Annotated in this window: 54 protein-coding genes (2 of these 54 cut by a window edge); 23 read left to right on the top strand and 31 right to left on the bottom strand. The window is 53.1% G+C overall.

Going from position 1 to position 57671, the window contains the following annotated elements:
- Together ACFSSA_RS07595 and ACFSSA_RS07590 are read left to right on the top strand one after the other, a co-directional pair.
- A protein-coding gene (locus ACFSSA_RS07595) for a transglutaminase-like domain-containing protein (RefSeq protein WP_386819827.1) crosses the window boundary here: on the top strand, positions 1-1014 show its 3' portion. Its footprint begins 1062 nt before the window's first position; 1014 of the gene's 2076 nt are visible here — the last part of the coding sequence; the start codon falls outside the window, past its left edge; its stop codon occupies positions 1012-1014.
- Between the two features lie 54 nt (positions 1015-1068).
- Positions 1069-2031, top strand: coding sequence for a hypothetical protein (locus ACFSSA_RS07590; protein ID WP_386819826.1), 963 nt, complete (start codon positions 1069-1071; stop codon positions 2029-2031).
- Here the strand turns inward: ACFSSA_RS07590 and ACFSSA_RS07585 are convergent, their stop codons facing one another.
- From ACFSSA_RS07585 to ACFSSA_RS07560, 6 genes are all read right to left on the bottom strand, one after another.
- The gene (locus tag ACFSSA_RS07585; protein ID WP_386819825.1) at positions 2032-2634 is read right to left on the bottom strand and encodes a flavin reductase family protein; all 603 of its coding nucleotides are present in this window, start codon (positions 2632-2634) and stop codon (positions 2032-2034) included.
- Between the two features lie 57 nt (positions 2635-2691).
- Positions 2692-4278 carry a glycogen synthase gene (locus ACFSSA_RS07580; RefSeq protein ID WP_386819824.1) on the bottom strand — a complete coding sequence of 529 codons (1587 nt, stop codon included), beginning with the start codon at positions 4276-4278 and terminating at the stop codon, positions 2692-2694.
- Positions 4279-4387: 109 nt separating this feature from the next.
- Positions 4388-4783 (bottom strand): YkgJ family cysteine cluster protein, encoded by a 396-nt coding sequence (locus ACFSSA_RS07575; protein ID WP_386819823.1) that lies wholly within the window; start codon positions 4781-4783, stop codon positions 4388-4390.
- The gene (locus ACFSSA_RS07570; RefSeq protein ID WP_386819822.1) at positions 4780-5466 is read right to left on the bottom strand and encodes a peptidoglycan recognition protein family protein; all 687 of its coding nucleotides are present in this window, start codon (positions 5464-5466) and stop codon (positions 4780-4782) included. The genes ACFSSA_RS07575 and ACFSSA_RS07570 overlap by 4 nt, the downstream gene beginning before the upstream one ends.
- Before the next feature lie 54 nt (positions 5467-5520).
- Positions 5521-6321 (bottom strand): SDR family NAD(P)-dependent oxidoreductase, encoded by an 801-nt coding sequence (locus ACFSSA_RS07565; RefSeq protein WP_386819821.1) that lies wholly within the window; start codon positions 6319-6321, stop codon positions 5521-5523.
- 104 nt (positions 6322-6425) lie between these two features.
- Positions 6426-6851: a DUF6941 family protein gene (locus ACFSSA_RS07560; protein WP_386819820.1), complete on the bottom strand. Its 426-nt coding sequence runs from the start codon at positions 6849-6851 to the stop codon at positions 6426-6428.
- 183 nt (positions 6852-7034) lie between these two features.
- Here ACFSSA_RS07560 and ribH point away from each other — a divergent pair, with 183 nt between their 5' ends.
- Together ribH and nusB are read left to right on the top strand one after the other, a co-directional pair.
- Positions 7035-7541: a 6,7-dimethyl-8-ribityllumazine synthase gene (ribH, locus tag ACFSSA_RS07555; RefSeq protein ID WP_386819819.1), complete on the top strand. Its 507-nt coding sequence runs from the start codon at positions 7035-7037 to the stop codon at positions 7539-7541.
- A gap of 4 nt (positions 7542-7545) precedes the next feature.
- Positions 7546-8451: a transcription antitermination factor NusB gene (nusB, locus tag ACFSSA_RS07550; RefSeq protein ID WP_386819818.1), complete on the top strand. Its 906-nt coding sequence runs from the start codon at positions 7546-7548 to the stop codon at positions 8449-8451.
- A 71-nt stretch (positions 8452-8522) separates the two neighbouring features.
- Here nusB and ACFSSA_RS07545 read toward each other — a convergent pair whose 3' ends face one another.
- Positions 8523-9242 (bottom strand): superoxide dismutase, encoded by a 720-nt coding sequence (locus tag ACFSSA_RS07545; protein WP_386819817.1) that lies wholly within the window; start codon positions 9240-9242, stop codon positions 8523-8525.
- Positions 9243-9390: 148 nt separating this feature from the next.
- On the opposite strand from ACFSSA_RS07545, the gene ACFSSA_RS07540 reads away from it, so the two are divergent.
- Both ACFSSA_RS07540 and ACFSSA_RS07535 read left to right on the top strand, forming a co-directional pair.
- Complete coding sequence (locus ACFSSA_RS07540; protein WP_386819816.1) at positions 9391-11688, top strand: DUF7133 domain-containing protein; 2298 nt, start codon at positions 9391-9393, stop codon at positions 11686-11688.
- 36 nt (positions 11689-11724) lie between these two features.
- Complete coding sequence (locus ACFSSA_RS07535; RefSeq protein WP_386819815.1) at positions 11725-12504, top strand: M90 family metallopeptidase; 780 nt, start codon at positions 11725-11727, stop codon at positions 12502-12504.
- Between the two features lie 15 nt (positions 12505-12519).
- Here ACFSSA_RS07535 and ACFSSA_RS07530 read toward each other — a convergent pair whose 3' ends face one another.
- Together ACFSSA_RS07530 and ACFSSA_RS07525 are read right to left on the bottom strand one after the other, a co-directional pair.
- Complete coding sequence (locus ACFSSA_RS07530; RefSeq protein WP_386819814.1) at positions 12520-13935, bottom strand: DUF1552 domain-containing protein; 1416 nt, start codon at positions 13933-13935, stop codon at positions 12520-12522.
- A 59-nt stretch (positions 13936-13994) separates the two neighbouring features.
- Positions 13995-15881, bottom strand: a complete 1887-nt coding sequence (locus ACFSSA_RS07525) for a DUF1592 domain-containing protein (protein ID WP_386819813.1) — start codon at positions 15879-15881, stop codon at positions 13995-13997.
- Between the two features lie 352 nt (positions 15882-16233).
- Here ACFSSA_RS07525 and ACFSSA_RS07520 point away from each other — a divergent pair, with 352 nt between their 5' ends.
- The 6 genes from ACFSSA_RS07520 (at position 16234) to ACFSSA_RS07495 (ending at position 24990) form a co-directional block, all read left to right on the top strand.
- Positions 16234-16569 carry a hypothetical protein gene (locus ACFSSA_RS07520; RefSeq protein ID WP_386819812.1) on the top strand — a complete coding sequence of 112 codons (336 nt, stop codon included), beginning with the start codon at positions 16234-16236 and terminating at the stop codon, positions 16567-16569.
- 203 nt (positions 16570-16772) lie between these two features.
- Complete coding sequence (locus ACFSSA_RS07515) at positions 16773-17990, top strand: TolC family protein (RefSeq protein WP_386819811.1); 1218 nt, start codon at positions 16773-16775, stop codon at positions 17988-17990.
- A 15-nt stretch (positions 17991-18005) separates the two neighbouring features.
- Positions 18006-19181 (top strand): efflux RND transporter periplasmic adaptor subunit, encoded by a 1176-nt coding sequence (locus tag ACFSSA_RS07510; protein WP_386819810.1) that lies wholly within the window; start codon positions 18006-18008, stop codon positions 19179-19181.
- Positions 19182-19220: 39 nt separating this feature from the next.
- A complete protein-coding gene (locus ACFSSA_RS07505) occupies positions 19221-22385 on the top strand; it encodes an efflux RND transporter permease subunit (RefSeq protein WP_386819809.1) in 3165 nt (1054 codons plus the stop codon).
- A 30-nt stretch (positions 22386-22415) separates the two neighbouring features.
- Positions 22416-22931 carry a hypothetical protein gene (locus tag ACFSSA_RS07500; RefSeq protein ID WP_386819808.1) on the top strand — a complete coding sequence of 172 codons (516 nt, stop codon included), beginning with the start codon at positions 22416-22418 and terminating at the stop codon, positions 22929-22931.
- A gap of 100 nt (positions 22932-23031) precedes the next feature.
- Positions 23032-24990: a heavy metal translocating P-type ATPase gene (locus ACFSSA_RS07495; RefSeq protein WP_386819807.1), complete on the top strand. Its 1959-nt coding sequence runs from the start codon at positions 23032-23034 to the stop codon at positions 24988-24990.
- A gap of 491 nt (positions 24991-25481) precedes the next feature.
- Here ACFSSA_RS07495 and ACFSSA_RS07490 read toward each other — a convergent pair whose 3' ends face one another.
- The 4 genes from ACFSSA_RS07490 to ACFSSA_RS07475 all read right to left on the bottom strand — a co-directional run bounded on the left by ACFSSA_RS07490 (position 25482) and on the right by ACFSSA_RS07475 (position 29035).
- Positions 25482-26210 carry a LytR/AlgR family response regulator transcription factor gene (locus ACFSSA_RS07490; RefSeq protein ID WP_386819805.1) on the bottom strand — a complete coding sequence of 243 codons (729 nt, stop codon included), beginning with the start codon at positions 26208-26210 and terminating at the stop codon, positions 25482-25484.
- Between the two features lie 8 nt (positions 26211-26218).
- Positions 26219-27256, bottom strand: coding sequence for a sensor histidine kinase (locus tag ACFSSA_RS07485; protein WP_386819803.1), 1038 nt, complete (start codon positions 27254-27256; stop codon positions 26219-26221).
- 153 nt (positions 27257-27409) lie between these two features.
- Positions 27410-27967 (bottom strand): NADPH-dependent FMN reductase, encoded by a 558-nt coding sequence (locus ACFSSA_RS07480; protein WP_386819801.1) that lies wholly within the window; start codon positions 27965-27967, stop codon positions 27410-27412.
- Positions 27968-27973: 6 nt separating this feature from the next.
- Positions 27974-29035, bottom strand: a complete 1062-nt coding sequence (locus tag ACFSSA_RS07475) for an alkene reductase (RefSeq protein ID WP_386819799.1) — start codon at positions 29033-29035, stop codon at positions 27974-27976.
- Positions 29036-29213: 178 nt separating this feature from the next.
- Between ACFSSA_RS07475 and ACFSSA_RS07470 the strand changes: the two genes are divergently transcribed.
- On the top strand, positions 29214-29879 hold the full coding sequence (locus ACFSSA_RS07470) for a hypothetical protein (RefSeq protein WP_386819797.1): 666 nt from the start codon (positions 29214-29216) through the stop codon (positions 29877-29879).
- Positions 29880-29928: 49 nt separating this feature from the next.
- Positions 29929-33123: a transcription-repair coupling factor gene (gene mfd, locus ACFSSA_RS07465; RefSeq protein WP_386819795.1), complete on the top strand. Its 3195-nt coding sequence runs from the start codon at positions 29929-29931 to the stop codon at positions 33121-33123.
- Positions 33124-33173: 50 nt separating this feature from the next.
- Here mfd and ACFSSA_RS07460 read toward each other — a convergent pair whose 3' ends face one another.
- The 3 genes from ACFSSA_RS07460 to ACFSSA_RS07450 are packed head-to-tail and all read right to left on the bottom strand — an operon-like array spanning position 33174 to position 35759.
- Positions 33174-34313, bottom strand: coding sequence for a DGQHR domain-containing protein (locus ACFSSA_RS07460; RefSeq protein WP_386819793.1), 1140 nt, complete (start codon positions 34311-34313; stop codon positions 33174-33176).
- An 11-nt stretch (positions 34314-34324) separates the two neighbouring features.
- Entirely contained in the window at positions 34325-34924 is a 600-nt protein-coding gene (locus ACFSSA_RS07455) for a hypothetical protein (RefSeq protein WP_386819791.1), read from the bottom strand.
- Positions 34911-35759 (bottom strand): DNA adenine methylase, encoded by an 849-nt coding sequence (locus ACFSSA_RS07450; RefSeq protein ID WP_386819789.1) that lies wholly within the window; start codon positions 35757-35759, stop codon positions 34911-34913. Before ACFSSA_RS07450 ends, ACFSSA_RS07455 begins: the two co-directional genes overlap by 14 nt.
- A 171-nt stretch (positions 35760-35930) precedes the next feature.
- Between ACFSSA_RS07450 and ACFSSA_RS07445 the strand changes: the two genes are divergently transcribed.
- From ACFSSA_RS07445 to ACFSSA_RS07425, 5 genes are all read left to right on the top strand, one after another.
- Positions 35931-36833 (top strand): SMP-30/gluconolactonase/LRE family protein, encoded by a 903-nt coding sequence (locus tag ACFSSA_RS07445; RefSeq protein ID WP_386819787.1) that lies wholly within the window; start codon positions 35931-35933, stop codon positions 36831-36833.
- A gap of 52 nt (positions 36834-36885) precedes the next feature.
- A complete protein-coding gene (locus tag ACFSSA_RS07440; RefSeq protein WP_386819785.1) occupies positions 36886-37038 on the top strand; it encodes a hypothetical protein in 153 nt (50 codons plus the stop codon).
- 305 nt (positions 37039-37343) lie between these two features.
- Positions 37344-37541 carry a hypothetical protein gene (locus ACFSSA_RS07435; RefSeq protein ID WP_386819783.1) on the top strand — a complete coding sequence of 66 codons (198 nt, stop codon included), beginning with the start codon at positions 37344-37346 and terminating at the stop codon, positions 37539-37541.
- A gap of 164 nt (positions 37542-37705) precedes the next feature.
- A complete protein-coding gene (locus ACFSSA_RS07430; protein WP_386819782.1) occupies positions 37706-37945 on the top strand; it encodes a hypothetical protein in 240 nt (79 codons plus the stop codon).
- Between the two features lie 69 nt (positions 37946-38014).
- Positions 38015-38320: a transposase gene (locus ACFSSA_RS07425; RefSeq protein WP_386819780.1), complete on the top strand. Its 306-nt coding sequence runs from the start codon at positions 38015-38017 to the stop codon at positions 38318-38320.
- A 747-nt stretch (positions 38321-39067) separates the two neighbouring features.
- Here the strand turns inward: ACFSSA_RS07425 and ACFSSA_RS07420 are convergent.
- From ACFSSA_RS07420 to ACFSSA_RS07410, 3 genes are all read right to left on the bottom strand, one after another.
- Positions 39068-39517 carry a hypothetical protein gene (locus tag ACFSSA_RS07420; protein WP_386819778.1) on the bottom strand — a complete coding sequence of 150 codons (450 nt, stop codon included), beginning with the start codon at positions 39515-39517 and terminating at the stop codon, positions 39068-39070.
- A 114-nt stretch (positions 39518-39631) separates the two neighbouring features.
- Complete coding sequence (locus tag ACFSSA_RS07415; RefSeq protein ID WP_386819777.1) at positions 39632-40534, bottom strand: DUF4437 domain-containing protein; 903 nt, start codon at positions 40532-40534, stop codon at positions 39632-39634.
- Between the two features lie 53 nt (positions 40535-40587).
- The gene (locus ACFSSA_RS07410; protein ID WP_386819776.1) at positions 40588-41574 is read right to left on the bottom strand and encodes a zinc-dependent alcohol dehydrogenase family protein; all 987 of its coding nucleotides are present in this window, start codon (positions 41572-41574) and stop codon (positions 40588-40590) included.
- A gap of 134 nt (positions 41575-41708) precedes the next feature.
- On the opposite strand from ACFSSA_RS07410, the gene ACFSSA_RS07405 reads away from it, so the two are divergent.
- A complete protein-coding gene (locus ACFSSA_RS07405; protein ID WP_386819775.1) occupies positions 41709-42605 on the top strand; it encodes a LysR family transcriptional regulator in 897 nt (298 codons plus the stop codon).
- Positions 42606-42626: 21 nt separating this feature from the next.
- Here ACFSSA_RS07405 and ACFSSA_RS07400 read toward each other — a convergent pair whose 3' ends face one another.
- Positions 42627-43601: a D-2-hydroxyacid dehydrogenase gene (locus ACFSSA_RS07400; protein WP_386819773.1), complete on the bottom strand. Its 975-nt coding sequence runs from the start codon at positions 43599-43601 to the stop codon at positions 42627-42629.
- 118 nt (positions 43602-43719) lie between these two features.
- Between ACFSSA_RS07400 and ACFSSA_RS07395 the strand changes: the two genes are divergently transcribed.
- On the top strand, positions 43720-44181 hold the full coding sequence (locus ACFSSA_RS07395) for a host attachment protein (protein WP_386819771.1): 462 nt from the start codon (positions 43720-43722) through the stop codon (positions 44179-44181).
- A 70-nt stretch (positions 44182-44251) separates the two neighbouring features.
- Here the strand turns inward: ACFSSA_RS07395 and ACFSSA_RS07390 are convergent, their stop codons facing one another.
- On the bottom strand, positions 44252-44944 hold the full coding sequence (locus tag ACFSSA_RS07390) for a spermine synthase (protein ID WP_386819769.1): 693 nt from the start codon (positions 44942-44944) through the stop codon (positions 44252-44254).
- A gap of 111 nt (positions 44945-45055) precedes the next feature.
- Positions 45056-45979: a prolyl oligopeptidase family serine peptidase gene (locus tag ACFSSA_RS07385; protein ID WP_386819767.1), complete on the bottom strand. Its 924-nt coding sequence runs from the start codon at positions 45977-45979 to the stop codon at positions 45056-45058.
- A gap of 233 nt (positions 45980-46212) precedes the next feature.
- On the opposite strand from ACFSSA_RS07385, the gene putP reads away from it, so the two are divergent.
- Together putP and ACFSSA_RS07375 are read left to right on the top strand one after the other, a co-directional pair.
- Positions 46213-47706: a sodium/proline symporter PutP gene (gene putP / locus ACFSSA_RS07380; RefSeq protein WP_386819765.1), complete on the top strand. Its 1494-nt coding sequence runs from the start codon at positions 46213-46215 to the stop codon at positions 47704-47706.
- Positions 47707-47792: 86 nt separating this feature from the next.
- Positions 47793-49064 (top strand): cation:proton antiporter, encoded by a 1272-nt coding sequence (locus tag ACFSSA_RS07375; protein WP_386819763.1) that lies wholly within the window; start codon positions 47793-47795, stop codon positions 49062-49064.
- An 83-nt stretch (positions 49065-49147) separates the two neighbouring features.
- On the opposite strand, the gene ACFSSA_RS07370 is transcribed toward ACFSSA_RS07375, so the two are convergent.
- The 9 genes from ACFSSA_RS07370 to cobA all read right to left on the bottom strand — a co-directional run.
- Entirely contained in the window at positions 49148-50167 is a 1020-nt protein-coding gene (locus ACFSSA_RS07370) for an aldo/keto reductase (RefSeq protein WP_386819761.1), read from the bottom strand.
- An 83-nt stretch (positions 50168-50250) separates the two neighbouring features.
- The gene (locus tag ACFSSA_RS07365; protein WP_386819759.1) at positions 50251-51675 is read right to left on the bottom strand and encodes an MATE family efflux transporter; all 1425 of its coding nucleotides are present in this window, start codon (positions 51673-51675) and stop codon (positions 50251-50253) included.
- A 66-nt stretch (positions 51676-51741) separates the two neighbouring features.
- The gene (locus ACFSSA_RS07360) at positions 51742-52776 is read right to left on the bottom strand and encodes a hypothetical protein (RefSeq protein WP_386819757.1); all 1035 of its coding nucleotides are present in this window, start codon (positions 52774-52776) and stop codon (positions 51742-51744) included.
- On the bottom strand, positions 52773-53435 hold the full coding sequence (locus ACFSSA_RS07355) for a TPM domain-containing protein (protein ID WP_386819755.1): 663 nt from the start codon (positions 53433-53435) through the stop codon (positions 52773-52775). The genes ACFSSA_RS07360 and ACFSSA_RS07355 overlap by 4 nt, the downstream gene beginning before the upstream one ends.
- 138 nt (positions 53436-53573) lie before the next feature.
- Complete coding sequence (locus tag ACFSSA_RS07350) at positions 53574-55499, bottom strand: phospho-sugar mutase (RefSeq protein ID WP_386819753.1); 1926 nt, start codon at positions 55497-55499, stop codon at positions 53574-53576.
- A complete protein-coding gene (locus ACFSSA_RS07345; protein ID WP_386819751.1) occupies positions 55496-56350 on the bottom strand; it encodes a metal ABC transporter permease in 855 nt (284 codons plus the stop codon). Before ACFSSA_RS07345 ends, ACFSSA_RS07350 begins: the two co-directional genes overlap by 4 nt.
- 14 nt (positions 56351-56364) lie before the next feature.
- The gene (locus ACFSSA_RS07340) at positions 56365-57129 is read right to left on the bottom strand and encodes a metal ABC transporter ATP-binding protein (protein ID WP_386819749.1); all 765 of its coding nucleotides are present in this window, start codon (positions 57127-57129) and stop codon (positions 56365-56367) included.
- Positions 57126-57560: a hypothetical protein gene (locus tag ACFSSA_RS07335; RefSeq protein WP_386819747.1), complete on the bottom strand. Its 435-nt coding sequence runs from the start codon at positions 57558-57560 to the stop codon at positions 57126-57128. The genes ACFSSA_RS07340 and ACFSSA_RS07335 overlap by 4 nt, the downstream gene beginning before the upstream one ends.
- Before the next feature lie 90 nt (positions 57561-57650).
- Positions 57651-57671 carry the 3' end of a uroporphyrinogen-III C-methyltransferase gene (gene cobA / locus ACFSSA_RS07330; RefSeq protein WP_386819746.1) on the bottom strand. 1488 nt of this gene lie beyond the right edge of the window, so 21 of the gene's 1509 nt are visible here — the last part of the coding sequence; its start codon lies off the right edge, out of view; its stop codon occupies positions 57651-57653.

Genomic DNA, 57671 nt, shown 5'->3' with positions numbered 1-57671 from the left:
GGGACAGTGGTTATCTACCCAAAAAAATCGATTATCGCGGGAAATGTGCGGTGGAACGATTCCGAATCCCCCGATTCGCCGCCGTGGGAACAGGATCTGGCGGTAGATGATTTTGAGAGCCCTGGGATTCAAGATATCGTCGAGGAAATCGGCCTCAACGACCTTCCGGATGCCCAATCAAAAATCGCCAGATTGCGGCAATGGTTCACGCGGGAATTTCAATATACAAAGTATCTGACGATTCACCGGGCGCGGAATTATCAGGATCGCCCTTCCGCCATAGAAACTTTCCTTACGACCAGCAAACGCGGTCATTGCGAGTATTTCGCTACGGCAGCCACACTTCTGCTACGCGCTTCCGGCGTGCCTTCCCGCTATTGCGTAGGCTACTCCGTGCAGGAGCGGGACATTGCCAGGAACCAGTATGTTATCCGCGGGATCCACGCCCATGCGTGGACGCGGGTGTGGAACGAATCCCGGAAGGAATGGGTGGACTTCGATCCTACTCCTCCCCTGTGGCTTACGGTTGAGACCAGCGGGGGGACCGAATCACGCTGGCTCACAGATGGATTTCAGCGCTTCAGGGAAGATTTTTTCATTTGGAGAAACCAACCTGAAAACCGGCTCCGTGCAACAATCGTGATGTGGACGCTCGGGCTGTCCGTGATGGGTTTCGTCGTACTGAGACTCTGGCGCTCCAAGCTGATCCTGAAGGAAAAAAATTCCATATGGCAGCCATCGGATAGAGGCATTGTCACGCCGCTGCACAGTCTGGAAAAACGCGCCCGCAGACTACTTCCTGCCAGACTCCCGGGTGAAAGTTATCCGGAATGGTTGCTGAAACTGCCCACACCCGTCCCATCCGAAAAACTCGCCGAGGCGGTTGCCCTGCACCAACAAATCCGGTTCGATCCAGCGCCCGCTTCCACCGAAGCCCTATGGCGTTTGGAAAAGTTAGCCACCGAGCTGGAAAGATTTATAAAAGATGCAAAGAACCCTAAGTCAACCAAGTAGACTTAGTCATAATCTTTCTTGGCGTAAATCTTAACAACGGATATTCCTATCGAAATGAAAACCCAATTTTCGGCCATCCTTCTTGCTTTGGCAGCTCCTATTGCATCCGCGGATATATTGACCCAGGTCGATCGTGAAGCGCTTTTGGAAAAGTTGGAACAGATTCACGAAGCAGCAAACTCGAAGGTCGATTCCCGCTACAAGGCTGCCCTTTCGGCATACAAGGCTGCCATGAGCAGCAATGATGCTGCTCTCGAGCTATACCTCAGATGTGAAGAAATGGTCAGCTTCGATGAGATGAACAAAAAGTCCGGTGACTTTCGTGAATGGAAACGTAAAAACGCCGATCGTCTCACTGATAACGACTTCAAATCAGCACTTAGATTACAATTGCGTTGGTTGGTGCTTACTCTGGAATCAACTTCCGAAGATGCGGATATGGACGTTTTATCCATGGAAGCAAGCAAGGTGATGGATGCGATCTATGCCGACGCAGAAGACCTTGGGAAATACCGCAGAACGCTTCAACAGGGAGTGACCGAAAGCGTTTTTGCTCGCGCCTATGATCTCAATGGATTCAAGGCGGAAAAGTGGCCTGTGGCCCCCGCAGCACTAAAGCAAGTTTTCGATCAAGTGATCCTTCCCCCGCTACGCCGTAGCGATCGAATCAGCGCACTGCGCGCAAGTTGGACAAAACGTATGCAGATGGAAGCCGCTTTTGCAGATTATTGGACACTGAAACCCGAAGAAAAGCTCAAATCCGGAGAGCACACACCGGAATACGATAAATTCATCCTGGAAGTACTTCCCGACCTTCAGTGGGAATCGGAGGTCGATCAATTCAAAGCCGGTGATGAACGTGGAGCCGCTGTCCGCATGCTGGAACATATCGAGAAAAATATCGTCCATGAATCGGCTCCGAAATGGGCATCGGAATTGACCACCATGCTAGCTGCGGATTCACCGAAAAAGACGCCCGTCCCTGCCGCCCCCAAGTCCGAAGAATCCGCGCCTTGATCAAGCCGGCCGGATCAATTGAAAAAGATCTCCGGTTCTGCAATACCAATCCGGCACCGACATGCGGCCGACTGGATGAAATTTTTCGCCCCGGACACGAAGTGCTTCCGCATCAAAAAATTCGTCCTTGATGTGGACTCTGTGGACGATGCCCATCACCAGACGATTGCTACCTATCTCCTGAATCGAGTGTAGCTTGCACTCGAGGGCAGCGGGAGCGGCGGCGATACGGGGGGCTTTAACTAGAGAAGATGGTAGGACTTCGATCTCTTCCACTTCGATTTCGCTACTACCATAAGGGAGAGATGCAGCAGTCCGCACCATTGTTTCTGCCTGTTCTTCACTGACGATATTGACGACAAACTCCCCTTCACATTTGCTATTCATAGCCGAATCTTTCGGAGAACCATCATCGCGATCGCCGGGAGCAAAGATGACGAGCGGCGGGTTCGCCCCGAAAACATTGAAAAAAGAAAATGGTGCAGCATTCACGCTCCCATCAGCATTAAGTGTTGTAACCCAGGCAATGGGGCGCGGTGTGACCAACGATGCCAATATAGGATACGCCCTATCCGCATGCTTACCGAGAAGATCCAGTTCCATGCTCTAGAGCGTAGAGCCAGATCATCCCTTTACAAGCTGCTTGTCCCCTTGCCTTCTTCACGATCCAGGAAGGAACGAGTAGTCCGGCTCCGACAATCCGTGGTTGGTTGCCGCGTCACCCGGTAAGTCGTCGACCAATGGCCGGGCAAGCATTTCCTCGTAGATCTCAATGTATTTTCTCGCCACCTCTTCATGGCTGAACTCTTTGACACTTTGTTCCATCACACGACGGATCTGGGGTTCCTTGGCCTCATAAGGGAGCGAGTAGAATTCCATGGCTTGATCCACCGCCCAGCGCAGTGCATTCGGATCATAATCGTTGAAACGGAAGCCATTCCCGGAAGCGTTCTTAACATCCATTGGCCGGATGGTATCGTATAGTCCACCTGTGCCGTGAACCACGGGCAGAGTGCCATAAATAGGTGCTGTCATTTGGGGCAAACCACACGGCTCGAACAGCGAAGGCATCAGCATAAAATCAGACGCCGCATATCCCAGACGGGAGAGCCGTTCATTGAAATCCACAATTGCCACCCGGCTTCCCAGCTCGAACTCTTCGATGATTTGCTTGAAATAGATTTCGTGTGGACCGTTTGCCACCACAGCGATCTGAACTCCTCTTTCCCAGTAGTCAGAAACCATCTGATAAAGAATATCCGTAACCAGCTGAGGCCCCTTTTGCATGGGGTCCAGACGTGAAGGCCAGAAGAATAAAGGAGCATCAAGATTCGCCTCCAGGCCCATTTCTCGTTGGAAAGCTTCCTTATTGGCACGTTTCGCATCCCAAAAATCGGAAGGGCCGTAGTTCCGCACCAATGAATTGTCTGTTTTGGGGCTGTATGAAGCATCCGGTGCGTTTAAAATGCCAGAGGCACAGCCCGCATGATATTTGTTACGGATTTCCTGCCGCACCGACCAAGGCACCACCGAATGCCATCCTTCCACGATCTCCCAGAGGAAGCGCGGGCTAACGGTATTGATGAAATGTGATGCGAAGATACCAGAAGTCAGAAGATCCACCGGCACATGGGAACGGGCGTGATCATAATTTCCGGGATTTTCGGCAAAATAAAGATTCATCCAGAACTCGGCGGCATCAATGCCGATGTCCTCAGCCTGTGAGAGACAGGCCTGTCTGGTATGGATATTATGGACAGTGAAAAGACTTTTAATCCCACGGCGTTTCGCCATTGCCGGGATCAGGGCAGTCATCCAGTCATTGCAATGGATCAAATCCGGCCGGGCTTTTGGAACGATGTGATTGATCACTTCGCGTTGAAAAACCATTGCAATCCGCATCGCCTCATCCGAATGACTGCTATAAACACGATCCCTGTAGTAGAAGATCCTGTCCTCCGCCAGATGGATATGATCCTCCGGCAGGACCTCGTGATACTTCTTCAGCTCCTTTTCATGGAGATTGAACACATCCCCTTGAAATAGCTTGCGATAATTAGGCATCGCGACATGCACATCCGCACCAAGATTGAATAGCGCGGAGACAAGTGAAGCTGAAACATCCGCCATTCCTCCAGCCTTTGCAGACATGCGCTGAGCCATGTTCCCCATTCCAGAGGGCAGGTAGGTAATTTCGGGCGTTACGATTAAAATCCGGGGGTTTTCTGAGTTGTTTTTTTTGGCCATGGGGTGGGCTGGGTTGGAAAATGACGATAGTAATCTATCTCTATCTTTTTTGACATATCACGTATGTTCTGGCCACTTCTATCTTACTTTGGAGCGCTTTTTTCAGCCTCTAGATCGTGCTTACAGGAACAGGAATTGCCTCGCAGAAATCGCGCCAATTCGGGAAATTCCATTTATTGGGAAATCCTGCGCACTGGCTGGGCTTGACCTCGTGGATGCGACAGGCATTTCCCTCTAGCATAATACATTCGTGATTTGTCTTTTCCAGCAACGACAACCCTTGCCGGTTGGTTCTCAGCCGGGTGTATTGTCCCAGAAAATCCAGTTCATCCATCCCAAGATATTTGGAGATCTTCGTGACATCTGCATCGTCGATGCGGACATCTCCCGGCCATTTGCAACATGCCGTGCACCGCTGGCACACATAGTTGATCCCCGGCTCAAGAACCGTATGATCATTCCCAGGACTCCCGAACGATGCTTCTTTTCCTGTAGGTCCACTCATTCCAAACGTTGATAATAGTAATTCACCTTCGCCTGGAACCAACGCCATTTCTTACCGGGCCTTCCGTTATCCAGGAGAAAGTGCGGGCAGTTTTTATTGGCAGGAGTTTTGCCCCGTCTCGGCCAGTGATAATGTGGCACCACGTTCTTCAAGGGAATCCCATGTTTTTTCATTAGCACTGCAGCTAGCTTGGCAGTTCTTTCGATCGTGGCCGTCTTGTTGGAGCCTCTTTCCTCGCACATCTCGATTCCGATCGAGTATCGGTTTCCCGGCCCGTCAAAGTCAGCATGCTCCCCTTGTTCGGAAGTGGGCATGTGCTGGATGGCGAGCTTCTCGTCCACGGTGAAATGCCAAATAAGATATCCGATGCGGTTCCCGCCCCTTCTTTTCGGGGAGCGCAGTGCGCCGCGCTTGAGTGCGAGCGAGTGACGTTCCGCTCCAGCGGTGAAATTCTGGGTGCTGTGAATCGTGATGTAACGCGGTTTCATAGGCCGCACCACCTTGCGCCCATGCGTTCCTTTTGGCACCATATCGACTTTGAGGCGGACTTCCCGCATCAATGCGGAACTCGATATTTTGCCTTTGGTTTGTGCCGCGATGCCCGTCGGTGGCCCGATCGGGGTGCATTGGACCAATGACAAAGCCAGAAGAGAAAGAAATGTGGCAGGTAATAGTTTTCGCACGCCTGAACAGTATAGGATGAGGATTTTTTTGTGAAGGAAACTGTTTTACCAATCTCAGCTTCTGCGTGGACGACACCCCATAACCATTCTTAAAACGACCAGTGGTATGGCGCTGATCAATAGCCCCGCCACAGCGATTTTGAGCCCTGGAAAAACTCTGGCCCGCCCCTGGTCCAAGCCGCGCAGCCCTTCTGCCACCACCTGCTCTTTCGGAACATAGAACAGTGCGTGGGATGGCATTCCCTCAGAATTCCCCTCACGTCTTGCCGTCTCGCCAAAGCCCGTTTTCACCGGCCCGGGACACAGGGACATCACGATCACACCCTCCTCCTGCAGCTCTATCCTCAGAGCTTCCGTAAAACTGCTCACATACGCTTTTGTCGCAGCATAAACCGCGAAGTCCGGAATCGGCAACGTGCTGGCCAGCGATGAGACATTGAGGATAGCGCCAGCTCCTCGCCGCGCCATCTCGGGAGCAAACAGGTGGCTCAAGTGTGTCAACGCCTCCACGTTGACTTTCAGCATTGCCTCCACCGTGTTCCAGTCAGCTGTGAGAAACTCCCCATAATCGCCCAGACCCGCGTTATTGATCAAAAGATCCGGCGTAAATCCGACCTCTCCGAGCTTTTGCGCCAGCTCCCTTCTCTCCTCAGCCTTCGCCAAATCCGCGGCATGGACAAGAACCGCCATTCCCGGATGGGATTCGCGTAGGGCTCCTGCAATTTGATCCAAGCGCCCGACTCTGCGTGAAACCAAAACCATTTTATCCACCCTACCGGCAAGTTGCTTTACAAACTCCTCACCCAACCCCGATGACGCACCGGTAATCAGTGCGCATGAATAATATCTTTCCATACCACCATCAAACGTGACTCAGCTGGTTTCGCAACTGATGTTTGCAAAAAAAATGCCCTCCTGTGAACAAGAGAGCATCATTTCAATTGATAGTTGGCTGGGAATCACGCCATTTGCGGCGGTCCTTCCGGATTCACCTTAACAATGCGCAGCGGGAGGCGGACAAGAACTTCTCCATCGCAGCCGATATCAATGGAGTAAATACCATCTTCGGGAAATCTGAGGCCCTGGAGGTTCATCACGATGTTACGGGTATTGAACGGGATGTTCTTGGGAAGTTGCACCTCGAACTCAGGTTCAATCGGCATATTCTGCGGATCGAGGGATTCGCCGTCTTCATTGATGATGTTGATCGAGAGCTTGTGGCGGCCGACATCTTCCTGGGTAAAGCAAATCCGCAGCGCGAGGGCGCAAGCAGGATGAATGACAGGGAGGGCACGGGCAGCGAGAGTATCGAAAGTTCCGGAAATGACCAGCTTGCCATTGTAGTCGGAAGCGAAGTCACAAAGTGTTGCAATTTGAATGTCCATTTTGGATAGGGTAATATTTTGAATTATATCTGTATCGGCCTCATACGGCCGGACACACCCTTGTTTATCGCCCATGCCTTTTGGGTAAAGCCCAAACCGCCCGAGGGACCCTATCATGCAGAAACTCGGAATATTCCGCCTGCGCCAGTTGACATTTTTTCCCGATACCTCCATAGCCAAGTCATGTCTACTGCGTTGCAACCTAAGCCACGGATCATCGGCCAAAAGGCCCGAGTCTGTATCGTCGCTTCAAAATACAACGAAAAGTTCACCGATGCGCTTGTCGAAAACGCCATTGAGGAGCTTACCGAACTCATGCCCATGGCGAGGATTGATGTGATTCGCGTTCCTGGCGCATTCGAAATTCCGGTAGCTGTGGCCGCTGTCCTTGCCCGCAAGGAGACCAACTGCGTGTTGGCTCTTGGACTGGTCATCCGTGGGGACACCCACCATGCGGATCTTATTGGTAGTTCCGTGACAGATTCTCTCCAGCAGCTTGCCGTAGAGCATGTGGTTCCGGTAATTCATGAGGTCCTTCTCGTCGAAGACGAAAAACAAGCCTACTCACGTTGCATCGCCGCAACGATGAACCGCGGTCGCGAGGCCGCACGCGCTGCCGCGGGTATGGTCGATGTCTTCGCGGAGATCGAAAAGTCCATGCCTAACCCTGATAAAAAGAAAACCAAATAAGACAATGCCAAGCCGCAGGCAAATCAGGGAAGCAACCATCCAATTCCTCTATTGCTCCGATCTGGAAGGCGGAGCCGAACCTTCCGCTCTGCGGGAGCCATTTTGGGAATTTCTCACAGAAACTGATCGCAGGAACCTTTTGGTCGCGACTTTCCGCACCGTCCACCACCTTGCCCACGGGCGAAAAGACAGACTCGCGGAATTCATCGAACGCTCTGAAACCGCCACCGCCCACCTCTCCGCATTTCCCCAGGCAGAGCAGCTGAAAACACTTCTGACGTGCCTTCTCGCGCTGGAATCTTCCTGGAGTCTTGCGTTTACCCGCCTCGAGCGCATTCCCAAGGATGGGGAAGACGCGGATGTGGCGGAGGAGTTCAAAACAGCCCTCGCCCAGCTTTTCAAAACCGAGGAGGATCTTGCGTTCAATCGCAGGCAATTCCTGAAAGGTGTGGAGGACTTTCCATCCATGAAGGCTCATCTGGAAGGCGTTGCCGCATCGATACGCCGCCTGGAGCGCATTTCGGATCGTCTCCGCATGGTCGAGCATCCGGAAAAATTCCCGGAGCAGGCAGATCTTTCCAAACTACGGCAATCGAAATCCGAGATTATCGAGCTCCGCACGGAGACAGATCAGCTGGTGGATGCCATTCTTTTGGCGAAAGCCAAGATTGACGAAAAGCTGGCCGAAATTGTCGAAAACTATACCCCGGAGCGTATCAATCCGGTGGACCGCGCGATCCTTCGGCTCGGAACTTACGAAATTCTTTTCACAGATATCCCGCCAAAGGCAGCAATCAACGAGGCTATTGAGCTGGCGAAACGATTCGGCACCACAGACTCACGTCGTTTTGTCAATGGTATGCTGGATCAGGTTGCAAAAAGCGGAATCAGCGTGAAGCCGGAACAGTAAGTTCCCCGGCTCCACATGATCCCGCTTTATAAGCCAAATCTACCGTCCCGCGGCAGGTTCGCGCGCCAATTTCAGACAAGTCTTCCGGAAACCGCTTCCCAATCGATCACGCTCCAGAACGCCTTCGCGTAATCGGCACGCTTATTCTGATATTTCAGGTAATAGGCGTGCTCCCAGACATCCAGCCCAAGCAATGGCGTGCCGGTCTCTTCATCCGGGACGACACCCTTCATGAGTGGGTTATCCTGATTTGGAGTGCTTGTGATCTTAAGCTTTCCGTCTTTCTGGATCAACCACGCCCAGCCGGATCCGAATCGGGTGCCGGCCGCAGCCTCGAAAGCCTCCTTCATTTTCTCGAGCGAACCAAAATCCGCATTGATCGCCTTTGCGAGCGCCTCGGATGGTTTTCCGCTCTTTGCTGCGGGCGTAAGTGATTTCCAGAAAAACGAGTGATTCCAATGTCCTCCTCCATTGTTCCGCACTGCAGTCATTACCGCTTCGTCATCAATGCCCTTGAGGTTGCCGACCAGTTCTTCCAGGGATTTTCCTTTCAAACCGGCATCGCCTTCCACCGCTGCGTTCAGCTTGGCCACATATCCCGCATGGTGCTTACCATGATGAATCTCCATGGTCTCCCGATCAATATGCGGCTCCAGTGCGTCGAATCCGTAGCCCAGATCCGGCAGCTTGAATCCCGCGCCCTCTTCGGCGGCGTTTCCAGATGCATTTGATACCAGTAAACCACCAGCCGCCAAGGCTCCAACTTTCAAGAAACTGCGTCTTTCAAACATAGTGTTACGAGCATTCCCCATCTGCCTGAAATCGCAACATTCAATCTCATGAAAAAAATGTTTCCATGTAAAAATATCTGATAAAGAATCCCGGCGCTACGACGTAAGTCTAATTTATTCGATTTTCTCGCAATTTCCCTCTTCGATCATGATTTCTAGAACCCTCCTGACTTTTCTCGCAATTGCACCCGCGCTTTGGGCGCAAAATGGCAACCGCGAAGGCCACGACAATATGGAGCCTGTCGTGCCAAAGGAATTGATCCCTCCGGCTCCGGTCCTTTCGCCCGAGGCAGCTCTCGAGTCCTTTCAGCTTGCGGAAGGTTTCGTCATTGAGCCATTTGCAACGGAACCGATGATCGATAAGCCTGTCGCGCTTGACTACGATCCCGCCGGCCGCCTGTGGGTCGTAGAAATGCGAGGATATATGCCGGATATCGATGGCACTGGAGAGGACAAGCCGATTGGCAGAATCACGGTCCTGGAAGATACCGATCAGGATGGAAAAGCCGATAAGAGCACTATTTTCCTGGAAGAACTACTACTGCCCCGAGCTATTGCCGTATATCCGGACGGCATTCTATTTGCCGACGAAAAAGAACTTCGTTTCATCAAGCGCGATGGTTTGAAACCCATCGGAACGGCCGAAATTGTAGTTAAGAACTTCGTCGGCAAAGGAAACGTGGAGCACAAGGCGAATGGACTCGTCCGTGGTATGGATAACTGGCTCTATAATACGAAGTCCTCCCAGCGTATCCGCCGGATCGATGGTAAATGGGTGGCGGAAAACACGGCCTTCCGCGGCCAATGGGGGGTGACATTTGATGACTACGGTCGCATTTTTTACGATCATAACTCGCAGTTCCTCCTCGGGGATTTTTTCGCGCCCAATCTGCTTTCGGGCAATGGATCGGTGAATACAAAAATCAGCGACGCCAGCAGTATCGGCTCCAACGCGGTTTATCCGATTCGTGTCACCCCAGGAGTCAACCGGGGCTACATCCAGAAATCAAACGGCTACGATAGTGATTCGCTGGATCCCAAGACTTTCAAGCTCAAGACCTGCACAGCGGCTGCTGGTATGGTCATCTACCGTGGCACAAATTATCCGGAAGAATGGAAAGGCAGAGGACTGACCACCGAATCCTCGGTGAATCTGGTCAAGGCTATGAATATCACCGAAAAGGGCACCAAGTTTGTCGGTGAGCACACTTATAAAAACAAAGAGTGGCTGGCCTCTACCGATGAACGTTTCCGCCCGGTAAACATTTACAATGCTCCGGATGGATCGGTTTACCTCCTCGATTTCTATCACGGAATTATCCAGCATAAAACCTATGTGACTTCCTACCTCAGAAAGCAATACCTCGACCGTGGCCTGGATAAACCGGCCTTGGGCAACGGGCGCATTTACCGGATTCGCCATGAAAAGGGTAATCTCGAGAGCGTGCCGGATATGGATATGCTCTCCTCTCCAGAGCTGGTAAACTTCCTATCCCACGCTAACGGATGGCACCGGGATATGGCTCAAAGGGTCCTTGGAAGTCGGGAAGCCGATGACCAAACAATCGAACTTCTGGAGAAGCTTGCGTCAAACTCTAGCCAACCCCTCGGTCAGATCCATGCATTGTGGACGTTGGAAGGCATGGGTAGGTTGACCGCAGGTCCAATTGAGGCAGCCCTTGCTTCCAAGGATTCGAAAGTGATTTGCTCTGCGCTTTGGGCATCTACCACGCTCGATGAATCGGAGCGCTCCAAACTTGCCTCCAAGCTCTTGGATCTATCACCCCTAAACGTCGAGCAAACCGTCTACCTCACCCGCGCCCTCGGTCCCCTCGCCACAAAAGAAGCGTATGAAAGGATCAACGAGCTTGTGAACCAATCGAAGTCCGATTTTGTGAGCGCGGCGGCATTTTCCGGGATCCCGAAGCGGGAGGCGGATTTCACAGCAGCTCTCGGTGATAAGCTTACAGATCAAAAGCTTATCGACTGGATCAAACAATCCTCGATGAAAAAGGCCACGGACCACGGAGAAGCGTTGAAGGGCAAGAAGCTCGCTTCCTTTAAACGTGGAAAGGCACTTTTCCAGGGTGAAGCCGCCTGTTTCGCATGTCACGGTCCCGACGGCTCCGGATTGATCAACCTCGGTCCACCGCTTGACGAGTCCGAATGGGTAACGGGCTCCCCTGATATCCTGGGTAAAATTCTTCTCCACGGAATCACCGGCCCGATCACTGTGAATGGGATCAAATACGAAACCACTGCGGAAATGCCGGCTTTAAGCAGTAATCCCACATTCACCGATGCCAAAATTGCCGATATCATGACCTATGTGCGTAACGCCTGGTCAAATGAAGCGCCTCCCGTGACCTCGGATTTCGTAAAACGCCTGAGGAAAAAAACCGCAGACCAGTCCGGACGCCCCTACACGGAACAAACATTAAAATAGAGACATCGTCTTACTGTAGCTGCCATATTGCCGCCGATGATATGGCAGAAACTTAAATCTTTCTTCGCATCCCAACCGACTCCTCACCTGGTCTTCGAGGATGAATGGCTGGCAGTGCTGGAAGCGAAATTGCCACTTTATTCGAAGCTACCGGAGGCACTTCAGAGTCGCCTGCGCGAGCGAATGGTGGATTTTATCGATTCCACCCGCATTGAGGCCTGCGGAAATCTGGAGCTAACGCTCGAGATGATCCTGGTCGTTGCGGCACAGGCATGTTTGCTGGTGCTAAACCGTGAGGGAAATCCCTATCCGGAACTCCGGACCGTGCTGATCTACCCCAGCACCTTCAGCTCCATTCAAAAAAGCCGCGACGAATCCGGAATCATAACCGAAGATGAAATCCATCGGCTTGGCGAATCGTGGGAAGATGGCACGGTCATCCTCGCATGGGATTCCGTAAGGCAGGGTGCCCTCAATATCTTCGACGGTCATAATGTGACTTTCCACGAGTTCGCCCATCAGCTGGATCATGAAGACGGCGCTACGGATGGAGCCCCAGGCCTACCGAATACCGCTGCCTATCGTTCCTGGGCACGGGTTTTCTCCAAAAATTACACCGATTTCCTCGATCAGCTGGAGCGCGGTAAGCGAACCCTGATTGATGAATACGGCGCAACCAATCCCGCCGAGTTTTTCGCTGTTGTGACTGAAACTTTCTTTGAAAAACCACGCCAGCTGCAAAAAAAACGCCCCGAACTTTATGAAAAGCTCAGGGAGTTCTACGGACTTGATCCGGCAATTTGGTTCAATCAATAGCTGCCCGATAACATCCTAGATTCCTCTCAGTTTATCGGAACCTTTCGCAATATCCCCTTTTACATCCATCATATCGAGAATGGAGCGATGGAGGTTTGCGATCGGCTGGCCGTCGCTTTCGATGTGTCTTCCGGATTTCAAACGGCCACCCGCGTTTCCGGACAGAAGAACCGGAATATTGCGGCCACTGTGTTGCTGACCGGCACTGATATTGGACCCGAAGAGAATCATCGAGTTTTCCAGCACATTGGAATCGCCTTCTTTCATGCCTCGTAGCCTGTCGAGAAGGTAAGCATATTGCTCCATGTAAAACGTGTTGATCAGGGTGAATTCCTCGAGTTTATCCTTCTTGTAACCATGGTGGGACGTCGAGTGGTGGCTGCCGTTCACGCCATCAATAAAGGACATGTTTCCGCCACCATGCAGACCGTTCCCGAAGGCCAGAGTCGCGGAACGAGTCGAGTTACTCCAGAAAGCGAGCGCCATGATATCCATCATCAGGCGACCGTATTCCGGCTGGGGAATCTGCGGTTCCACTTGATAGCGCCCGTCCTTCTGATCAGACATATGCTCGCGGACATCGCCCTTGAGTCGCAGAATATCTTTTAAGACGTCTTCAGTGATATTTAACCCGACAGTTGCATTTTGCTGCGCGATACGCTCCTCCACTTCGCGGACTGCGGTGAAATATTCATCGAGTTTCGAGCGATCCTCACGGCCAAGTTTTTTCTCAAGCGATTTTGCATCCTCAAGGACTGCATCAATCACACTGGAATCCGGCATGAGCGAGGTGTTCCCGGATTTTCCGCCGCTGCTCGTCGTGCGTGTCGCAGATTTAAAGAGGCGGTCGAAAGCTCGCTGTGGGTTGATTTCATAGGGAACCGGAGTCGTCGGAGTTTTCCAGGAAATATAACTTGTGTAGATATTCGTGTTGCCATTCATCGTCGGCCCGGTGGCGGGCGTGCCCATCCCTAGCTCGAGAGTCGGGAATACCGACGATTCCTTCAGGACCTCGCCAATGATCTGATCGAGACTCGGGTTGTAGACATTCACTTCACTCGCCTGTGCCGTGCGATAAGGATCAGTGCCGGTGAGAAAGCCTGAAGTCCCTGAGTTATGGCCATTGCCACCATTGTTAATTCCACTGATCACATTGACATATTCCTTCAACGGATCAAGAGGCTTGAGAATACGCGGAAGTTCTTCCAGTTTGGAGCCTTTTGGAGTCCATTCATCCAAGTTCACCCCATTGGCCATGAAAACAGCGGCGAAACGGATCGGCTCGCCATTTTTACCCAAAGCTCCGGTTTTCGCAGATTGGGCGAGAGCACGTCCCATCGGGGAAATGGACTCGAGGAAAGGTAATGCCATAGTGACACCCGCACCGCGTAGAAATCCGCGGCGGGTCGAGCTGAATGTTTTTCTTCTCATGATATGATGTGGAGCTTGGGTTTTTAGGATTTTATATAAAATGGATGCTTGCCGGGATTCTATTTTTCAGGATTACTGCGATTGAGAAACGGATGGCTTTTCACCACTTCGAGGACCAACGTTTGAATGCTGCCATCATTAGCCAGGACCTTATCGGTAATATGTTTGGTGACCGGCCTGTCATAGGCGGTAAGTTCACGTCCCAACGCATAGGAGACAAATTTCCCCACCATATTCCGGGTAAATTGCTCCTTCTCTCTCAACAGAAGTTTTTTCAATTCGGCTGGTCCGTTGAATTCCTCTCCATCCGGCATATTACCGGAAGTATCCAGTGGTGCGCCGGCTTGAGTGGTTCTCCAGCGCCCGATCGCGTCATAGTTTTCCAAGCCAAAGCCCAACGGATCAATCAGGGCATGGCAGGCACGGCAACTGGGATTGTCCCGATGCTCGTCCAGAGCCTCGCGGAAAGTTCCAGCCGGCAAGCCGGTATCGTTTGGCGGAAGCTGCTCCACATCCATCGGAGGCGATGGCGGAGGATCTCCCAGAAGACTATCCAGGACGAATGCTCCGCGGACAGATGGAGCGGTCCGCATCGGCATGGATGTGGCAACCAGGACACTCCCCATTCCGAGAATGCCGCCCCGGTTGGGATCATTGAATTTCACTTTGCGGAATTCCGAGCCTTCCACTCCGTCGATGCCATAATGCTTAGCCAGACGCTCATTAAGAAATCCGTAATCGGCATCAATCAAATTGAATATACTGCCATTTTCCTGCAGGAGGTTATCGAAGAAAATATATGACTCCCGATACATATCCACCCTGAGTTGGAAATCAAACATCGGGAATTTTCCTTCATCCGGATTGGCGCTGCTACGGAGCTTTTCCCAACCCAACCATTGCCCACCCAAGTGCATGGATAGTGCTCTCGATTTATCATCCTTGAGCATCCGAATTACCTGTTGCTCTAGGATTTCCGGATCTGAAAGCTTACCGGTATCGGCCAGTTTGAAAAGCTCCTGATCCGGCATGGAAGCCCAGAGAAAGTAGGAAAGTCTGTTCGCCAGCTCGAAATCGCTCAGGCCGACCACCTTACCTCCTCCGTCTATCGCTAACTCGGAGCGATAGAGAAAGCTGGGAGAAACCAGCATCATGACCAATGGATCCCGCATGGATTTCTGATGGGTTTTCCCTCCGTCCCTGGACTTTTTATAAACTTCGACCAAGCGATCGATCTCCCCATCAGCCACATGCCGCCGATAGATACGCGGAGCCCAAAAAGTGAAAACCTTACGTGCGCCCTCCTCATTGCTGATCGCATTCATCAGGTAGGTCTGCCGCAAGGTGTTGCTGGAAAGAATCGCATCCGCCACTTTTGCCGCAGCTTCAAAATAGTTTTCCATCAAAAGCGCCGGAAGAAAAAGCGCGTCAGCATCGTTATCGAAGCCTGCCTCACCACTACTTTCCTCAGGAAAATTATCTGCAGGACGGATCTTCAGCCCAAACAAATCGCGTATCGTATAATTGTATTCGTTTTTGTTAAGCCGCCGCAGCGTCGTGCGCCCGGGATTTGTGCCCATTTTCCCATTGTCCCAAAGCAAATCCATTTGTCTCGCCCAGCCGACGAGCAACGCACGCTCGTGAAGCTCGGGTCTATCCTTGCGTTTCACCGGTGGCATCACGTCTAGCTTCACATTCTTCGCAACTCGATCCCAGATTTCCGGATACATGATCGCCTCTGCGGGATCCAGAAATGCTTCCAGGTTCAGACTGCCTTCATCGTCATCCGGATTGTGGCATTCCGTGCAGTAATTCTCCAGAATGGGAATGATGTCTTCCTTGAAATCAAGCTCTCCGGCCTCCCCCAGCATCTTGGCCTGAGCCAAAGCTTCGGAATCAATAAGAGGATCTTTCGTCACAGCCGCTGACACCACTTCCGTTAACATGATGGCAGAAAATGCAAGCAGCAGACTCCGGCAGCCTGCGTTTAAAAATTGGGGTTTTGTGTACATCAGACAGATTCGAACCTAACGATGCTGACAAATCCCAATCCCTTAGACAAGAAAACAAGTCAATTTTCCATCGTAAACCGCTTGCTTTTCCAACTCCCACAACCAGAGGATTATAAAAAGATTTTCTTGGGAAATACTCTACCCGCACGCCGGGCACGCCTGGATTCTATATCAACTTCCAGCCGGTAACGGAGAAGAGCTGAACTGCTGGAGCCTCTTCTGGAAACCCAGGGTTTTGTAAAATTATCCCTTGCAAGTATTCACTTCGGAACTAGTAATTTTCCCCGTGAACATTTTCGTCAAAATCCTACTGACACTTTGCGTTTTCGCAGGGTTTTCCGCAGGCATGGCGCATAAATATATTCACAGCAGCCACGATGAGTGTGCGATGGCTCACGCTTCGGAAGCTGGCAAACATTCCCACAACGATGATGGCGATGAAGGAAAATCACATCCCACGCCTCATCATCACGAGTGCTGTCACGCTCCAAGTGCTGATTTTCCGAAAGGAAATCCCACTATCCAGGTCGTTTTCCAAACGATCTATGTGGAGCATTCCATGGATCATTCAATGATTCCCGATGGGCCCGTCTACTCTTTGGACAAACCCCCTTTAATCTGATTTTTCTGTTCCCCGGTCTAGACACGCTTTCGTGTCCAGCTCTTGTGCGCTCCGGCTCAACCTTTGTTTGAGATAGCAGCCGCCCTCGTTCTCCCTTCCCGGAAGTGAATCGCGTTCCTCCGTCGGGAAAATTTTCAACGACCATTTCCGGCACGCCAGATCCGCATCTGCTGGATGCGTGCCACCCAGATCAAAATCAATTTATGAAATTATCCATTTTTACGACCCTTATATGCCTCTCGGCATCCGGGTTATTGCAGGCGGAGCCCGTAGAAATCCTTTCCTTTGAAAGCATTCCCGGACGTATCCGACACAGCAATCCCACACTTTCTGCCGCCCGGTTCCGGATCAACGAAGCCCTCGGCAAGCTGAAACAATCCGGCAGGCTTTCCAATCCCAGCCTGGAAACCGGACTCGATCACAATGTTCGCTCAGCGGAAGGCAGAGTGGAAATCGGAATCTCCCAGAAATTCCCGCTCACCAATCGTCTTGCTCTCGAGAAGGAAATAAGTCTCGCCGAAGTTGATGCAGCAGAAGCGGAGGTTCGTAACGTCGAGCGTCTGCTCATCGCCCAAGCACGGGAGGAATTCATCAAAGCCCTTTCAATCCGCGAGCGTATGAAGCTTCTGGAAAAGCAGAGATCCCTCGCATCGGAGCTGGCTTCATTTATATCGGACGCATCGGAGCGGGGTGAAATCTCCACACTCGATGCAGCCCAGGCCCGTCTCGCGGCATTGCGGTTGACTACGGAGGAGAGGCGGTTGGAGGCCGAGGAGATAGCGGTTCTTGGCATCCTTCGGCCTCTGGTAGGAATCGATGCCACCGCCAAAATCAAGCTCTCGGGAAGCCCGCCGCCCATTGCCTTACCCGCAAATGCCGTGCAGAAACGCCCCGACCTTGCTGCCGCCCGGCACGGGCTCATAGCAGCTGGAAACGAAATTGCTTTGGAGCAGGCGAAACGCCGCGACGATCTGGAAGCCACAATCTTCGCGGCAGGCGAACGGACCGAGGATGCCCCCGATGGACTGGAAAACGAAGGTATCATCGGTTTCAAACTCAGCATTCCCCTTCCCTTCTGGAATGATAACCAGGGAAACATTGATGCAGCGACCGCCCGCAGAGACAGGAAAGCCCAGGAACTCAATGCGCTTCTGCGAGATATCCACCACGAAGCCCAAAGCCAGCTCGCCATGATGAAACAATGGCAGACACTCATAGACGAGCTCGATGATCAGCTCCTCCCGATGGCCGAGGAACAAACCAGCCTCCTGGAAGAAGCCTACAGGCAAGGTCAGGGCGATCTCCAATCCGTCCTAGCCTCCCGGGAGCAAATTCTCGAATTACTCGCCTCCCGATTGGATGCGACGCGTGAGTTTCAGCTCGCCCGCATCCGTTATCAAACCGCTCTTGGCAAACCCTAAATCTCTCTCCCACAAATGAAATTCACATTACAAATTTCGAAGTCACCTTCTCGCGCTAGCTCGCTGTTCAGAACCTCTTGCTCTCTCTTGGCGAGCATCTCGCTATTGTTGAACACCGCGAATGCCGCGGGAGCAAATACGATCGTCCTGGATGAAACCGGAGTGAGAAACCTCCGCATTGAAACGATCATGGTCGAGGAGACAGATTTCGAGGAAACCTTCTTCTCCCTCGGCCACATCGAGGCAGTTCCCGGAAATATCGCCGCGGTAAGCAGCCGAATTTCCGGACGCATTGTCGAGCTGATGGCAAGCCCCGGAGACTTCGTGGAGAAAGGGCGGGACGTTGCCAGAATCGAATCCCGCCAACCGGGAGATCCCCCTCCGGTCATTTCCTTGGAGGCGCCCATTTCGGGGCTCGTCACAGAGCGGCCGACGCGTCTTGGGGATCCGATCAATCCAGACACCGCGATCATGGAAATCACCAATTTGGAGGAAATGTATGCCGTGGCAAAAGTTCCTGAGCATCTCGCCGGAAAATTGAAACCCGGCACCAAAGCCCATATCCGCATCATCGCACTTCCAGATGAAAATTTTGACGGAGAACTCATCCGCTTCGGCACATCCGCCGACGAAGAGAGCGGCACGATCGATGCCATCTTCCTCCTTCCAAATCCAAGCAAACGCCTACGCTCGGAAATGCGCGCGGAATTTTCCATCGTGCTTAGCAAACGATCCAACATCCTCAGCGTCCCACGATCGGCCCTTCAGGGAGAGGCAGCCAATCGATTTGTCTACGTAAAGGATTTCGACCTACCCAATGCTTTCATCAAGACACCGGTTATCGTCGGAGAAATGAATGACCGGTATGCGGAAATCGTTTCCGGCCTGTTCCCGGCGGATGATGTCGTAACCCGTGGCGCCTACTCGCTGTCATTTGCAGGTGCCAGCAGCATTTCACTCAAGGAGGCCCTGGACGCGGCACACGGCCACGAACATGCGGAAGACGGGTCCGAGCTAACGCCGGAAAAAAAAGCGGCGATGAAAAAAGAACACTCCGGACACAGTCACGGGGAAGAACCGAGCAATGCCCACAACGGATCCATAAGCCCGCTGTGGAAATATTCCACCATATTGCTCGGACTCCTTCTTGTCGCATCACTATTCGGCAGACGAGCCGTAACGGAGGGCTGAACCAGGATTCATCCATCATCACTCTTTCCAACCGACATTATGCTCAATAAAATGATCTCATGGTCGCTCGCCAACCGAGCGATCATCATAGCTATCTCCATTCTTGTAATGGTGATGGGCATCCGCACTGCTACGGAGCTCCCCGTAGAAGTTTTACCGGATCTCACCAAGCCCACCGTGACCATTCTCGTAGAGGCTCAGGGGCTTTCCCCGGAAGAAGTTGAAACGCAGATTACCGTTCCTGTCGAAAGCGCCCTCATGGGTGTGGCCGGGCTGACGCGCTTGCGGTCGAATTCCGATGTCTCACTCTCACTCATTTATGCGGAGTTTGATTGGGGAACCGATATCTACAAAGCCCGCGTGCTGGTCCAGGAACGTCTGCAATCCGCACGTGAGCAGCTCCCAGATGGTGTGGAACCCTTCATGACACCTGTCGCTTCACTTATGGGTGAAATTCTGCTTGTCGGAGTGAGATCCACCATCCCCGAGGGTGAGCCCGGTTACATGCCTCCCAGCGAAGTGCGAACCTTGGCGGATTGGACAATCAAACGCCGCCTGCAGAGCATTTCCGGCATCGCCGAGATCCTGAACATGGGTGGTGGCGTGCGTCAGATAGAAATCCAGCCGGATCCAAACCGCATGTATGCCAACAAGGTAAGCTTCGAGGAGCTGGAGATCGCCGCCGAAAATGCCGCAACCCGCACCACAGGCGGCTTTCTTAATACGGGGCCGACTGAGATCATGGTGCGCAATCTGGCAATGACCGTCCAGCTGGAGGATATCGCAAAAACTGCCGTGAAGAAGATCAACGACCGCCCGATCTCCATAGGCGATATCGCCAATGTCGTATGGGGAATCGAGCCCATGCGCGGGGATGCCACCGTCAGCCAATCGCCTGAAAAATCCCCCACCTATGGCATCATCATGTCCATCACCAAGGCGCCGGGAGTCGATACCCGCCAGCTGACAAAAGAGATCGAAGACACTCTCGACGGGCTCTCCACGGCGCTGCCAGCCGGGGTGGAAACCACCACGCTTTTTCAGCAGAAAGACTTTATCGATCACGCAATCGGCAACCTTACCGAAGCGATCCGCGACGGTGCCATCATGGTAACCATCGTTCTCTTCCTATTTCTGCTGAACTTCCGCACCACTTTCATCACGCTGATGGCGATGCCCATGTCCTTCGGCATCACAATGCTCGTCTTCCAGATCTTCGATGTCAGCGTGAACTCAATGACGCTCGGCGGACTGGCAGTTGCTATCGGGATGGTGGTGGACGATGCCATTGTGGATGTGGAAAACGTCTTCCGCAGGCTTCGGGAAAACACATCCAAGGCCCATCCCCTGCCTAAACTTGAAGTCATCGCGAAAGCTTCCGGGGAAGTCAGGAACTCCATTTTCTATGCCACGGTCTTGATCATTCTTGTGTTTCTACCACTGCTCGGACTCTCCGGTGTGGAGGGAAAACTTTTCGCGCCTATCGCCATCGCCACCATCATATCCATGATCGCCTCATTCGTCGTTTCCCTTACGATGATCCCGGTTCTTTGTTCCTTTCTACTGAATCCAAAAGAGAAAAAAAATCACAAGGACGGACGCCTGGTCCTCGGGCTGAAATGGCTTCTGGAAAAGACATTGTTACGGGCGGCACTGGCCCAACCGCTGATGGTTCTGATCATTGCCTTCGCTCTTCTGGTCGCTTCGTTTTCGCTCTATCCATTGATGAATAAGGACTTCCTGCCCAAGTTCGAGGAAGAGACAGCACTCGTGGCAGCGACATCCGCCCCGGGGACCTCGCTCGAGGAAATGAACCGTATCTCCGATGTTATCGAGCAACAGATTTTATCAATCCCGGAAGTTCGAAAGGTGGGCCGCCGCCTCGGCCGGGCCGAACGCGGGGATCATGTGGTGCCAGTGTCCACTGCGGAATTTGATGTGGATTTCCGCGAACCCGAAGGAGGGAAAAGCCAGAGAACCCGCAAAGAAATCCTCGATGAAATAGCGATGAAGGTGAAAACCGTCCCGGGAGTTTTCGCGGTCGTCAGTGGCCCGCTGGCAGATCGCATCGGTCACATGCTTAGCGGAGTCTCTGCACCTGTGGCCGTGAAAATCTTTGGCCCGGATCTCGAAAAAATCCGTGAGATCGGGATTGAGGTCCAGAAGGTCGCAAAGACGATCCCCGGGTTCGAAGACGCCAAGCTCGACCAGGCTTCGTCCATTCCGCAGCTGCGGATCGAGCCTCAGCGTGATCGGGCCTTGGCTTACGGAATCTCTCCCGGAGAGATCAATCGTGAGCTTTCCGCAATGCTGGCAGGTAGAGAGGTGGCCCAGCTTTTCGATGGCCAGCGCACGGTAAATCTAGTCACCCGCCTACCTGTCTCGTGGAGGGATTCCCCGGAAAAAATTTCCCAGATTCCGATCCAGGTTTCAGAGAAGCAATGGGTGCCGCTCTCACAAATCGCAGATGTCCGGGAAGCAAAAGGCCCCAACGTGATTTTCAGGGAAAACGCCCAGCGCCGCTTCGCAATAGGCATCAAGCCGAGCGTCAGGGATGTCTCGAATCTTGCCATTAGATTGCAGGAGGAAGTCGCACAAAAAGTAAAGCTCCCGGAGGGATACTTCATTACATACGAGGGTGAATTCCAGGCCCAGAAGGAAGCAACTACTCGTATCATCGTATTTTCCTCCGTTGTTTTTATTGCGGTCTTCATGATGCTCTACCGCTATTTCAAAAGCGCATCCCTTGCGCTTCAGGTCTTGGTAAATATCCCGCTCGCCCTGATGGGGGGACTGGCCTTCACATATCTCAAAGTCAATAACATCAGTATCGCCACATTGGTCGGATTCATAGCGGTCGGCGGGGTTGCCGCGCGGAACGGGATCATGATGGTTTCCCATTACCTGCACTTGATGAAACACGAGGGTGAAGGCTTCACCAAACAGATGGTTGTCCGTGGCACCCAGGAACGACTCGTTCCCGTCATGATGACCGCACTCTCCGCGGGAATCGGACTAATTCCGCTCGTATTGGCTGCAGAGCAACCGGGCAAAGAGATCCTTCACCCTGTCGCCGTTGTGATCGTCGGCGGATTGATCTCATCCACCTTTCTGGACATGGCCGTCACACCAGCAATGTTCTGGCTCATCGGCCGCAAAGCCGCGGCAAAATCCATACGCCTGGAATCCGCAGCCTCCTTCTGATCTTACCTAAAAACCAAAATACAAAAATATATGAAAACAAAAAACAGTATCGCACTAGCCGCCATTGCCATCGCGTTTCTTCCCGTTGTGAACGCGGAGGAGAGTTCCCCCGCCGGGCACGATCATGCCCAGCATGCGGATCACGAAAACACCGCAGGGCCGAACGGGGGACGTATCATTCACTCTGTGGAACCGCATGCAGAATTCCTCGTGACAGCTGAACGGAAAATCCAAATCACCTTTCTTGGAGAGGATGGAAAAGCAATCCCGGCGGGTGCACAAAGCATCACCGCGATCGGTGGCGATCGCTCTTCGCCAACCCGGATGACCTTTGAAAAAAGTGACGATTTTTTCATTTCCGACAAGGCCCTCCCAGAGGGCAACGATATCCCTATCGTGCTCATGATCAAGCTCTCTCCGGAGGCAAAAACGGTGACCGAAAAGTTCAATATAAATCTCGCCCAATGTCCGACATGTCAGCATCAGGAATATGCCTGCACCTGTCCGCATGGCGAAGACGATCATGAAGGTCACGATCATAATTGATTGAAATAATTTTCGCCCCTGTGAACCTCTCTTTTGGCTTCGCTGCCAGGAGAGAGGTTTCACTCGTTGAGTCTTTTCAAAATCGAACGCACCAATTCCCATGCATCAGCAAACCTGCGAAGTTACCAAGTCAGCCTGCGGTTGTGAACACAACCATTCCGATTCGAAAATACCCCAGTTGCCACTCGTCATTGCCTCCGGCATTCTCACGGGTCTGGGTCTGCTTCTGCAATGGATCGGAATAAGCCCGGAATGGGTTGCGAAAAGCTTTTTCGGCTTGGCGACGATAGCTGGCGGCCTGCTTGTATTCCCCGTTGCCTGGAAAGCGTTGCTCAAGTTCAAACTCGATATCAATGTGCTAATGGCCGTCGCGGTAACCGGCGCATGGATGATCGATGAGGGCGCGGAAGCCGCTGCCGTGGTCTTTCTATTTTCACTTTCCGAACTGCTTGAATCATGGGCAGGACAAAGGGCCCGCAAAGCCGTGAAGACCCTGTTGGACCTCACTCCGCCTACGGCGATACTAGTGGAAGAATCCGGTGCAAAGAGAGAGTCCGCTGTGGAAGACATCCGCATAGGAGATGAAATTCTTATCAAAAGCGGTAGTCGGATCCCTCTGGACGCGGTGGTGATTTCCGGAACTTCCACGGTGGACCAGGCACCGATCACAGGGGAATCTGTCCCCGTGGAAAAATCACCCGGTGCATCCTTGTATGCGGGCACGATCAATGGCGGGGGCTCCCTGCGAGCACGTGTGATCGAACTGGCACGGGACTCGAAGCTTTCCAAAATTATCGAACTTGTCGGAGAGGCAGAAAATCTGAAACCGCCCGCACAACGCTTCGTTGATAAGTTTGCCAAAATTTATACACCCGCTGTATTTCTAACTGCCATTGCCATCGCTCTGGCTCCCTTGATGTTCGATGGCCTGGACTCAGGCACATGGATTTACCGGTCCCTTGTTCTACTCGTTATTGCCTGCCCCTGTGCGCTGGTCATTGCCACTCCGGTGAGTATCGTTTCGGGAATCACCTCATTGGCCCGACGAGGCGTATTGGTAAAAGGCGGGGTCTATCTGGAAGCCGTCGGGAAGCTGCGGGCGATCGCGGTCGACAAGACCGGCACGATCACGCAAGGCGCTCCAAAGCTCATCGAAACAATCCCGTTTTCCGATTTTTCTGCGGAGGAAATTCTCCGTCATGCCGCTGCAATCAATACCCACTCAAACCACCCGATCGCGATGGCCATCAACCGTGCCGCCGGGGAACTTGAGCTCACTGCCACAGATTTCCAAGCCGTCGCGGGGCAAGGCGCGAAAGCAATGATCGATGGTCACCTGTTTTTCATCGGAAACCACAAGATGGCGCATGACTATGGAATCTGCTCTCCCGAAATCGAAAAGCAGCTTTCCGAGCCGGAATCGAAAGGATACTCGCTTGCCATCCTCGGACACGCTCCCCACCAAAACTGCGTGGGAAAAATTCTCGGAGTCATCTCAGTGGCTGACACTCTACGTCCTGATGCCTCTGATGCCCTGAAACGCCTCCACGCGGCAGGCATTGAGAAGATCGCCATGTTGAGCGGTGACAATCAACGGACAGTCTCCCGGATCGCTAGCGAAGCGGGGATCGATGAAGCACACGGAGATCTCATGCCCGAGGACAAAGTCGCCCATGTTCGCAGACTGATCGACGACTACGGGCATGTCGGAATGATTGGCGATGGAGTGAACGACGCGCCTGCGCTCGCAACCGCAAATGTCGGTTTCGCGATGGGAGCCATCGGTAGTGACACGGCCATTGAAACCGCGGATATCGCGCTAATGCAGGACGACTTGGGAAAAGTCGCGGAGGCAGTCCTGGTCGGAAAACGCACTCTGGCCATCATCCGCTTCAATATCGCATTCGCCCTCATCATAAAGGCGCTTTTCCTGCTGCTCGCATTTACTGGATTTGCCGGATTATGGATGGCGATTCTAGCCGATACGGGAGCCACTCTTCTCGTTATTCTCAATTCATTGCGCTTACTCATCGACCAAAAGTCCCCAAGCGGTGGATGAGCACTCCAACAACCTTCACGGTCCAAATCCGTTTTTAATCCGGCGGTTAAGCCGTTTGTATGATTGCTCCCTAATACCTCCGGAAAGCGAGTATATGACCGAAAAGGTTACCATCGATCCAAACCAATGCGCGTCTCTCAAGCGTTTGGAATAAGCAAATATCCATAGCAAACGCCAGAAGCTGACCCGTTACCAGGCAACCTATTTTCCGGCCTTTAAACGAATCAACCCTGCCATATCGTCGAAAGATGCGATGTGGCAGGGTTATATTCTTTGGGGGAACATCCGTGCATTGCTGGGGGGAAATTGCCCAGATGATGAGCTACTAACAGGTTCTGCCATGAACAAGCTTTCATTGCGCTGTAGCTCATAAACGTGATAGTTCACATATCCTAAACACATGCACGAAGAATGTGGCAGGATAGACTAATAAAGTGGCGATCATGCCAAAAGCAGACAGTTTATTATAGCTATCATTGTAGATAACCCGCTCATGCTAAGCGTTCCTTCATAGCCTTACGTAATCGCACGGAGGCTTTTCTGCCCAGACTTATGCGCTGGGAAGCACCGGCTAGCGTGATCCATGTCTGGTCGCGCGACTCTGAAAATACGTCTTGAACAGCGTTGATTTGAATAATCAGAGACCGATCCAAGCGGGTAAAAAGACTTCCCGGCAGGATGTTTTCCCAGACGGATAGCGTGCGCCTAACCATCTCAAGCTGATCATTTTCCAAATGCACCCGGCTGTAATTATCTTCTGCCTCGATGTGGGTGATAGCCGTCACCGGCACGATCTGCATTTTCGAATCTCCGCGCAGCGCCACCTTGTCTGTCTCGCTCAATTCCATCTCACCGGAGCGCTTCTTCTGTGTCACACGCTCGATCGTTTTTGCGAGACGCTCGGGATTGATCGGTTTCAAAAGATAATCCAACGCATTTACCTCGAAAGCGCGGACCGCGTGGGTGTCAAAGGCGGTGATAAAAATTATCTCCGGGTTTCCCACGAGTTTTGGCAGCAGGGAAAAGCCATCCGAGCGAGGTAACTGGATGTCCAAAAATATCAGCTCGGGAATCTCCTTCTCATATAATGTGACGGCACTGGCGACGTCTCCCGCCTCGCCCACAATCTTGATCCTTGGGAACTCTGCAAGGAGCGACTTTAACAACTTTCTCGCCGGTGGTTCGTCATCGACAATGATTGCACGTATTTCGGAGGTCATATGAATATCTATGATGATGGGGCTTGTGTTGGGATGATGATACTAACCGTGACTTCGTTCTCAGCCAGCATGAGCGGTGCCCTGAAGTGATGCTTTCCGGGATATAGAAGCTCCAATCGCCTACGAAGGATTTCCAATCCATTGCCCTCGGCTTTCTGTAACTCCGTCCCACTATCAGGCTCAACCCAGCTTCCGGAATTACTTACCCGGACATCTGCGTATCCCTCTTCCAAAGCACGAATTTCTATATTGATTTTCAAAGGACTCTCGGAAGTCCGGTGACCGTATTTCAATGCGTTCTCAATGAGCGGCTGCAAGAAAATCCCCGGCACGCGGATATCCCCAAGCTCCTCGTCCATATGGCATGAAATCATCAAATTCTCCTGAAAACGTGCTTTCTCGACCACCAGGTAGGCTTTGATCGCTTCAAATTCGTCTTTCAACCGGACAAAGACCTGGCTGCGGCTGGTCAATGAGTATCGGAAATAATCCGAGAGCCCCCGCACCACCGGCATGAGCTCGGCATTCTTCCCGTCCAGCTCGGCGAGGATGGTATTGAATGCATTGAACAGGAAATGCGGCGATGCCTGAGCCCTCAGCATCAGGATTTCAGCATCCCGTGCCGCGGTCTCCGCAGCTGAAAGAGCGGCCTGCTGATTGTGGATAGCCAATTGATTTTTCAAGCCGATGTAGAGGAGACTCCACATCGTATAAAGCAGGCTGCGGAACCAAAAGAGACCAAAGATCGGGTCCAACGCAAAGCTCCTACCGCTCCACGCGGCAATGCTACGCTCAAGGATAATATCAATCGAAGCCCCCGAGATTGAAACCCCCAGGATCAGGCAGATCAGCCGGAAAGGTTTGCTCAAGTCCAGCTCTCTTCGTTGGTAAAGCTTTCTGAAACTGGCGGTGATCAAGATCCCAACCGGTTCCCGCACCAATGTGACAATCAATGCGAACTGAAGCGAATCGTAGAAAATCAACTTGAGCGGAAAGCTCAAAATAATAAATGAAAGCCAGCCGATGAGCTGGATTCGCCAGAACATCGGCAATTTACAGGACTCTCTGAGTATGGGGAATTTATGCAGCAAATTAGTGCCAAAAAATAGCTACAATTTCTCCCTACGGTCGAGCCTTGATAAGGAAAATATTTTTCAGCTGTAAGATCGCGGAGTAACCCGCTCCCCATACGGGAAAATTTACGCTAGAGCCAGTGCCCGCCCCAGGGACTTTACTTTCGCAAGAACTTCCACATCGATCAGGTTCTCTTTCTCGTCGAAGGCTTCGTGGGCCTTCGCCAGACTAAACTCCTCTTCGAGCACGTCGACCCGCATATTCTTCAAGAATGGCCGGAGAAATCCCAAACTACGGGATCCGCCATAACCGCCCGGCGAGGCGGAAAGAATCGCCGCTGTTTTCCCCGAAATTGCGGAAAGCGGAAGCTCATCCTCCGCATCCGCGCGCGATACCCAGTCAATCGCATTCTTCAAGGCCGCCGTAATCATGCTGTTGTATTCGGGAGATGCAATCAGCAGTGCATCATGTTCTCGAAAAAGCTCTTTGAGCCTTACAGCCGCTTCGGGTTTGCCCTCGGCATCCTCAAAGTCCTGGTTGAAAACCGGCAGCGGAAAGTCAGCAAGGGAGATGACGGTCACTTCCGCTCCGGCCTCTTTCGCCCCTTCCGCAGCGATTTTCACCAGCTTCTGATTGTAGGAACCAGCCCGTAGACTGCCGCTGAACGCCAGGATTCTTTTCATAGATGGCTATAGATTACCCATAAATGGATAATCTGTATATCCTTCTTCGCCCTCGGCATAAAAGGTATCGGGATTCGGCTCGTTCAGTGCCGCTCCAGTGCGGAAACGCTCGACGAGATCCGGATTGGCAATCGCCAGCTTGCCGAAGGCCACTGCATCCGCCTTACCCGCAGAAATCACCTCACGCGCCTTCTCCGCGGTAAAATTCTCATTGGCGATATATACGCCACCGAAGGCTTCCTTCATCGACGGGCCAAGTGGTGGCTCATCGAAGTTTTCCCGCGCACAAATGAATGCCAGCCCGCGTTTTCCCAGCTCCGCGGCCACTTTTTGGAAAAGCCCCGGAAGATCGGAATCTCCCATATCGTGGGCATCACCGCGTGGCGCGAGGTGCATTCCTACTCTATCCGCCCCCCAGACATCCGTGACCACATCTACGACTTCCATCATAAATCTCATTCGGTTTTCCACAGACCCGCCGTATTCATCAGTTCGCTTGTTGGTAGAGTCCTGCAGGAACTGATCAATCAGGTAACCATTCGCCCCGTGAATTTCCACTCCATCGAAGCCGGCCTTCTTCGCGTTTTCCGCCCCCCGCTTATACTGCTGGACGATTTCTCTGACTTCCTCCGTGGTTAGCGCCCGTGGCTCCACAAAATTCTTCATGGGACGCACCAGACTGACATGGCCGTCTGGTTTTACCGCACTCGGTGCAAGCGGTGTCTTCCCATCCAGATAAATGGGATCCGAGATGCGGCCGACATGCCAGAGCTGGAGCAAAATCTGCCCGCCTTCCGCATGAATCCGCTCCGTGATCTTTTTCCAGCCGGCAACTTGTTCATCGGACCAAATACCCGGAGTATTCGGGTAGCCGACGCCCATCGGATCAATTGAAGTCGCTTCGGTCAGAATCATGCCGAAGTCCACCCGCTGCGAGTAATAGGTGGCCATCAGTTCATTTGGCACACGTCCCTCGGAGGAGCGGCAACGTGTCAATGGGGCCATGACAATACGGTTTGGTAGCGTTAACGCGCCTGCTTTCAGGGGCTGGAATAATGGATCATTCATGATTTGTGGAAAAACCAAGACACCCACATAACTCTTAGGTCAAAAGAAAGTTTGTGCCATTTTCACGTTTTTCACGGAATACCTTGAAACCAATTTTTCCCAGCCAATGTTTTAAAAAACTCATCCATGCGGCGGTCACAAGTTGCACCGCACGCCCTTTCCCGTATTATACCTCCACATGACATCATTCCTCATCACCTGCAGCAACGCGACATGCGCCGTCCCGGAGGCGAACCGCGAGCTTTTCAAAGGCTCCGAGGATAGGGTCACGTCCACCGAGGGATGGGAGCCGGGCTCCCTGAACCTCGCCCAGGGTCTTGCCATGAAGTTCAGCACACCGCTGATCCACGGAGATGTCACCCGCCTGTTGATTAATCTGGATGAAGAGGGGGACTCCCTGTGGAGCACTATTTCTGAAAAACTGCCGGAGCCCAACCGTCAGAAGCTGATCGACCGCCATCTGATGAAATTCCGCCAAGCCATCGAGAGCCGGGTGAATGAGGATTTGAAGCGTCATGATCTCATCCTGCATCTCATTATCCACACGGCGCCCATCGCCGATGGGGCCATCATTTTCGAGCACGCCGGGGCATCCCAGGCCGGCATCTATGCGGAAAAGATCGTCACCCAGCTTCCAGCAAAGGAAATCCAGGTCACCTGCCGGAAGCTTTCGGATAAAACGCCATTTATTTCGTGGCTGCTGGAATCCTTTCCCAATGAAAAATACGGCCTGATCCGCATTACCGTTTCCCAGTCATTTTTTATGAAATCCGTTCCCATGCGCTGGGAAACCATAAAAAAATCCCTCATCAAAGCGATCCACGACTCCCGCGATCCAGGATGACTGTTCCTACCCGGTTTCCAGCCGCGGATCCTCTCTTGAAATTTTCGTTTTGAGCTCCCATCCCACCAGCACCTGGCTACGCCGTGCTCTCACACATCCGGATTTTTCCGAGCACCTTGCTCCATTGGCAAAGGGTGGAAAAACCGTTGTGCTGGATCATGCGGAGGAAGCCTCCCATTCGTTTTTTTTAGCGCTTGCATGCAATGCATCCGCAGCTCTCGGTAGAAAGCGCCGCTGGCTGATCTGCGATTCTCCACGGCAGCGGGAACGCCTCGCGACGGAGCTGGAACTATGGGGAATCACCGCGCTCGTCCTCCCGGATTCGCCGGTCAATCCTGATAATGATCTTCATGAAATTTCAGATCCCGAGACTGCTGCCGAGTGGTTCGCCATCCTGGAAATCCTTGCCTCGGCCGAATCCTTCGCCATCCTTTGCGGTGCCGATAGCTTTTCCCAATACGCGCCTTCGGCGAGTTCTCTGCTGTCTAATCGCACCCACCTGAAACCTGGATTGGATCTGGATCCATCCACCTTCGCCGAGACACTGACCAACCATGGCTACGAGCGTCACCCGACTGTTACCGGACGCGGGCACTTTGCGATCCGTGGCGGCATTCTCGATCTTTTTCCCTTCCAGTCCCCTCGTCCGCTTCGCCTGGAGTTCTTCGATACCGAGCTGGAATCCATCCGTGAGTTCGATCTGAATACCCAGGCTTCCACCCGCAAGCTGGAAGAAATCGATCTCCTGCTTACCGAGCCGCCGGCAGTGGCAACGATTGCCGACTATTTCAGGAAAGACGATTTCCTCATTTCCGTCCAGGCAGCCGCCATCGAGAGCCCCACTCTCCCGCCGGATATAATCATTACGGAAAATGCAGTAGAAGAGGAAGGCGAAGAGGATTTCACACTGGCCGCTTATGGTTCGCCCCTTGGCACTTTCGATGCCGGTGATTTTGTGCTGGATGAGCTCCGCCGGGAAACGTTTTTCAAACAGCTCAATGAATGGCAGAGGGAGGAATGGGATATCGGAATCGTCTTCTCCACAAAAGGTGAACTGGAGCGTTTCACAGAGCTTTCCGGAAAAAATCTTGAGCGAGATCTCGGCCTCACCCCCGTCCTTGGCGAGCTCATCTCCAGTTTCACCCTCCCGGCTACTAAACTCGCAGTATTGTCATCCTCCGAGCTCTTCGGCCGCTACCGCACCCCCGGTTCCGCCCGCCGCTCCACGGTCGAGAAAGCCCGCGCCATCCGTGCCCGCGCCACACTGGATGATATCGAAGAAGGCGATCTCGTAGTCCATTACGAATACGGCATCGGGAAATTCAGAGGAATCGTCCAGGACGAGGACGGCGAAGAACTACAGATCGAATACAAGGATGGCTCCATTCTATCCGTCCCGCTAGAGCAAGCCCACCTCATCGGGAAATACGTCGGAGTCGGAGGAAAAACCCCGGACCTCAATAAATTGGGCAATCCGACCTGGCAGAAAAACCGCAAGCAGGCGGAGAAATCCATCCTTGATTACGCCGCCCGCTTGCTCCGCATCCAGGCGGAGCGCGAGCACGAACAGGGCCACGCACACCCGCCGGATACCCGCTGGATGTTCGAGTTCGAGCAATCCTTCCACTATACGGAAACGCCTGACCAAAAGCAGGCCATCATCGATACCAAGCACGATCTCGAAGCCCCCCGCTCCATGGACCGCCTCATTTGCGGCGACGTTGGATTCGGGAAAACCGAAGTCGCCATCCGCGCCGCCTTCAAGGCCATTACCGGCGGAAAACAGGTCGCTCTCCTTTGCCCCACCACCGTCCTCGCAGAGCAACATTGGCGCACCTTCCGTGAGCGTTTTTCCGACTACCCCGTCCGCGTCGATCTCCTCAACCGCTTTCGCAAACCCGCCGAGGTCCGCGCGACGATCAAAGGTCTGGCCGATGGCTCCGTTGATATGGTCATCGGCACCCACCGCCTCATCTCCGGCGATGTTGCCTACAGGAACCTCGGCCTGGCTATCGTCGATGAGGAACAGCGCTTCGGCGTCGCCCACAAGGAGAAATTCAAAGACCTCTTCCGCCAGATCGACGTCCTCACCCTCTCCGCCACCCCCATCCCGCGCACCCTCTACATGGCGCTCATGGGCGCGCGCGACATGTCCACCATCGACACCCCGCCGCCGAATCGCCTTCCGGTATCCACTACCGTTACCGCCTACGACGAACGCATCATCCGCGATGCCATCCGCCGCGAGATGAAACGCGGCGGCCAGGTCTTCTTCCTCCACAACCGCGTCAAAACCATCGAGCAGGTTCATAAAAAGATAAAGGAACTCGTCCCCGAAGCCCGCGTCCTCGTCGGCCACGGCCAGATGGACAAGGACGACCTCGAGACCGTCATGCACGCCTTCGTCAACCACGAGGCCGACGTCCTCCTCGCCACCACCATCATCGAGACCGGCATCGACATCCCGAATGCCAACACCATCCTCATCGACCGCGCCGACCGCTTCGGTCTCGCCGATCTCTACCAGCTCCGCGGCCGCGTCGGCCGTGCCGGGGAAAAAGCCTACGCCATCCTCCTGCTACCGAGGGAAATGATCACCCAAGGCGATGCCCGCAAGCGCATCCACGCCATCAAGCAATACACCGCCCTCGGCTCCGGCTTCAAAATCGCCATGCGCGATCTCGAAATCCGCGGCGCGGGCAACCTCCTCGGCACCAAGCAATCCGGGCACATCGCCCAGATCGGCTTCGATCTCTACTGCCAGCTCCTCCGCCAATCCGTCGACCGCCTGAAGGGCAAACAAGACCCCAGCCTCCAGGAGACCACCTTCAAAGCCGACTTTATCGTTCCCACCGAGACCCAATGGGTCTCAAAAGACGACAAATCCGAAGTCCTCCCCGCCTTCATCCCCACCTCCTACCTCTCCGACGCAAAACTCCGCATCAACGCCTACCGCGAGCTAGCCGAAGCCAACACCCCCAAATCCATCACCGCCCTAGAGAAAAACTGGCAAGACAGACACGGCCGCTTCCCCCACCCCGTCAAACACCTCATCACCATCGCCAGAATCAAAGCCGAAGCCGCCTCCAACCAGATCACCTCCGTGGAGATCTCCGGCCAGCGCCTGATGCTCCAGAGAAACGGGAGCCCAATTTTGTTGGATGGCTCCCGCTACCCCAGACTGACGAAAACGAAGCCGGGGGAGAAACTAGAGGAGGCGCTTACTTTACTTGAGAGTTTCTAGAAAGTAACGATAGAATCTTTCCGGTGTTAGGACCAGATTTGACAGATATCCTACCGCTCGACTGGTAATCCCTCACTTTTCAGTGCAGCATACAACAATCCCTGCCCTGTATTCCCCGGCACATAAACATTCTTATTCAACTCATCTTCACCGATACTTACCTTATCAAATATCTCATCAAATTCCTGAACCGCAACAACCCGCGGTTCATCGTCCACAATAAAAACATACGCATCTTTCAGAAATCGGATAAGAGCATTATACCCAGTTGTCCTTGACAATATTTGTCCCTCTTTGGGATCACTCCAAGCATTTGGCCACTTATTAGCCACGGCCTGAAAATAATTTGACACGATAAGAAAGATCGAAGCAAAATCATCATCACGGTAGTAGTTCAAAAAAATTCGACTCCTCCAATCCTCTCTGGGCTCTGGCTTCCGAGATAGACCGAAGATGCTTTTTGAGCGTTCTTTTTCTTGATTAGGCGGCAGATATCTTAATAAACCATTAACGACAGTGGCTTGCGCGAGCGTTTCCCCATCCACGCCAGGGGTTCTAACTCCCAGGCGTTTGATCTTCTTATAAAATGGACCATCCTTATCAGAATTCAGTGCAACTACGACGTCATGAGCCACCTTATAGGGACTTTTTTCTTTTGCATAATCAAGCAGATCATAGGTCAAAGATTTATTAACTTTTGTCTGAGCTAGATTAACGCGAGAGAAAATTTCTGCTTGGTCAGCAATGTCTGCTCCAACGAAAATAGAAACATTTACCTCAAAGGGCTCTTTGTCTGGGTCTCTATGCTCGAGTCCAGCAAGGCGGTGCTGACCGTCAACAACGAAGGCTGAAGCGGCTAGTGGGATAGGATCATCTCCCTCCCCTCCGTCATAGGCGTGAACTTCCAACCGATAAAGGCCTTCGCAGCCTTTCACTTGTGTGAGAGTGACACATCTTTCATCTATAGCCAAGATCACTGACGTAGGAAAAGTTGCATACTCCAAATTGACGTATTCTCCTAGATCTTTGAGACGTGATTTCGAAAGCTCTCTTTGGATACCGTCGATAGACCCCGCCTTACCTTGACCAAAAGCACGCACATCTACGGTTGTGATCTCCAACAAAGATTTTGCATCAATTGCGCCAATATAAAATTCACCGATCGGTTGTGAAACCTTCAAAACATTCATAACATTCATAACTAGGCCTCAGGTTTTGCACGTCTTTCATTTACTTGCCTCAAAATATCTTGGGCCCTTAGATCCGACTCTCTAGGTTTGGGTTTATTTATTCTAACAGCAGCAGCCAGCACAAGCCAAAGCACAGCCAAAAACAGATAAATCACAAAAGCAGCAGTAATTATTTCTCCGTTAAGATCTTTATTGAATCCGTCACTGCCCTTTAGCGCTGCTCCTCCACCGATCGTCGCACCGAGAATCACAAGGACAACCAGAGCATGAGCCCACCAAGCGAAAGACCCTTTATTCAAAGCCAGGAGGACGGCGATAGCGCCACATAAACCCAAGATTGGCAGGACTATTTCGCCTCCTTGCCAGTATCCATAAAAAGTATCAGAAAATGCTTCAGAAGTATTAGCGCCCTCTGATTCAGACCATTTTATAGAAAGAAAAAAGAATGGAATAAATGTAAATACAACGGTAACAATCACCTCGAAAAAGGACTTTGAAACCTCCGAAAATGTATCGAACGGAAAACTTTCCACCAACCAACTCTTACAACCCCGAAAAAATCGCGATATTCCGTGATAGCATTTTGCATTCTGGCGATCACTCAATGACATAGATAGCCTCCGTTGTTTTATTTCTATTTAATGAATTACCCGCTATTAGCGATGCACGACCCATGGGGCGATATCTTCCTTCCTGACGGTAAAGGTCGCGAATACTTTCATGGTCAGCGTTAGTCAGAACGACTTTTGCACCTCGCCTCACGGCATTAGTCAATTCGATTTTCAATCTTAATTGATCCTGCCAGCTGAAAATATTTTGGTTATACCGAACGAATCCGTTGGTATTGTGCGCCGTGGTGTATGGAGGGTCAGCAAAAACCAAATCGCCCTCGCCTGCTTCACGGATTGATTCAGCAAAATCAGATGCCCTAATGGTGGCACCACTTAAAGCCCTGCTAATTTCAGCAAAATCTTCATCTTCGAATAAAACTCTGCTTTTCGTACCAATCGGAACATTAAATTCACCCTTAAGATTCACCCTGTATAGACCATTGTAGCAAGTTCGATTTAAATAAATAAACTGAGCAGCTCTCGTATGAGAAGTAACTCTATTCCTCTTACGCTCTTCATAATAGAACTTCTTATCATGGAGCCGCTGCAGCCGTTTCAGCTCTCGGAAAACTAGCTCCCAACTGTCTCGAACTGCGGTATATACTTCAATCAGACGTGAATTCACATCGCTCAACAGGGCATCTTGTGGGCGGGTGTGAAAAAAAACAGCACCACCACCCAAGAACGGTTCAATATAACGGCCAGAAAATTCTGGGAGCTCAAAGGTTGGATCTGCGATTAGCCATCGCTTCCCACCGGCCCATTTGATGAATGGTTTTAAAACAGGACTGGACACTCTCCGGTTAGGAGTAAACTTTTCGATAGCCTGCTGCAAGGCTATAAATTAGCTGCGAATCTCGTCGATCCCTCGTAGGGATTAGGTGACGCGTCGTCGCATTTCGATCCGCTCTTCTCCGAAGTGTTTTTGCCAACCAAGCTCCCCGCTGCGCCTCCCAGCTTGCCATCCGTATTGGGATGCAGCAGGTTCCTTGGGATCAGACGTCCCATGAAGAAACTCCTCCTGCCACTCCTTGCTGCCCATCCCCTTCTCCATGCCCAGCTGCCCGTTTCACCCGGTGCGGAACTCACCCTTGCTAGCGAAGGTTTCAAGTTCACGGAGGGGCCTGCGGCGGATGCGCAGGGCAATGTCTATTTCACGGACCAACCCAACGACAGCATTCTCAAGTGGTCGGTGGAGACGGGGAAAACCAGTGAATTCCTGAAGCCCGCCGGTCGCTCCAACGGTCTTTTCTTCACCCCGGAAGGCAAGCTGATCGCCTGCGTGGACGAGAACGGCGAGCTGTGGAGCCTAGACCCGGCAAGCAAGGAGGTGACGGTGTTGCTATCCGGATATGACGGGAAGCTTTTCAACGGGCCCAACGATGTCTGGGTGGATCCTGGCGGCGGGATGTATTTCACCGATCCGTTTTACAAACGCCCCTACTGGGAAGGCCGTGAAAAACCGGAGCAGGAAAAGCAGCGCGTGTATTTCCTGCCGAAGGGCGCAGGGAAGCCGGTGGTGGCCGAGGACACGCTGAAGCAGCCGAACGGCATTATCGGCACGGCGGATGGGAAGACGCTTTTCATCGCTGACATCGGCAGCGGGAGGACCTACCGCTACAAGATCGGGGCGGATCACAGCCTGGGGGAAAAGGAGCTTTTCTGTGAAATGGGTTCCGACGGGATGACGCTCGATGCGGCCGGCAATCTTTATCTCACGGGCAAGGGTGTGACGGTTTTCGACAAGAACGGGGTGAAACTCGGGGAGATCCCGGTGCCGGAGGGATGGACTGCGAACGTGGCCTTTGGCGGCAAGGAGATGAAAACCCTGTTCATCACGGCCATGGATTCCCTCTACACCCTGGAAATGTCCGTGCAAGGCAGCCGGGGTGCTGATGGCAGGAAATAGGCCAAACCGGTAATCAGGGCTCGATTCCCCAAGGGCTCAACCTCATGTGTGAATGGGTCACCGCTATCTCACAGTATTTTTGGCGGCATCCCAGTTCGAAAAGGCGGATGCAGCCATGGCTTCCGGCGCGGCCGATGGTATCAGGGACGAGGCTGCCGTGGATGCCGACGGGGTTGTTGGGGGCGCAACGAAGGCTGAGGAGTAGGCGCGTCCTCGCGCCTTGAGTTCCGGGCGGCGTCTCCGCCGCCTGTGGGAATGTCTTTCTTACCGCGGGCGGGACGCCCGCTTGGACTCAAGGCGCGGGGACGCGCCTGCTCCTTATCGAACGACTCCTTAAATTTTGTCGCGTTTTGTTGAAACGCTAATTTTCGCCCTCTCTCCGATTCACTATTGTCAATCAATCGGTCGCGACAGCCTGAATCGTGTGCTAGGTAGAGGAGCAATTTACGATGGGAAAAGAGTCTGTTGAAGATTTCAAATCCCGCTCAAACAGACCTAACAAACAAAATTATGAACGATAACAATTCACCAGAAAACAGCGATGAGAATAAGGAAGTCATCAAAGAAGAAGAAATCGGCGAGACCCGCCACGATGAGGAGGTGACTGCCAAAGGCATCGTTCGTTCTTTGTTCATGGCCAATGAACCAGAACAAAGAATGGAAGTAGATAAATCGGATAACCGAGCAGATTCTGATGATACCGCTTAGCTAGCCAACTGAGGAAAGTTCGGCCCTTAATTAGGATCAGACCCGCTATCCCACCTTTTCTGAGGCGGCTGAGTGTAAGGAGTAGGCGCCTTACAGCGCCTTGGGTTCAAGAGGGCGACTCCTTTGAACTTGTCGCGTTTCGTCGAAACACTAGTATCGACCCCATGTCTGATTTCCTCGATCCCTCCGAAGAAATCCGAAAGCATGGATCGAAGCTCCCCCATTGGCAGCAGGATGGGGTGATGCAGTTCGTTACTTTCCGGCTTGGTGATTCACTCCCACAATCCAAGCTCAGGGAGTGGAGCGAGAACCGCAGAATTTTCCTTGAGCAGAACCCGAAGCCATGGACAGAGGAAACGGAATTCGAGTTCCGCCGCCGCTTCACCCAACGCATCGAGGAATAACTGGACGAGGGTGCCGGCTCCTGCATTTTCCGGATACCGGAGACCTGCGATCTACTGGAGAACATTCTGATGAAATTCCAGGGTGAGAAATATCTGCATGAGTCATGGGTCATCATGCCGAATCATCTCCACATTCTAACTAAACCTCTGGAACCCCTGGAAAAACTAATACATGCATGGAAGAGCACCTTTTCCCACAACTTCGACCGGGGCAGAATTTGGCAAAAAGGATACCGCGATACCCTTATCAGGGATCCGAAGCATTTCGCCAACTGTGTGCGTTACATCCGTCGCAACCCCCGCCAGCTTCCGCGAAATAGCTTTACGCTTTGGGAAAGCGACCGGGCCAAAAAGGTAAGCGCTTACAAGGTGTAGCCGGATCTCCGAGAAAACCCTGGAAAATTCTGCAGAGCCTTTGGATCACTTCTCTGTCGATGTGATTTTCTCGACACCGAAACGAATAAAAGCACTGTTAATGCTCGGGGCTCGGGAGGGATACCAATAGTATTCCACCGTCACCATCCGTTTCTTCGGATCCCTACTGGAATTATCGTAGTCCGTGATACCGACGCCTGAAACGAGACTTTGAGTTCTGCGCCCTCCCACGCTTTCCGCAATTCGTGTCCAGGAAATCAGGTTTTCCGAGAGCTCCACGTGGAAGCCTCTTCGGAAAAGATTGCTTGCACCGCCACTTCATAAGCTGTTCCCGTTATTAGGCCGTTAATTTTGGCATCCTGTGCGCCTTCGGGTAAGTAGCCGGGCAGTCGCGTCAACTTCAGACTACCGAGAGGGCGCTGATAGATGGCGAAACCCCGGGCATCTGGGGGTGCCACCGATGAGATCTTGAGGGTCTGGCTGTTCATCGAATCCACCTGTAGTCCGGAAGGCCCGGCCGGTGGTGCTGGCAACCGCCGGGTTGCGATGTGGTCATTGTCCCCCACGGCCACCCACAGGCCATTGGCGGCGCTGATCGCATTGTAGGACCCTCCCGCATGAAACTCCGGAATGATGAAATTTCACGAGCTGAGACGTTCGATATATATACCTACTCTACAAGCGCCTTCCGAATATGGCGTTAGATGTCACAGGGGGTCACCCGGCCGTATCAACGGGGAAATTCCGCTAGAGTGCTTCAAGAACCGGGCGATAGGCATCGGCAAAGGTATTCCGGAAGTCTTTTTCCCCAGCCTTCTGGGAGATTTTCATAAAGAAGCGCCCGACCACGAGATAGCGCTCCTGTAAGGTATCGGTCACAAGTTCCAGGTCTGTTCCAGAGTCTCCCAATGGTGTCTTTTCCTTCGGGCCGCCGTAGCGCCTGGCATCGGCTTCATAGCCGCTCTTTGCTGCTGCGGCATCAGGATATTCCTTGAGGATTTGCACCGAGACCGTGACCTTTTCCTCATCATTCCCGTAGCTGAATGTGCGGTTTGCGATTTGTAATAAAATCCTCCAGTCCTTGCCAAACGAGCTGGCCTCAACCGGCACCCCTTCCAGAGGCGGCTTGGTCAGTTGCGCGGTAGTCGAAACATTCAGAATAAGCCCCGCCAGCAGTGAGAACCATAGTGTTTTCATAAAACCAATCTGTAACAGTCATTTCTGTTAGTAAATCATGGAGTTATAACTTGCAGAATATTAGGATGAATCTGCCGTGCGGACACGGCAGATCGTAGGCAATCAAATCCTATCCTAAGACGCGGGGACGATCTCGAATGAATCTTCCGTGCGCACATAGATGATGGATTCCGCGTCAGGTTCACCGGAGATCTCGTGAGTGGCCCGACCTTCTGAACCGAAGTATTCACCGGGCTTCAAGACGTGAAATTCCGCATCGGCGGATGGCCTGTGCTGTGCTGCGCCCATGATTATCACCGCACGAAGGGCACCGCCATTACTGCTCAAGGTTCCGTTGAACCCAGCCGGAAGCTTGACCAACGTCCCGCTCGGATGACCGGGCTGCGGCTTGCCCCAGAGGTAGGCGATTTCCACGCCTCCGGGCCTATCCGGATTTGCAGCCGGATTTGCAGCCGGCTTGATCCAGGTGGAGCGCGAGTGGTCCAGCCAGACGAGGTTGGCGGCGTCCACATTGACCGGCCGTTCCCCATTGTCTTCCGCCTGCCCTTCGGGAAGCACAAGATACGGGCCGTGATCAATCTCTATGTAAGCTAGGACATCCTCGCCTTTTGCCGCCGTGATATGCACTTCTCCCGCCGGCTGCGTCCAAAATGATCCGGGAGGCATCCACATTTTTGCAGCGGCGGGATCGTCATTGTGAACCAGTCCGCTGATGACGATTCCGCGGTAGGTCACATTGTGGATATGAGGCGGCGATGAGAAGCCATCAGAGAATCTGACGAGGAAACCTGTTGTTCCCTCCTCTGTCCGGTTACCCCATAAATTGGCGGCTCTGGGACCATTCTTTCCCCGGGCAGGATTAAGCGCACCCCATTCCACATCGGAGGTGGTGACCCGCGTCGGCTCTGGGTTTGGAGTGGTATCCGGAGCACCGCTCCGGGCGATGACATGGGCCGAGACGAGCACCGCAGGAATTAACGCCACGATCAGCGACGGTGAAGTTTCTCTAAAGTTCATTGATTGGGAGATTTAGATTTTGTGTCAGGCTAAAAGGGCCGGGAGATCAATGATCAATGATCGATGACGACCTTGCCCATTGCTTTCCCGCTTTCCAGACGCGCATGGGCCTCACCTGCCTGATCGAGGGAATACTGATTCTCATCAAGGACCGGTGTAAGGTTGCCCGACTCGGCGATCTTTGTCAGCTCCCGGAGGATTTCCCCATGTGTCTCGCGCTGATGATCATGCAGCATAGGGATCAACATGAACACCACATGTAGGGACAGCCCCTTGAAATGCGCCGGATTTAAATCCAGCTCACACATCGCGACCGTGGTGGCAATCTGCCCGTTTAGAGCCGCGGCTTCAAATGAATTGCTCAGGTTTGCCCCGCCCACGGAATCGAAAACCAGCTCAAATCCTGCTCCGCCGGTGTGCTTCCCGACATAGTCCTCCACCTTTTCGGTTTTATAATTAATCGGAGTCGCGCCAAGGCGCTCGATCAATGCCAGCTGCTTCTCGCCGCCTCCGGTGGAATAAACATCCGCACCGAAGTATTTCGCAAGCTGCAGGGCAACGTGTCCCACCCCGCCGGAGCCTCCGTGCACGAGCACTTTTTGTCCTGCGCCAATTCCCGCCCGCATCAAGCCCTCATAAGCGGTGATCGCAACCAGAGGCAGGGCGGCAGCCTCCCGCATTGAAAGGTTCTTCGCTTTGCGTGCGATCAATCTCGCATCGGCCACCACATACTCCGCGAGAGTTCCCTGCAAATCCGCAAGACCTCCGACGCAGCCATAGACTTCATCTCCTACGGAAAACGTGGTAATCCCCTCGCCGATCGCTTCTACGGCCCCGGCTACATCCATTCCAAGGATCGCAGGTGCCGGTGGCGATAGCGGCAACTCCCCGCCCATGTTCCGGATCATGGTATCGACGGTGTTAACGCTAGACGCGGAAATTTTTATCAGGACGTGACCCGGCTTGAGCTCAGGCTTTGGAACTTCTGCGGCTTCAAAAACTGAATCCGCACCATAGGAATTGAGGAGCATTGCTTTCATGATTATCGTTGTTTTGTGTTTCGAGATGGAAAAAAGGCCGGGACTAATTTGAAAAACAATCAATCACCGCCTTTCAATGAGACGTCATGATAGATTTTGATTGATTTGTGAAATTGTTTGTTTAAATCACTCCAATGAGGATTTCACATAGATCGACGTTCAAACTGGAAACCGACCTCAATAGCCTCCGCGCCTTGGTAGCGGTGGTTGAGGAGGGTGGCTTCACCGCCGCAGGCGGAAGGGTTAATCGAACGCAATCCGCCATTAGCCTGCAAATTGCAAAACTAGAGGAGCGTCTCGGTGTCCAGCTCCTGGAGCGCACCAGCCGCACAGTCGCGATTACTTCCGCCGGGGAAATTTTTGTCAGCTATGCCAGGCGGATGCTGGAGCTGGCCGACGAGGCAATGCTGGCGGTAAGCTCGCCGGACGAAGCAACCAGCCTGCGGGTAGGTTTTGCGGAATATCTCGTGCCACAACATTTGCACTCTCTGCTCGTCCGCTTCCGCAGGGCCCACCCTCAATGCGAGCTAAAGCTAGTGCTGGGGGTAGGTCCTGAAATGCTTGAGGCGATGGACCGGGGCGAGCTGGATCTTGTCTTAACCGGCCCGGAATGGAAGGGCGGAAATCCCCTGTGGGAAGAGCCCCTCGTCTGGACCGGAACGCGGGATGACTCGGGCGATCTTGAATTAGTGCTCATGCATGCTCCCTGCAGCTTCCGGCAAATTGCCTTCGATGCCCTGGCCAAAGCGGGAATCAGCTGGAAGGTTTCCATTGATGCCAATTCCGTCCATACGGTTCAATCAGCGATCCGGGCGGGAGTGGGAGCCAGCGTTCTGCCGCTTTCCGCAATTTTGAAAGATATGCCTTTACTGGAAGGAGATCTGCCAAAGCTCCCAAATACCTCGGTAAATAGCTATCTCGCGCCAGACTGCTCAAACCCCTATGCGCAGCGGCTGGTCAATTATCTTCTGGCCGGTCTGGACGAGAGCCTACCGGTTCACCGCCTTCCGGCCGCTCCGGCGCTGATCTAAGAATTCCCGCGATCCGGCAAATCATATCACCCGATCCTCCAATTCCCGTCCCTGAGAATATCGCTCATAGTTTGACAGAAAATGTTTTACCAGCGTGAGCGATTCACTGCGGTGGCCGCCTGCCGTATGGGGCGTGATATGGCAGTTTTCCAAGGTCCATAGCGCGTGATTTTGCGGTAAAGGTTCCGGCGTCGTCACGTCCAGCCATGCGGCAGCAAGCGCCCCCGATTTCAAGGCTGAGAAAAGCTCTTCCTGATTCACCGTGGTTCCGCGGCCTATGTTATAGAACACAGCTCCCGGCTTCATTTGCTGGAAACGTTTTCTATCAAAAAATCCCGCGGACTCCCCGTTGTCCGGAAGAATATTGATCACATGGTCGGCCTCCGCCAACGCGCACTCCAGGCCAGCGGAAGTCACGACCTTCACTCCTTCGTCACCGCGCGGATGCCGCCTCATTGCCACGATATTCATGCGAAAAGGTGCCAGCATCTCCAGCAATTGCTTCGCAATACCGCCGAATCCTAGAATAAGCACATTCTGTCCGCGCAGAGGCCTGCATGAATCCCTGAGCTGCATCCACTCCGGCTCGCCGTTGGGAATGCGTTTGGCGAGCGATTCCGGAAGTTTCCTCGACTGAGCCAGCATGAATGCGAGCACATGCTCCGCGCAGGCTTCCGCATAGACGCTTGAGCTATTTGTCACCACCAGCCCTCGTTTCCGCGCATACTCGCGGAATTCCGGAGTATCATAACGGGTGAAGCCAGCGGAACTCACCTGGATCCACCTGAGCCTTTCCGAGGCATAAATGCTCTCCAGCAAAGGCTGGCCAAAGGCGATCTCCGCTTCTCCAAACGCCGGATCCGCCTCGCCGACTTCCAGCACCGACGATGCCACTTTTGCCGGTAGAATTAGACGGCTCCCGCCGATGCCGTTTTTTAGAGTATCGAGAGCAACGGTATCCAATTTTGGATCGGAAAAAATCACATGTGCAGCCATGCGCGGAAGTTAATTTATTCTGTTCCGTTATCAATGCACATCTCCCAGTGCGCCGTAGCAGGGAGACTGATGGATATTTTTTGTATAACAACGATAGCTGTGCTAATGGGTAGGAATTATGAAAAATACGGAGAACACCTACGAGCGCTTATTGATTTTGACGGATTTGGGAACGGTGCGGGTCTTGAACTTCCGGAAAGCCGGTGACGATCCCAGAGAGCGGGCCCATCTCGTAGAATTATCCGAAAATGAATTGGGACCACCGCGGGGGGCCATCACGACGGACGGACCGGGTAAATTCAATCGAGGCTCTGCTGCCGGGAATGGTGAGGCAATGTCCCACGCGGAGACCAAACTGGATGTGGAGGTGGAAAAACGAGCGATCGCCCAAGTAGCGAAGGAGATTTGCGATGTCGTTGCGGGTCTGGGTTGCCATAGTTTCGTGCTGGCAGCGCCACAGGAGCATTTGAAGCGGTTGGAGGCGGAAATGAACCCTACTTGCCGCGAGAAGCTCCGCGATTCGGTAGGCGCGGATTTGTCCAATACCAGCCTCAAGGATCTGGAGAAGCGTTTCCTATAAGAATCGTATTTCGATCTTTTCCTCCCCAGCCGTTGATCGGCAGGGAGGAGAAATGGCAGTCCCTCGATGCCTAGGACTTCCGGCGTGCGAGTAGCAGGCAATGCCTTGAGCGCTTTGCCTGCTCATAGGATTTGGAGGCAAATTCCTCGACGGCGAAGCCGGATTTGATGAGAAGTTTTTTAAACTTCGGGGCGGGCTCCGATAGCCAATAGGCAATACACCCCTTTGGAGTTATGACTTGCCGCAGCTTTTCCAAAAAACCGGGTGAATACATCCGGGCATTTCCGGCGGTGATAAGATCATCCGGAGTATTGTCGATATCGATAAGAAGGGCATCGTAGGATCCCGGTTGCTTTTTTGACACAATATCGAATAGGTCACCCTGGATAATCACCGTCCTGGGATCTTCCAGAAGCGGACCGTTGAACTCCACCAAATGCGTGCGGTTCCATTCAATCAATGGAGGCATCAACTCTGCTACATCCACTGTTGCCGGACTGCCTACCAGCTCCAGAGCTCTCTTCAGCGTGAAACCCAATCCCAAGCCACCGATCAGAATACGGGGATGTTTCGGTCGCGACGGGCTGCCTTCCAGCAATAACTGGCAACCGATGTCTGCCAGCTGTTGTTCCGAAAAGGTCATGGATGTGCTCATCAGCTCGCATCCATTGTATTTCAGATAAATTTTCCCATCCTGCTTGTGGAGGGAATAGTGGGTGCCATCCGGCATCGTGGACTCCGCAATCTTTAGGTAGGGCTTCATGTATGAGAACCTTACCTCTGGGCCGAAGCGGACAAGGTTATTCTCATTAAAATCCTTTTAGCCGGGACCTATATTCGTGAAAGTGCCTGGGGAGCACGGTTTGCTTTCTCCTTAGAGAGACTGGGAAAAGAGCCACTTGTGGGTCTCCACATCCTTGAACACCGCCCCCACGATCCCATGTCCCCCGGTAGCCGATTCCGTATATTTGAAATTCTTGTTTCGCTTCATGGATTCGGCAAAATCCCGCGATGCCGCTACCGGCACCAGCTTGTCATCCTCCGCGTGGAAAACCCACATCGGCTTGCGCGATAGATCTTTTGCAACACTGCTGGAAACACCCGCCACCGGAATCGCCGCAGCAAACAGACGAGATTCCGCCGCCATCACGTTGCAGGTGCCAGCGCCTCCCATCGAATAACCAACGATATAGATACGATCGGGATCGATATTGAGCCCCTTCACCAGAGACTTGATCAATTTCACCACCCGGGCAGCCTCCTCATTCCCCCAGCCCATGCCCTCGCGCGCCAATGGCTGTTCGGACATTGGAGCGAGAACGTAACATGGCCTTTCCGCCACGTTTTCAGAGCTTGTGAAAGTTTTCATCCAGCTACCCACCTGCTTCCCATTCTCTGAATTACCGCTCTTCCCATGGAGCGCCAGGACCAACGGATACTTCGTGTCACCACTCAAGCTAGCCGGGCCATATAATGCAAATTTCACCTCTTCCGCCTCGCTTAGCTCCCACTCTCCGGTGACCAAGCCAGCAAAGGGACCCTCAATGGGTTTTGCCTGCGCTTCGGGAGCAGGTGTGGAGGCGGCAAGTTCCGCCCATTTCTGATCGCTTTCCGATAACCGTTCCAATGGCACCGAGAACACCTGTCCATTCGGGCGCTTCATGGTGACTTTCCCCTCCGCGAGGGAAACGAAATCCGCTTCCAGCTTCTTCCCGTCATTCGAGGTCCATTCCCGCGCGGATAAACTTCCAGCGGACAACACAAGCCCGGAAGCCAGCAGAAGAGCACCTTTGATCATGCTCGATTTTCTAGCAGGCACATATCGATTGAGTCAAGGTAATCAAAGGAAAACGCCGTGTTATCTAACTATTTCACATCCCTATCAAACCGAGAAAAACATATCATCATTTCTCTAGGAAAAAGCGTATTCCAGAGAGGCGTAGCCCACCTGATCCGGAAAAAAAAGATTCGACCCTTGAACCCTCTCCAACCCATGTGAGAGGGTCGCCCCCTTTAACGACTGTAAAACACATGGCAATTGGTATTTGGATAAGTTTGATTTTATATTTTGGGTTGATGATCGCGATTGGTTTTTACGCCGCGAAAAAGTCAACCTCCACCAATGAGGAATATATGTTGGGAGGTCGCCGGTTGCATCCCGCAGTCGCGGCGCTTTCCGCAGGTGCTTCCGATATGTCCGGCTGGCTTTTGATGGGATTGCCGGGTGCGCTCTATGCCGCCGGTCTGGTCGAGGCCTGGATCGGCATCGGGCTTTTTCTCGGTGCATTGGCAAACTGGATCATCGTGGCACCCCGTCTACGCGAACAAACGGAGCGTTATGATAACGCACTGACGGTTCCGCAGTTTCTGGCAAATCGCTTCCCCTCCAAGGCGATGGCCCTGCGGATGATCTCCGCAGTGATCGTGGTGGTATTTTTCGTCGTTTATACCGCTTCGGGATTGGTCGCGGGAGGTAAACTTTTCGCCAGTGCCTTTGGTGATCTGATCAATCTCAGCATGATTAGCGACTATGCCTTCGGTGTTTGGTTCACACTGATCATCGTTCTTACCTACACGGTCATCGGCGGCTTTCTGGCGGTGAGTCTCACCGATTTTGTGCAGGGCTGCATCATGATGCTCGCTCTGGTTGTCATGCCATTGGTCATCCTAACCACCGGGCAAGGCGAAGGAATGGCCACAGCAGGCAGAAATCTCAGCGAGATCGATCCCCAGTTTCTCTCGCTATTCCACGGACTTACCTTCTTCGGTTTCATTTCCGCAATCTCCTGGGGCCTGGGCTACTTCGGGCAGCCTCACATCATTGTCCGCTTCATGGCGGTGCGATCCATCCCCGATGTGGCAAAGGCCAGAAACATCGGAATGAGCTGGATGGCCATCTCCGTATTGGGTGCCATCGGCCTTGGAATTTTCGGACGCGCCTATATTGAGCGGAACGGAATTGCGATCGAGGATCCGGAAACGATCTTCATCGTCCTGGCGGATCTATTGTTCCATCCGCTGGTCACCGGCTTTCTTTACGCCGCCCTGCTAGCCGCAATCATGTCGACGATTTCCAGCCAATTGTTGGTTTCGTCTTCGTCGCTTACAGAGGATTTTTACCTGTTGTTCATGAATAAAAAGGCCAGCCAGAAGCAGCTAGTTACGGTAGGCCGGGTAAGTGTTCTGCTGGTCGGTATCATTGCAGCTCTCATGGCAGGCGATCCAAAATCCGAGGTTCTCGGGCTCGTATCCAATGCCTGGGCCGGGTTCGGCGCAGCTTTCGGCCCGATGATCATTCTGGCTTTGACGTGGAAAAAAATGTCAGGGGCGGGAGCGATCGCTGGCATGCTCACGGGTGCCGTGACTGTCATTGGATGGATCGCTCTAGGCTGGGGGGATTCATTTCTCGGCGGGCCGGGTATTTATGAAATCGTTCCCGGATTTGTTTTCGCGTGGATTGCGATCATCGTGGTCAGTCGTGTGATTCCATCGACCAACGAGTTCCGACCCAAGTCGGAATCGTGAAAGAAATTCCATTCAGAAGGTAACCTTCTTGAGCGGAATCCGGGGATAAAAAGTTGCGGGCTGCGGGAACGGTGGAATGCTTCTGAATGGAGCCACGCATACTGCTTTTCGTTATTTTTGGCGCTGCTATAGGAGGAAGCATTTGGCTGGAAAAACGCCTGGAAGGCACATCGCTCTCGATTCCCATCGTCTACGTCGCCCTCGGCTGGCTGCTGTTCTCTCTGCCACTGGATCTCGGCTGGTTATCCCCCGCTTTCGATGCGGAGCAGACCATCGCCGTAGAATACATTTCTGAAATCATCGTCATCCTCTCGCTGGTAAGTCTGGGATTATCAATCGACCGGAAGTTTTCGTGGTCGAACTGGAAGCAGGTTCTGCCTCTGCTCCTGGTGACAATGCCCCTATGCATCGCAGCCATCGCCTTCCTGAGCTGGTGGCTATTGGGGCTTTCCCTCGCTGGTGCGATTCTTCTGGGCGCCTGTCTTTCTCCGACCGATCCAGTGCTGGCACGTGCCGTGCAGGTAGGCCCGCCGGGAGATGCGGAAAGGGACGATGTGCGTTTCAATCTCAGCACGGAAGCAGGCTTCAACGATAGCCTCGCATTTCCGTTTGTTTACCTCGCAATGGCTCTAGCAAGTGACGGGGATGGATTGCTCTTCAAATGGTTCGGAGTCGATGTCTTATGGAAAATAACGGCAGGGATCGCGGTTGGTCTCGCAGTGGGAAAAGTGGGATCATGGCTTGCCTTCAAGCGCGGAAAAAATCCCACTGACAGTGGTGCCATCGTCGATGAAGGATCAGCCGGGCTCCTGGTTGTCTCCGCTCTGCTGTTGGCATACGGTCTGGGTGAGCTGGTGAATGGCTACGGATTTCTGAGCGTATTCATCGCCGCCGTCACCGCAAAACAGCAGGAAATAAGCAGCAGCCTGCACAAGAGAACCCATAGTTTTGTCGATCAGATCGAACGTGTCACCATGGTCATCATCCTTATTGGCTTCGGAGGACTACTCGCAAGCGGCGTTCTGAACTCACTGACCTGGCCGGCTGTGGTATTGGGCTCATCCTTTCTTTTGGTCGTGCGTCCGCTTGCCGGTTTGGTCGGGATGATCGGCTCTGCATTGCCGTGGCCGGGAAGAGCCGCTGTTGCCTTTCTTGGCGTCCGCGGCGTCGGCTCCTTCTACTATCTCTCATACGGCCAGCATCATGCGGAGTTCGATAAGCTTCCGCTACTCTGGTCCGCAGTCTCCTTTACCGTGCTACTTTCGATTATTTTGCATGGCGTGACAGCCTCCAAAATCCTCAAAAAGCTAGGAAAGACAAATCGGATTCACCGCGAAAAAAGTGCGGAAACGGTTTGAGCCCGGAGAGGATGCGACCAATCAGACGAATCCGGCTCCGGGTCGGAGGCTAGCTGAACCTGCACGCCGCCATGGCCCACGGTTTATCCCATGGGATATAGGATTTCTTCGCTTACTTCATCAATCGCCTTAAGTGTTTCCTCGCTGAGTTTCAGCCCAGCTGCCGCAAAAATAGGTTCCAGCTGCTCCTCACAACTGACGCCTACGATCGTGCTTGCGACGAAGTCATGCTGTTTGCTCCAGGCAACAGCCATTGTCACAGGATCAATCCCCGCCTCGGCGGCGATCGCCATGAAACGCTTGGTGGATTCCTCGCTGCGTGGATTAAAAAAACGTTCCGCCATCGCTTTCTGGCGTGGGCCACCTGTAGCCATATACTCGCTGAAACGTGCGCCGACCGGAAGAGCGCCATCGTTGTATTTTCCGCTAAGGACCCCACCCGCGATCGGGCTATATGGCAAGAGGCTGACTTCTTCCCGCCGACAGATTTCCGCAAGCTCATCCTCGAAACGCCGGTTATTCAGGGAGAAATTATTCTGAATGGTATCATAACGGGTGAGCTTTTCCTTATCTGCGGTCCAGAGCGCTTTCATCACGCCGAAGGAATTGTCATTGCTGGTGCCGATCGCGCGGACTTTACCTTCGCGCACAAGCTCATCAAGAGCTTCCAGGGTATCTTCCGCCCGCATTCCGTGATCCGGCCAATGAATCTGGTAGAGGTCTATGTAATCGGTTTGCAATCTACGGAGGCTCCCCTCGATGGCGATTTTTATATGACGGCGATCCAAAGCTGCCTTTCCATGCCGCACCAGCGGGACGAACCAGCCATGCGCCGCACCGGCGATCTTGGTGGCGATGATGACGCTTTCTCGTGGTTTCGTTTTCAGCCAGCGCCCTACTATTTCCTCAGTATTGCCTGCAAGCTCGGCGGAAGGTGGCACCGGGTAGACCTCCGCAGTGTCGAAGAAATCAATACCCGCATCAACCGAGCGGTCCATGATCCGTAGAGCCGCCTTCTTATCCGTTTGTAGACCGAAGGTCATCGTGCCCATGCAGATCTCACTCACCACCACTCCGCTTTTTCCGAGTCTTCGTTTTTCCATGCGCCTAAAATGCCGATCTTTCCCTGAGGTGCAAGTGCGGGATGCCAACAAGTCACCTGCTTAGCGAGACAGCCCGGAAAGGATCATACCTTTGCGTCGAGCCACTGGCCTTTGAAATGCAGGCGGGAGAACACCAGTGCCTGGGTGAAGAGATCCATGCCGAAAACAATCCACACTCCCGTAAGCGTCACCCAACCGAAGTGCGAAAGAAGCCACAGCACCCCGATGCGATAAAACAACATACTGGTGAAAGACCAGCGCATGACGAGCTTTGTCGCGCCCGCTCCACGCATCGTGCTTTTGAGGATGATACAGGTTGCGTAAAAAGGCTGCGTGACTGCACAGACCAATAGCAGAGGACCAGCCAAATCCGCATGGAGTTCACTGCCGGGAGCCATCAGACCGATAAGCCACTCGCGCCCGAAGACGAAACACATGCCCATGAACATCATCAGCGCTGCGCCCAGTTTCCATGACAGCCTCACCGCCTTTACCGCCATTTTTTTTGAACCTGCCCCGAGATACTGGCCTGTGAGTGCTGCTGCTGCTGCTGAAATCGCAAAGCCGGGTAAAAAACTCATGGATTCGAGACGAATAGCGATGAAATGCGCACCGAGTGCACCTTCGTTTCCCAGATTCGAAATTACCCGTAATCCATACGAATGAATCGTCCACATCACTGCTATCTCCACTGCCTGCGGCACCCCGACCCGCCAAATTCTCAGCAGGGTTTCCCCGTGTAGCTTCAGCCCCTCACGCGTCCAGCGGAGACCTTCCCGCCTTTTGATCGCAAGCATCACCACCACGGTGAAAAGCCCTGCGATCCAGCCAATCACAGTTCCCAGGGCTATCCCCTCGACTCCTCTTCCTCCAAGGGGCCCTGGCCCGAAAACGAGGAAAACGCTCGCCGCCATGTTCACCGCATTGACAACCACCATCGCCAGGAACGGCGTTTTGGTATCGCCAGAGCCGCGCAGCGCCGCATTCACGGCAAACATCGCTCCCGCTATCGGTCCGGACCACGCCAACATGCGGATATAGCTTTCGGCGTGCCTTCCTGCCGCCGGTGAAAGCCCCATCCACTGGATCACATAATCGGTGCCGATCTGGAGTATCAAAAATGCTGCGAACCCTGCCAAGGCTCCCAGCCAGAGACCTTGTCCAAGTCCCCGGTTTGCCAGCTTCTCATCACGGGCGCCTATGGAACGGGAAACCAAAGCCATTACACCGGTGGCCACAGCGCCCTGGAAAATATAGATAAACCAGGAAATATAACCGCCGAGCCCCATTGCATCAAGGATAGCGACCCGCTCCGCCCCTTCCGCCATGCGCCCTGCGATGAGGATATCCGTCATCCCTACGAAGAAGGCGAGAATCTGCTCCAGCAGCGGCCACATCGCCAGGGTCAACACCTGCCTGGTAAGGGACATCCCGCCCAGCTTGCCGGCGAGTTCGACTTCTTCCGCCGCGCGTTCCCTTGCCTCCACAGATATACCGGGTTTATCCATCCGCTCAGAGGTTCGGCAGGTATCCGTGGTTCTTCAATCTCACAATGGTCTTAACTGTATGACTCATCATGCCCGGCGCATGTAATCGGGAACCTGATCCCGCTGCCGCGCCGGTGGCACCGCACTGCTAGCGAACGATATCACCGCACCCACTCCTGCCGCGTGGCTCCCGCCAAGCCTCTGCTCCACTTCAAAATCCGGAAAAATAAACCGTTGCCGACTCCTCAACCACATCCACAGGCTACTGATCACAAGCAGCCCACCTATCGTGGAAATGATGGCAGCCAGAGTAATTTTCATCCAGCCCGGTAGCACAAAGCTTGTGTCCTCTTGTTCACGAACCCGAAATTTCCGCGCCGTGGCACCAGCAGGAATCGTCTTCATGGTCTCCACCGCAGTTCCTTCAATCATCCGCTCCATCCAGTAAATTCTGATCGACATCTGCACCAGAAATGCCTCCAACTGATCAAAGGAATTCACACTATCGAACGCTTGAATTTCCGAACTTTGCAGGGCGCGCCGTTGTTCCGCGGCGGAGACGGCATCGGTAATCACCGGACTCAGATACATCGCGGATCTCTGTGGAGCACCAAGGTAGTAGTATAAAACGACGGCAGGCTTACCAACGGAATAGAGCCGTTCAACGACCTCTTCTTCACGCACATCTCCGGGAATCTCCTGATCCGTTCCGAAAACATACACATACATATCGATAGAGGAATCGCCCGCATGATAATTCAGGAACGCGCTCAAATCCTTCTGCTGTTTTACCGAAAGCAAGTTCTGCGGATCGACGATGAAATTCGCAGGCTTTTCGGCAAAATAATCGCTGAGATACTCCTCGCTGACGATATTCTCATCGACTTCCTCGGCGAGTTCATCAGGGGTGGGCTCTTCCACTTCAAGTGGCGTCTCATCCGCCTTCTTTTCTTCCGGGAGAGGCTCATAGGTAAGCAATGTGCTTCCTGCAAGCCAACCGTCCGAAAGCATTTTCTCATGTTCCTCCGGATTCCAACTGGGCAACGGTGGCTCTGTCAAAGCTGCTGCGGAAAAACCAAAAAGGCAAAAAAACGAAATGAGGCCCAGCGATCGGAAATTCATTTTTTCACCTCCGTTTCCGGTTCTTCGCAAGGAAGCTGGTTCGGCATCTCACCACGGATTTTTTTCACCAGATCCTCTACAGCCACCGGATTGACCACACGCCGCTCGTATTTTTCCGGGTCTTTGCGCACTTGGCGGCAGCGCTTCCGTAAAAGTTTATCGAGATGCTTCAGGCTTCGTAAAAGACCATCCGCATAGCGTCCTTCCAGCCAATGGGAATGCGCCCGCGTGAGGCAATCAAAGGTGTCTTTCTCCTCGAAAAATGCGTCCAACAAATATCCGAAGGTCATCCCTGCGGTCTTTGTATCCGGATCAATCACGATCAGGACCCCGGCTTCATTCGGCTTCTCCACCGGAACGTCTTCAAAAACTCCACGGTTCAGAAGCCAGAATCCGAATTGGCGGAGATTTCCGGTTTCACCCAGGCTTCCCGTGTAAACCGCGACAAACATCTGGGGAAACGCCTCGCCGAAACGTTCCATGAAATCCTCCAGTTTGTCCCTGTCCTGCCGACGGAAAATCCCTGCTGCATCCGTGAGGCTCCGTAGCTTTACCTCACCATCGCCAAACATCCGATCCGCATCGGCAAGCGAAAATCCACAGTGCGGACAAGCCGCAGCCGCCCGATGGATTCTCTGCACACAACGCGGACATTTCATGGCTCTGACTATACACTCCTTTGCAAGAATTTATTACGTTAAAGTGAATATTTTCCTTTCCTATCCCAGGGTCATAAAAAACGGCAGAATCCGGAAAACCAGATCCTACCGTTCCGAAGAAACATTCAATGGGATGGTTCACCCACGGCTCTTTGCATCTTCCTCAATCCATTGCCAAAGCGAGGTCAAATTCTGGGCAACGGCGTGCTTGGTCTCTGCGAGATCAACACCTGCGTCCGATTTACCAAAGAGATAGTATTTGATCTTCGGCTCCGTGCCTGAGGGACGCACGGCAAACGACCGCCCATCGGCCAGATCGAAAAACAACATCTTCTCTTTCGGCAGAAGATCGCCTTCCTGATCGTAGATATCCTGGGTGGAAAAATCACGGAAACGGATCACTTCCGCCCCATCGATTTCCTTGGGAGGATGATTGGCATAGGAGCTGGCGAGCGCCTGGATCTTCGCGGCACCATCCGCGCCTTCCATCGTCAAGGCCTTGCCTACTTCCAAATAGTAGCCGAACTCATGGTAAAGATCATCGAGTAAATCCGGCAGCGTTTTCCCGATTGATTTCGCATAGGCAGCCACTTCGGCAAACATCAGTGTTGCACCATTGGCATCCTTATCGCGCACCGCATCGGAGCCAAGGTAGCCATAGCTCTCTTCCCCGCCGAAAACGAAGAAACGTGAGAACTCGAGCCGCAGCTTTCGTGTCTGCTCCTGCGTCAGGGAACGGTAGTCACCTTTCTTATCCGCAGGGATCGCGTCCTCGTATTTCTTGAGTTTCGCGGCGATATATTTGAAGCCCGTGAGCGTATCCACCACGGAGACACCGAAGGAATTCGCAATAGCGCTCTGCAGTTCTGTGGTCACAAATGTTTTAACCAGAACGCCGCGGGTCCGGTTCGCGTTTGTCAGCCAGCCAAGTTCAAAACAGGTTTTCAGGCGATACCATGCCATCAGCGAGCCGATCTGATTGCCGGTGAGAAGCACCATCTTCCCTTCGGAATCGCGCACTGCCACACCCATACGGTCAGCATCAGGGTCCGTGCCGATCACGATCTCCGCGCCACTGCTCTCCGCCAGCTTGATCGCCATCGCCAGCGCCGGTGCATTCTCCGGGTTCGGTGACTCGACCGTTGGGAAACGTCCGTCCTGTATATCCTGTTCCGGGACCGTCAGCACTTCGAAACCGAGCTTGCGAAGCATCGGCACATTGATGTGGCCACCGGTGCCATGGAGGTTGGTGAAAACAATTTTGGTCGGCGATTTCTCAAGCAGAGCGGGTTGCAGGAGAAGCGTCTTGAGCAAATCAATATACTGCTGATCGAATTCTTCTCCCAACACATCGACCTTTCCTTGCTCCTCTCCCGGAAGCGGCTCGTAACGCTCGCTGGTGATCGCGTTCACTTCTTTGATGATCGCTGTAGCGTGCGGCTCGACGATCTGGCCACCATCATTGAAATACGCTTTGAATCCACAATCGTGGGCCGGATTGTGACTGGCTGTGATCACCACGCCCGCATCCGCACGGAGCTGGCGGACGGCAAAGGAAAGTTGCGGCGTCGAGCGAGGACCATCGAAGACATACGCATTGCAACCAAGATCGGCGGCGATACGGGCACCGAAGTCCGCAAAATTTTTCGAGAAATGCCGGGTGTCGTGGGCGAAAACCACGGTCGGCTTATCACCCTCGCCCACGGCGGATTTCACATAGGCGACCAACCCGCGCACTGCCCGGGAGAGATTGTAATAATTCATCGTCGCCGTGCCCACGCATGGGAACTCCGGACGATCGTTCGGTCCGCCCGCTCCCTGCTCGGAAGCTGTCACAGCACGCCCGATCGTGCGTCCCCGCAAGCCGCCGGTGCCGAAGGCAAGCGTTTTGAAGAAACGGTCATTGAGCTCTGGGAAATTTCCCTCGGCGACAAGCTCCTTTACCGCATTCATCGGTAAATCACTAGAAGCACCTGCCAGCAACGCCTCGATATTGTGTTTGGCGGATTCGAGAAGTTTTCCTGATTCGACAGCCGCGGCGAGTTGTTCCGGTAAATCGTTCATGTATTTTTTTTGGAAATAGTTTTCGGCGAGAGAAGACCGTATTTGGGACTAAAGAGGTAGGTTAAAATGAATAAAATCCCCAGGAGTATCACGATGGCCGGGCCTGGTGAGATCCCCAAAGGGCTGGATAGCACGACAGCAGCTACCGAGCCGATTCCACCAATTAGTCCGCCCCCCCAGAACAGCGCGGAGGTTTTATCCGTCAGTAGCGAGACTGTGGCAGCCGGAGTCACCAGCAGGCCGACTGAAAGCACACAGCCAACAGCCTGCAACGAGGAGACCAGGGCCAGCACCAGCATCCCGAACACCAGATACTGCATCGTTCTCACCGGCACACCCTGGGCAGCGGCCACATTCGGCTCGAACAGCGTCAGAAGCAGCGGACGCATCAACAGATTCGTCACAATCAAAATCACCGAGCCAATGGAAAAAGCGATCCAAAGATCCGGATTTCCCACCGCCATGATATCCCCGAAAAGCCAGTGCTCCAGCTCCGAGCGGGTATCGAGCTTGGGCAGAATTGCCACACCAGCCGCAAAAGCTGCGGTATAGAGAACCGCCAGGGAAGTCCCCTCCGCGATCCGTTTGCCCCGGGCGACCGCGACCGATCCCAGCCCAACCAGCAAGGCGGCGAAGAGTGCGCCAAAGAATGCATTCCACTGGCTGAGATAACCGGTCATCAAGATCCCCAACGCAATCCCTGGCAACATCGTATGCGATAATGCGGAGACCGAGAGCGCATTCCTCCGGAGGATGACAAATCCACTGAAAAATCCATTCGAAAAGCCGATAAATGCGGCAGCAGCTAGCGTTCGTTGATAAAAGGGACTGCTTAAAAGTTCTTCAAACATAACAGGTAAATTCGTCAAAGCGGCACGGCGAAAGTCTCGGAGATGAGATTGGGCGTCAGCACCTCGGCAACGGACCCGAAGGCGACCTGCTTGGTATTCAACACCAGCACTTCATCGAAAAGCTCATGCGCCGAGACAAGATCGTGGTGCGAGGCGATGACCAGCCGTCCTTCCGCCGCGAGCCGGGCCAACAAATCGCCCAGCAACAGTGCGGCATTGCGATCCAGACCGGTAAAAGGCTCGTCGAGCAATAAGACATGGGCTTCCTGGGCAATCGATCGTGCAAGGAAAGCCCGCTGCTGCTGCCCGCCGGATAGCTCGCGGATCTGCCTGTCTTGCAGGTCGTTCAGATTCAGCGAATCCAGCGCGTGATCGACCGCTTTTCTGTCTTCCAGCGAAAATTTCCGCCACCAGCCGGTCTGCGGATACCGACCCATCTCGACAAGTCCCCGCACGGTGATGGGGAACGACCAATCAATCTCTTCCCGCTGGGGTAGGTAGGCGAACTCCCGGGACCATTTTTTTACCGATGTTCCGCGCCAGAGGATTTCTCCGCTGCTTCTGGGGACAAGACCTGCGATGGATTTCAACAAGGTGGATTTCCCGGCACCGTTCGGGCCGATGAGAGCCACACGATTGCCGCAGGAAGTCGCGATATTGACACCCTCCAATGCTAGAATCTCACGATATGCCACGGATAGATTCTCGATCACCAATTCGTGGTGATGACCGTGATGGGCGCAGCAATCATGGCTGATGTAATCGGTTTCCTCTTTCAAAACGGTAGTTCCACAAAGTCATCTATATTTCCTGAAGCATCGAAAACATGCGTGAATGTCATTTCGCCGGGAGCCTCAATCACCAGCTTTGCAAAACGATGTCCAACATTCTCTCCCACCCATTTCGCAGTTAGAAAAACCACTGGGGATGTGCGATCAATCGTTAACTCCCCCGTGAAATCCACCGTATCCACTCCGAGATCAAGTTCCGAACTGCCGTTTCCCTCCAGGACAGCTTCGATCGGCGGCTCTGAGAAAGTGAGAAAATATCTGGCTATGATCGCGTCCCGATCGTCCTTGCCCCCGGCTTCCGATATTTTTCTGGAAACAGGCGTCACCGGCTCGCTGGCGGTAAGCTTCAGCAAGCCCAGACCGGAACCAAAAAGGAGTGTCAGAATAATCAATGTGCGTAGCAATGGCGAACCTCTCACGCAACTAACGTGCAGTAAGAGGATCGACTTGCAAGCCCGGCTCAGGACTTTTTTCTTTGCGCAAAGCCCGGTGGCCAGCCCGGCAAAGCCTTACTTCCGGAAATAGCCTTC

Origin of the sequence: Luteolibacter algae (assembly GCF_042683045.1) — a bacterium.
GTDB lineage: Bacteria > Verrucomicrobiota > Verrucomicrobiia > Verrucomicrobiales > Akkermansiaceae > Luteolibacter > Luteolibacter algae.
The sequence above is the reverse complement of the archived record's forward strand: the minus strand, read 5'-3'. Positions and strand labels throughout refer to the sequence as shown.

Excerpts from the sequence above, each read along its gene's own strand:
- ACFSSA_RS07590 (WP_386819826.1), top strand. The coding sequence starts at position 1,069 with ATGAAAACCCAATTTTCGGCCATCCTTCTTGCTTTGGCAGCTCCTATT.
- ACFSSA_RS07585 (WP_386819825.1), bottom strand. The coding sequence starts at position 2,634 with ATGGAACTGGATCTTCTCGGTAAGCATGCGGATAGGGCGTATCCTATA.
- ACFSSA_RS07580 (WP_386819824.1), bottom strand. The coding sequence starts at position 4,278 with ATGGCCAAAAAAAACAACTCAGAAAACCCCCGGATTTTAATCGTAACG.
- ACFSSA_RS07575 (WP_386819823.1), bottom strand. The coding sequence starts at position 4,783 with ATGAGTGGACCTACAGGAAAAGAAGCATCGTTCGGGAGTCCTGGGAAT.
- ACFSSA_RS07565 (WP_386819821.1), bottom strand. The coding sequence starts at position 6,321 with ATGGAAAGATATTATTCATGCGCACTGATTACCGGTGCGTCATCGGGG.
- ACFSSA_RS07560 (WP_386819820.1), bottom strand. The coding sequence starts at position 6,851 with ATGGACATTCAAATTGCAACACTTTGTGACTTCGCTTCCGACTACAAT.
- ribH (WP_386819819.1), top strand. The coding sequence starts at position 7,035 with ATGTCTACTGCGTTGCAACCTAAGCCACGGATCATCGGCCAAAAGGCC.
- nusB (WP_386819818.1), top strand. The coding sequence starts at position 7,546 with ATGCCAAGCCGCAGGCAAATCAGGGAAGCAACCATCCAATTCCTCTAT.
- ACFSSA_RS07545 (WP_386819817.1), bottom strand. The coding sequence starts at position 9,242 with ATGTTTGAAAGACGCAGTTTCTTGAAAGTTGGAGCCTTGGCGGCTGGT.
- ACFSSA_RS07540 (WP_386819816.1), top strand. The coding sequence starts at position 9,391 with ATGATTTCTAGAACCCTCCTGACTTTTCTCGCAATTGCACCCGCGCTT.
- ACFSSA_RS07535 (WP_386819815.1), top strand. The coding sequence starts at position 11,725 with ATGATATGGCAGAAACTTAAATCTTTCTTCGCATCCCAACCGACTCCT.
- ACFSSA_RS07530 (WP_386819814.1), bottom strand. The coding sequence starts at position 13,935 with ATGAGAAGAAAAACATTCAGCTCGACCCGCCGCGGATTTCTACGCGGT.
- ACFSSA_RS07525 (WP_386819813.1), bottom strand. The coding sequence starts at position 15,881 with ATGTTAACGGAAGTGGTGTCAGCGGCTGTGACGAAAGATCCTCTTATT.
- ACFSSA_RS07515 (WP_386819811.1), top strand. The coding sequence starts at position 16,773 with ATGAAATTATCCATTTTTACGACCCTTATATGCCTCTCGGCATCCGGG.
- ACFSSA_RS07510 (WP_386819810.1), top strand. The coding sequence starts at position 18,006 with ATGAAATTCACATTACAAATTTCGAAGTCACCTTCTCGCGCTAGCTCG.
- ACFSSA_RS07505 (WP_386819809.1), top strand. The coding sequence starts at position 19,221 with ATGCTCAATAAAATGATCTCATGGTCGCTCGCCAACCGAGCGATCATC.
- ACFSSA_RS07500 (WP_386819808.1), top strand. The coding sequence starts at position 22,416 with ATGAAAACAAAAAACAGTATCGCACTAGCCGCCATTGCCATCGCGTTT.
- ACFSSA_RS07495 (WP_386819807.1), top strand. The coding sequence starts at position 23,032 with ATGCATCAGCAAACCTGCGAAGTTACCAAGTCAGCCTGCGGTTGTGAA.
- ACFSSA_RS07490 (WP_386819805.1), bottom strand. The coding sequence starts at position 26,210 with ATGACCTCCGAAATACGTGCAATCATTGTCGATGACGAACCACCGGCG.
- ACFSSA_RS07485 (WP_386819803.1), bottom strand. The coding sequence starts at position 27,256 with ATGTTCTGGCGAATCCAGCTCATCGGCTGGCTTTCATTTATTATTTTG.
- ACFSSA_RS07480 (WP_386819801.1), bottom strand. The coding sequence starts at position 27,967 with ATGAAAAGAATCCTGGCGTTCAGCGGCAGTCTACGGGCTGGTTCCTAC.
- ACFSSA_RS07475 (WP_386819799.1), bottom strand. The coding sequence starts at position 29,035 with ATGAATGATCCATTATTCCAGCCCCTGAAAGCAGGCGCGTTAACGCTA.
- ACFSSA_RS07470 (WP_386819797.1), top strand. The coding sequence starts at position 29,214 with ATGACATCATTCCTCATCACCTGCAGCAACGCGACATGCGCCGTCCCG.
- ACFSSA_RS07460 (WP_386819793.1), bottom strand. The coding sequence starts at position 34,313 with ATGAATGTTTTGAAGGTTTCACAACCGATCGGTGAATTTTATATTGGC.
- ACFSSA_RS07455 (WP_386819791.1), bottom strand. The coding sequence starts at position 34,924 with ATGTCATTGAGTGATCGCCAGAATGCAAAATGCTATCACGGAATATCG.
- ACFSSA_RS07445 (WP_386819787.1), top strand. The coding sequence starts at position 35,931 with ATGAAGAAACTCCTCCTGCCACTCCTTGCTGCCCATCCCCTTCTCCAT.
- ACFSSA_RS07440 (WP_386819785.1), top strand. The coding sequence starts at position 36,886 with ATGGGTCACCGCTATCTCACAGTATTTTTGGCGGCATCCCAGTTCGAA.
- ACFSSA_RS07435 (WP_386819783.1), top strand. The coding sequence starts at position 37,344 with ATGAACGATAACAATTCACCAGAAAACAGCGATGAGAATAAGGAAGTC.
- ACFSSA_RS07430 (WP_386819782.1), top strand. The coding sequence starts at position 37,706 with ATGTCTGATTTCCTCGATCCCTCCGAAGAAATCCGAAAGCATGGATCG.
- ACFSSA_RS07425 (WP_386819780.1), top strand. The coding sequence starts at position 38,015 with ATGAAATTCCAGGGTGAGAAATATCTGCATGAGTCATGGGTCATCATG.
- ACFSSA_RS07420 (WP_386819778.1), bottom strand. The coding sequence starts at position 39,517 with ATGAAAACACTATGGTTCTCACTGCTGGCGGGGCTTATTCTGAATGTT.
- ACFSSA_RS07415 (WP_386819777.1), bottom strand. The coding sequence starts at position 40,534 with ATGAACTTTAGAGAAACTTCACCGTCGCTGATCGTGGCGTTAATTCCT.
- ACFSSA_RS07410 (WP_386819776.1), bottom strand. The coding sequence starts at position 41,574 with ATGAAAGCAATGCTCCTCAATTCCTATGGTGCGGATTCAGTTTTTGAA.
- ACFSSA_RS07405 (WP_386819775.1), top strand. The coding sequence starts at position 41,709 with ATGAGGATTTCACATAGATCGACGTTCAAACTGGAAACCGACCTCAAT.
- ACFSSA_RS07400 (WP_386819773.1), bottom strand. The coding sequence starts at position 43,601 with ATGGCTGCACATGTGATTTTTTCCGATCCAAAATTGGATACCGTTGCT.
- ACFSSA_RS07395 (WP_386819771.1), top strand. The coding sequence starts at position 43,720 with ATGAAAAATACGGAGAACACCTACGAGCGCTTATTGATTTTGACGGAT.
- ACFSSA_RS07390 (WP_386819769.1), bottom strand. The coding sequence starts at position 44,944 with ATGAAGCCCTACCTAAAGATTGCGGAGTCCACGATGCCGGATGGCACC.
- ACFSSA_RS07385 (WP_386819767.1), bottom strand. The coding sequence starts at position 45,979 with ATGATCAAAGGTGCTCTTCTGCTGGCTTCCGGGCTTGTGTTGTCCGCT.
- putP (WP_386819765.1), top strand. The coding sequence starts at position 46,213 with ATGGCAATTGGTATTTGGATAAGTTTGATTTTATATTTTGGGTTGATG.
- ACFSSA_RS07375 (WP_386819763.1), top strand. The coding sequence starts at position 47,793 with ATGGAGCCACGCATACTGCTTTTCGTTATTTTTGGCGCTGCTATAGGA.
- ACFSSA_RS07370 (WP_386819761.1), bottom strand. The coding sequence starts at position 50,167 with ATGGAAAAACGAAGACTCGGAAAAAGCGGAGTGGTGGTGAGTGAGATC.
- ACFSSA_RS07365 (WP_386819759.1), bottom strand. The coding sequence starts at position 51,675 with ATGGATAAACCCGGTATATCTGTGGAGGCAAGGGAACGCGCGGCGGAA.
- ACFSSA_RS07360 (WP_386819757.1), bottom strand. The coding sequence starts at position 52,776 with ATGAATTTCCGATCGCTGGGCCTCATTTCGTTTTTTTGCCTTTTTGGT.
- ACFSSA_RS07355 (WP_386819755.1), bottom strand. The coding sequence starts at position 53,435 with ATGAAATGTCCGCGTTGTGTGCAGAGAATCCATCGGGCGGCTGCGGCT.
- ACFSSA_RS07350 (WP_386819753.1), bottom strand. The coding sequence starts at position 55,499 with ATGAACGATTTACCGGAACAACTCGCCGCGGCTGTCGAATCAGGAAAA.
- ACFSSA_RS07345 (WP_386819751.1), bottom strand. The coding sequence starts at position 56,350 with ATGTTTGAAGAACTTTTAAGCAGTCCCTTTTATCAACGAACGCTAGCT.